This is a genomic window from Amycolatopsis sp. WAC 04182, assembly GCF_003947465.1.
GTDB lineage: Bacteria > Actinomycetota > Actinomycetes > Mycobacteriales > Pseudonocardiaceae > Amycolatopsis.
This window is the reverse complement of record NZ_QHJJ01000008.1, coordinates 454,832-510,443: the sequence shown is the minus strand read 5'-3', so window position 1 is coordinate 510,443 and position 55,612 is coordinate 454,832. Positions and strand designations below refer to the sequence as shown.

The window sequence follows — 55,612 nt, the reverse complement described above, 5'->3', positions numbered from 1 at the left end:
GATGCGAATCCGGGGCGCCGATCGCGGTGACCGCCGCGACGGTGAGCGTGCCGATCCCGCCGAAGATCGCCGCGCGGCCGCCCCAGCGGTCGGCGATCCAGCCGGACAGCGGTGCCAGCGCGAACATCCCGACCAGATGGGCGCTCAGCACCCAGCCGACGACGTCGAGCCCCTGGCCGTGCTGGTGCAACTGGACCGGCGTCATCGTCATCACCGCCACCATGGCCAGCTGCGCGCCGACCATCGCCACGAGCGGCCCGAGGATCACCGGGTTCCGCACGGACATCCGCTCCCGTCTCGGTACCCCCTCCGCCGGGGCGGCGAGGCCACGCGGCAGAGTCGCGACGGCGATCACGGCGATGGCCACGACGAACGCGCCCGCCGCGATCGGGCCGGACAGGGCGGGCAGGTCGGCGGCTTCCGCCCTCGCCGCGGCCGGTGCGATCAGGGCGGGCCCCGCGACCGCGCCGACGGTCCCCGCCCAGACCATTGTGGACAGTGCGAACCCCTTGCGGTGCTCGGGCGACAGGTCGGCGGCCGTGTACCTGGACAGCTGCGCGCCGCTGTTGCCGAAGCCGATCAAAGGCATCCCCGCCACCAGCGCGAGCACGGATCCGCCGAGCACGCCGGCGAACGAGATCAGCGCGCCCGCCACCGCGGCGCCGTACATCAGCACCAGGACGAGCCGCCTGCCGTAGCGGGCGGCCAGTGCCCCCGACCACAGCGAACCCGCCGCGGAACCGAGTACCAGCACGGCGTTCGGCAGTCCGCTCCACGCGGCGCCGGCGTGCTCGACCACGATCAGCGCCGCCGTGGTGGACAGGCCGACGACCGCGGTGCTGAGACAAGCGACGCCCATGAAGAGCGCGAACATCGGTTTCATGATTCAAACCTAAGGATTCCGGGCGCCGCGGCGAATAGGCTGACGAAGGCCTCGCCGGGGTGCGAGGCGCATCATGGAAGGAATCCGGGCGCGATGACCTTACGATCGGAAAGGGCGCTGGACGACCTCGACTGGCGGCTCCTCGAAACGCTCCAGAGCGACGGGCGGCTCTCGTTCAAGGAACTCGGCCGCCGCGTGAACCTCTCCGCCCCCGCCGTCGCCGAACGGGTCCGTCGGCTGGAGGAGGCGGGCGTCATCACCGGGTATCGCGCCCAGGTCGACGCCCACCGCGCCGGGTACGGCCTGCAGGCGTTCGTCGAGATGCGCTGCTCGCTCGGCAGCTGCCTGCTGCGTACCAGCAAGTCGGAGGACTACCCCGAGGTGGTCGAGCTGCACCGGCTCAGCGGTGACCGCTGCACCATGCTGAAGGTGCGGGCCGTGTCGCTCGAACATCTCGAAGGCCTCTTCGAACGGCTGGGCAAACACGGCGAGATCCGGTCGTCGGTGGTGCTGTCGACCCAGTACGAGGGCAGGCCGGTCGGCCCTCCGGTCGAGGACTACCTGAAGGCGACGAAGAGCGAGGGCTGGAGCGTCTGAACGTCACCGATCAGGAATCGAGAAGCGGCGGCGGGCCGCGTTCACCTAGCGTGATCGACGTCGAGGCAGAACGGCTCGAACCTGGTTAGATCGAGCTCGGTGAGGCTGACGGAACGTACACGCGGCCCACATGAGGATGGAGACAAGATGCGCAAGACCACCCGGCCGCAGCCGCCCGAGCAGCACCCCGCCGACAGCCACGACCTGATCCGGGTGCTGGGCGCGAGCGAGAACAACCTCAAGAACGTCGCCGTCGAGTTGCCGAAGCGACGGCTGACGGTGTTCACCGGGGTTTCCGGTTCGGGTAAGAGCTCCCTGGTCTTCGACACGATCGCGGCCGAGTCGCAGCGGCTGATCAACGAGACGTACAGCACCTTCGTACAGGGCTTCATGCCGACGCTGGCCCGGCCCGAGGTCGACGTGCTCGACGGCCTGACCACCGCGATCATCGTCGACCAGCAGCGGATGGGCTCCGATCCGCGCTCCACGGTCGGCACCGCCACCGACGCCCACGCCATGCTGCGCATCCTCTTCAGCCGGCTCGGGAAGCCGCATATCGGCTCGCCGCAGGCGTTCTCCTTCAACGTCGCGTCGATCTCCGGCGCGGGCGCGGTGACCGTCGAGAAGGGCGGGCGGACCACGAAGGAACGCCGCGAGTTCAGCATCACCGGCGGCATGTGCGCCCGCTGCGAAGGCCGCGGGAAGATCAACGACATCGACCTCACCGCGCTGTACGACGACACCAAATCCCTCAACGAGCACGCGCTGACGATCCCCGGCTTCTCCATGGACGGCTGGTACGGCCGCATCCTGCGCGGCTGCGGCTTCTTCGACCCCGACAAGCCGATCAAGAAGTACACCAAGCGGCAGATGAACGATCTGCTCTACAAGGAGCCGGTCAAACTCAAGATCGAGGGCATCAACCTGACCTACTCGGGACTGATCCCCACGATCCAGAAGTCCTTCCTGTCCAAGGACCGCGAGGCGATGCAGCCGCATATCCGCGCGTTCGTGGACCGGGCGGTCACCTTCGCCACTTGCCCGGAATGCGACGGGAGCAGGCTCAGCGAGCTCGCGCGCTCGTCGAAGATCAAGCGGATCAACATCGCCGACGCCTGCAAGATGCAGATCAGCGACCTCGCCGACTGGGTCCGCGGGCTCAAGGAACCGTCGGTGGCGCCGCTGCTGGAGAAGCTCCAGCACACCCTCGACTCCTTCGTCGACATCGGGCTCGGCTACCTCTCGCTCGACCGGCCGTCCGGCACGCTTTCGGGCGGCGAGGCGCAGCGCACGAAGATGATCCGGCACCTGGGCTCCTCGCTCACCGACGTCACCTACGTCTTCGACGAACCCACCATCGGGCTGCACCCGCACGACATCCAGCGAATGAACAACCTGCTCCAGCAGTTGCGCGACAAGGGCAACACGGTGCTGGTCGTCGAGCACAAGCCGGAGACCATCGCCATCGCCGACCACGTCGTCGACCTCGGGCCCGGCGCGGGTACCGCGGGCGGGACGATCTGCTTCGAGGGCACCGTCGAAGGCCTGCGCGCCAGCGACACCATCACCGGCAGGCACCTCGACGACCGGGCGTCGCTCAAGGACAGTGTCCGCAAGCCCACCGGCAAACTGGAGATCCGCGGCGCGGACCGCCACAACCTCCGGAACGTGGACGTCGACGTCCCGCTCGGCGTCCTCTGCGTGGTCACCGGTGTCGCCGGTTCCGGCAAGAGTTCGCTGATCCACGGCTCCATCCCCGCCGCCGAGGGCGTGGTCTCGGTCGACCAGACCCCCATCCGCGGCTCGCGGCGGAGCAACCCGGCCACCTACACCGGTCTGCTCGAACCGATCCGCAAGGCCTTCGCCAAGGCCAACGGGGTGAAGCCCGCGCTGTTCAGCGCCAACTCCGAGGGTGCCTGCCCGAACTGCAACGGCGCCGGCGTCATCTACACCGACCTCGGCATCATGGCGGGCACCGCCACCACCTGCGAGGAATGCGACGGCAAGCGGTTCCAGGCGTCGGTGCTGGAGTACACCTTCGGCGGCAAGAACATCGGCGAAGTGCTCGAAATGCCGGTGTCCGAGGCCGTGGAGTTCTTCGGTGAGGGCGACGGGCGCATCCCGGCCGCGCACGCCATCCTCAGCAGGCTCGACGACGTCGGGCTCGGCTACCTCAGCCTCGGTCAGCCGCTCACCACGCTTTCGGGCGGTGAACGGCAGCGGCTGAAGCTCGCGACGCACATGGGCGACAAGGGCGGCGTCTACGTCCTCGACGAGCCGACCACCGGTCTGCACCTCGCCGACGTCGAGAACCTGCTCGGTCTGCTGGACCGGCTCGTCGACGCGGGCAAATCCGTGATCGTGATCGAACACCACCAGGCGGTCATGGCGCACGCCGACTGGATCATCGACCTGGGCCCGGGCGCCGGCCACGACGGCGGAAAGATCGTCTTCGAGGGCACCCCGTCCGACCTCGTCGCGAGCGCTTCGACGCTCACCGGCGAACACCTGGCTGCCTACGTCGGCAAGTGACCCTCTGCCCCCCGCATTTAGTCCTCTAAATGCGGGGGCACGCGGAGCTCGTGAAGGCCGCACCCGGATCGGGTGCGGCCTTCATCGCCTACCGGGAATTCGTGCTCGCGGGCTGTTTCGCAGGATCCTGCTCCGCTTGACCGAGAACCACGTACCAACGCTCATCCTTACGGGTGAGTGTCAGCCGCTCGGCGTACCCTCCGCTGCCGGTCAGCTGAGCGTTCGCCACGTTCGGTGAGATGTCGCTGGAAATGTCGACGTCGCCGAGGCTGATCTCCTTGCCGCCGAAGTCGTCGATCCGGCGCCGGACCTCGTCGGACGCGTTGTTGCCAAGTGGAGCGAGCCGTTCGAGCGCCGGGGCATCCGCGCGCGTTGAGAGCCCGGACGTAAGCGTCGACCGCGGCCCGCGGCGACTCGGCTCCGCCGTCGCCGCCGCCGCAACCGGCGAGCAGGCCGGTGCCGACGAGGACCGCGAACAGCCCCCGCCGGCACCGGTTGGTGAACGAGTGCACGTGGCGATTCCTCACGTTCGGTGAGAGTAGTACCAGGCGTCCGGCGCGCTGGCGATGAAGCTGCTGAGCGGCCGGTTATGGGTGTTGTTGCTGTGGTAGGTCATGTACAGCTCGGTCGCGTATTCTCCCGATCCCGCGCGTCGCCAAAGCCACTTTCGGGACACCAGATGTCTCGAAAGTGGCTTTCGCGACAGGCCGAGTCGGCGCCGAGGTGAAGGCGCTGGCGGTGCGGGGGCACGCGGCGGTAGCGGGCGTTGCGAAAGCGGCTTCGCAACCCCACCCAGCGAGGCCCCGTGCCTCGCCGCATTTAGTCCTCTGAATGCGACAAAGAACCGAGTTCACTCGCCTTCCGTGTCGAGACCTTCACGGTCCGCCCACTCGAGCAGAGTGTCGAGTGAGTACGCCGTGTCGTCGATGCCCGCGTGCAGGTCGCCGAGTTCGGCGAAGCGCGCGGGCACGGTGGCGATGGTGAACTCACGCGGTTCGACGTCGTCGATCTCGTCCCACCGGATCGGGGTCGAGACGACGGCTTCGGGCACGCCGCGAACCGAATACGCGCTCGCGATGGTGTGGTCGCGCGCGTTCTGGTTGTAGTCCACGAACAGCTTCGACGGGTCGCGGTCCTTGCGCCACCAGGTGGTGGTGACCTCGTCGGGCATCCGGCGCTCGACCTCGTGCGCGAAAGCGAGCGCCGCCCGGCGGACCTCCTGGAAGCCCCAGCGTGGTTCGATCCGCACGTAGACGTGCAGGCCGTGCCCGCCGGAGGTCTTCGGCCAGCCGATGATCCCGAGTTCGTCCAGGATCTCGCGGACCGTGTGGGCGACCTTCCGCACGGTGGAGAACGGGCAGTCGGGCATCGGGTCGAGGTCGATCCGCCATTCGTCGGGACGTTCGGTGTCGGCGCGGCGCGAGTTCCACGGGTGGAACTCGACGGTCGACATCTGCACCGCCCAGATCACGTCCGCGGGATGGGTGACGCACAGTTCGTAGGCGTGCCTGCCGGAGGGGAAGTCGACGCGGACGGTCTGCAGCCAGTCGGGAGCCCCGTTCGGCACCCGCTTCTGATGGACCTTCTCCCCCGAAACGCCGGACGGGAACCGGTGCAGCATGCACGGCCGTTCCCGCAGTGCCCGCACGATCCCGTCGCCGACAGCGAGGTAGTACCGGACGAGGTCGAGTTTGGTCTCCCCTCGCGCCGGGAAGTAGACGCGATCCGGGTTCGAGACGCGCACCGTCCGGTCGCCGACCTCGATCTCCACCGCCGAGCTTTTCGCCATACAGGGAAACTAACCCGAAATCCGCCGGTCCGCGTCCGCTCGATGGCGATCCACGCTCTGCCAGGATGAACGACATGGCACCACGGACACGCGCGGAGGCACTGTCCCGCGAGCGCATCGTCGAGGCCGCCGTCGAACTCCTCGACGCGGCGGGCGAGCGCGGGCTGACCTTCCGGACGCTGACCGAACGCCTCGCCACCGGCCCCGGCGCGATCTACTGGCACGTGCCGAACAAGGGCGCGCTGCTCGACGCCGCGACAGCGTCCGTCATCGCCGGTGCGCTGGCCGTCGAAGCCACGGGCTCACCCCTGCGCGAGATCCGCGCGATCGCGCTCGGCCTGTTCGACGCGGCCGACCGGCATCCCTGGCTTTCCCCGCAAGTCGCCGCACAACTCTCCCGCAGCCCTTGGGGTTCGGTGACGCCGCGGATCTTCGAAAGCATCGGGCAGCGGGTCGGCGCGCTCGGTGCCCCCGAAACCACCTGGTTCACGGCGACCTCGGCGCTGGTGCACTACATCTTCGGCGCCGCGGGCCAGAACGCCGCGAACTCCCGGGTGGCCGGGCCCGGGGTGGACCGCACCGAATTCCTGCACGCCGCGGCGGACGCGTGGGAAGCACTCGATCCCGGCGAATTCCCGTTCCTCCGGTCCATCGCCGGTGACGCGCGCGATCACGACGACCGGGAGCAGTTCCTCACCGGGCTCGATCTGATCCTCGCCGGTATTGCCGGCGCCGGTGGATCGCAGCGACCATGACGGCGAACACCGCTCCGAGGACGGTCACGTCCACCGCGGGAACCCAGCGCACCTCGCCGCCTTTGAGGACGTACGCGCCGACAGGTCGCGCGGCGAGGAGGAAACCGCCACCCTCGCCTTCCTTGTCCTGTTCGGCGCCGTGCCCGCCGCCTCCGCCGCCGATCACCCGCGCGGCCGGGATCACCACGACGCCGTCCTTCTCGACGGGCTCGCCGTAGACGCGCCGGACGGTGAGGTTGTCACGCATGACGCCGACGACCTTTTCGAGTCCCATCCGGGTCAGCCTTCCTGAGGCAGCGCCGACATCACTTCGGACACCGGGCGCAGATGCTCCTCCAGCAACCGTGACGCTTCTTTCGCGTCGTGGTCGTTCAGGGCGGCGACCAGCGCGCGGTGTTCCGCGTTGATCACAGTCAGCCGTTCCGGGCGCGCCTCCAGCGCGCGGACCGTGACCCGTTGCTGCCGTGAACGGAGCGTGTCGTACAGCTCGGTCAGGACGGTGTTGCCCGCGGCGTTCACGATGGCGCGGTGGAACCGGCGGTCGAACCCCGAGACGGCGAACCAGTCGCGTTCGGCGCCGGAGCTCGCCATCGCTTCGATGAGTTCCGGCAGTTCGGCGGGAGCCCCCGCCCGGTTCGCGCAGAGCGCGGCGATGGCGTGCCCTTCGATCAGCCGCCTGCTCTGGTAGACCTCCTCCAGTTCCCTGGCGGTGACCGTGCGCACCTGCGCGCCCTTGCGGGGCAGGAGGCTGATGAACCGCTCGGCGGCCAAGCGGTGGAACGCCTCGCGCACCGGGGTCCTGGAGACGCCGACGACGCCGGAAACCCACATTTCGTCGAGGAAGCGGCCGCCTTCCAGCTCACCCGAGATGATTCCGTCGCGCAGCCACGTGTAGACCCGCTCGCGCGCCGGGCCGCCCCCTTCGGCGGTCACAGTCATCTCGTTCCCCCTCTATTCCCTTACTTTCCGCGACAGAGCCTACACCTGGACCACTCAAGTATCCATCATGTATACAAGAGTTCCACTGATTGGAAGGGGTCCCATGGTGCACGTCGCGGTGGCGCAGTTCGCGCCCGGCAACGACAAAGAGGCCAACCTCGCCCGAGTCGCCTCCCTCGTCGGCGAAGCGGCCGACCGCGGTGCGCGGGTGGTCGTCCTGCCCGAGTACTCGTTGTTCACCGTACCGACGATGAGCCGGGAATTCGTGACCTCGGCCGAAGAACTCGACGGGCCGTTCGTCACCGAACTGCGCGGCCTCGCCAAGGACCGGCAGATCACCGTCGTCGCGGGTATCAACGAAGCACTCCCCGGCGGCGAGCGGATCTCGAACACGCTCGTCGCGGCCGGCCCCGACGGGGCGATCGCCGCGCTCTACCGCAAGCTGCACCTCTACGACGCCTTCGGTTTCCGCGAATCGGAACTGGTCCGGCCCGGCGACATCGAAGCCCCGGAGACGTTCGAAGTCGACGGGATCACCTTCGGTCTCCAGACCTGCTACGACCTGAGGTTCCCTGAGGTCACCCGTCGCCTGGTCGACGCGGGCGCGGACGCCGTACTGCTGCCCGCGGAGTGGATGCCCGGTCCGCTCAAGGAGGACCACTGGACCACCTTGGTCCGGGCCAGGGCGATCGAGAACACGATCTACCTCGTCGCGGCGGGGCAGGCCGCCCCCGCGGGTTCCGGGCACAGCATGATCGTCGACCCGATGGGCGTCGTCGTCGCCTCGCTCGGCGAGCGCACGGGCACTGCGACCGGCGAGGTCTCCGCCGAGCGGATCTCCGAGGTGCGCGCCAAGAACCCGGCGCTGGAACTGCGCCGGTTCGCCGTCACCCCGAAGTCCTGAGTATCTTCTGAACCGGAGGTCCGTTCGTGAAGACACGTCCTCGGGCGTGGTGACGCGGCTTCCGTTCGCCTGGGTGCCGGGTGGCCGCCCGGCACCCAGGCTCGTTTCACGGCACCAGCAGTCCCCAGTGGACGGCCCACGGGACGAACAGCACGGTCCCGGCCAGCAGCAGGCCGACCCGGACTCCCCCGCGTTCCTTCTTCCGCCACCACGAAACCGCGGTCACCACCCCGGCGACGACGACCCCGACCGCGATCAGCTGCAACGCGAGCCACGGCAACGTCCGTCCGAAAAGGACCGGTCCCGGCGCCATCGCCGCCCCCGTCGTCAGCACGACGTAGTAGACGAGGAATCCCACCGTGCCGAGCAGGCCTGCCGACGCCAGCCAGCGCGCGGGCCTGGCGAGCGGAACCTCCTTACGACGGCGGAACAACGCTGTCACCGGGTAGGCCGCGAACGCCAACAACGCCAGCGCCCAGATCCCGATCTGCACCCACGGTGCCTCGTACCAGGCGAGTGGTGCCAGCGCGGCGCTTTGGCTCGCCTGGACCGGAGGCGGATCGGCGGACAGCCCGCCCTTCGCTCCGTTCACCCAGTTCGCGACGAGGTCGAGGTAGCCGGGAGCGAAGCCGTCGAGCTTGTCGAAACCGTCGGTGGTCGGCCGGAGCCCGTGCTGGGCCTGCGGGAATACCTTCAGCGTGTACTGCCGGTTTCCGGCGCGGTCCAGCGTTTCCCGGAAGATCCGGACGGCCTCGCCAGGCGGGGTGAGCCGATCCAGCTCGCCCCACAGGCCGAGGACCGGCTGCCGCACCTTCTCCAGCACCGGAACCGGGTCGTATCCGGCCTCGGGGAACACTCCGGCGCCCGCGAGGGTGCGCATGTTCGTCGACGACACCATGTCCACCATCGAACCGGTGACCCCGCCGCGGCGCAGATAGGTCTCGAAGGCCCACGACTGCTGGCGGTCGGGCGAAACACCGTTGGCACCGACGGTGACCACGAAGGAGACGTCCTTCGACTTCGACGCCGCCAGCGGCGCGACCCAGCCTCCTTCGCTCAGGCCCCACACGCCGACCCGTGCGGGATCCACCCCAGGATGTGAACGCAGCGCCTGGACAGCGGCGAGAGCGTCGTCGGCAAGCACCGAGTAGTCCCGCTCGAACAGTGAATAGCCCTCGGTCCGCTTGTCGTAGATCAGGGTCGCGATCCCCGCCTTGGCGAAGGATTCCGCCTCGACGCGGTAGTCGTCCCGGTCGTGTTCGCCGGATCCGTGCACCATGACGATGCCCGGCGCCGGACCACCGCCCTCCGGCGCGACCACCGTTCCCCGCAAGGTGACCCCGTGGCTGGTGAACGAGACCTCGCCGTCCGGAGCCGCGGCGGGCAGCGGTGACGAGACCGCCACGACGGCCGCGAGCAACGCGGCGATCATCGCCTGCTCACCCGGACGACCTCCAGCGACGGCGACGCGAGGATGTCCTTCTCGCAGTACCGTTCGGTGACCCACTGCTTGCGCGAGTACAGCTCCGTCTGGTCGCTGTGGTGCGCCGATTCCGGGTTCGCGGACTGCGAGTAGGTCATCAGCGTCGTCGTGTCCGGGCAACCGGTCCCGGTGAACGCCACGACGTGCAGGTACGTCCCGCCGTGCGTGAACTCGGGGTAGCCGCGAGCCGGATCCCATGGCCCGCCCAGCGAGTCGTAGACACCACGGCCCGCGGTTCCGCCACCCAGCGGGATCTTCCGGCCGTCACGGACGACGTAGTGGTTGTCGCCGTACGGCGCGTCGAGCGGGATATTCGCCGCCTGCAACTCCGCGACGGCGTCGGAAAGCGCCTTGCGGATCGCCGCGTTGCCCGTGTCGAGGGTGTTCGGGGTGTGGACCGGATCCTTGACGTCGAACGGGACCTTCCAGATCGACGACCCCAGGCGATCCACGGCCGACCAGAAGCGGTCGAACAGCAGAGCTCCCCTGCTCTCCGCGTCCGAACGGCCGTCCCAGCCCGCCAGCGCGGCGCACGCGGCCTCCATTCCCGCCATCGTGCGGCACATCGCGACGACGTCGGCCCGCACGAGTTCGGCGGCGTGGTCCCGGTGCGAGAACATCAGGTCCCGCATCGCTTGCCCCGTGAAGCCGCCCTTCTTCAGCTGATCGGCGATCTCGACGAAACCGCCCCGTGTCCGCATGTTCTGTTCGTAGCCGACCGGGCCCACGATCCTCGGGAAGCCGCTCGTCGCGGCCGCGGGATTGGGCAGCCAGTAGCTGTCGTTCGAGTTCGCCACGTAGTCGGACCGGCTCAGGCTCGGCAGGCTGGACGGGCCGAAGACGCCCGGCCGCAGTGCGTCGCGATCCCGGCCCCACGCGCAGGCCGTCTTCGCGCCGTCGAGCATCGCGACACCGTCCGCCTCGAACATTTCCTTGCCCAGCGGCGTGTTGCAGCGCGCCGCCTTCTCGTCGGTGACGTGCGGGACCCCGTGGATCTGGCTGAACTCCACCCGGCCACGGTCGTCGGTGGCGAGGATGTTCATCCACGGCAGCCCTTGGGTCTCGCGGACCGCGCCGATCATCTCCCCCGCCGTCCGGCCGCGGGCGATCGCGAACATCGAGTTCGTCATCCCGATGTTCGTGGCGTTGGCGTCCGCGATGGCGAACGCGGTCGACGCCGTCCACGGCAGTTCCCGCTGCCCGAGCCTGGTCGTCACCGGGCCGTACCGGGTCGTCCACTGTGGACGTACGACCCGCTCCAAGGTGCCGTCCGCCTTGCGCGACAGGACACTCACATCGTGGCGGCGCATCCGCTCGGGCTTCCCGTCGACGAGATACGTCGTCGGCGAGCCGGGCACGAGCTTCAGCTCGAACAGCGTGTACGTGCGCGTCGTGTCGGTGGCGGTTCCGCTCCAGGCGGCGGTTTCGTTGTGTCCCAGCCACATGAGCGGAATGCCGGGGATACCGGCTCCGCTGACGTTGAGCTTGCCGGGCAGCGTCAGCTGCGACTGCCACAGCCTGGTCCCGCTCAGCTGCCACGGCAGGTGCGGGTTGGCCAGCGAGACACCTCGTCCGTTCGCCGACGCGGCCGCGCCGACCGCGATCGCGTTGCTGCCGATGCCGGTCTCCCCGAGCATCTGTTCGGCGCCGCCGCCCGCGGGCGGGGCACCCGGCGACGACGCGGTGATCGAGTCCGCGACACCGCCCTGACCGAAGATCATGCCGACCGCGTGGCTGTGGCGGTAGACGTCGAGCTCGGTGATCGGCTTCAGCCAGCCGGCGCCCCGGCAGGCCGGGTCGGTGATCTCACCGGTGCGGAGGTACTTGTTGACGCCCTCGACGTAGCCGCGGATCAGTTCGCGGACCTCTCGGTACGGCCCGCGCGGCGCCGGCTCCGACAGAAGCCGCTCGATCACGCCGCTTTCGTTCAGACCTTGGAAGTACAGGTCGCTCGCGAGGTTCGTGCTCGCCTGGCTCACCCCGCTCGTCGGCGGGGCGTCCGGCCCGAGCCAGCGGGAACGCTGGGCCCGGGTCGTGACCGCGACGTCCACGATCGCGCAGATGTTGTCCCTGGCCGCGGCGAACCCCTGCCCGAAACCCAGGTTCACCCAGTCGTTCGCGACGATGTGCGGAATGCCGAATTCGGTGTAGCGGATGGTGGCGTCCGGCCGGGATGCCCCGTCCGGCGGTTGCGCGGCCGCCGCGGTCCCCGCCGCGAGCAGGCTCGCCGCGGCGCAGACGGCCGCGATTCTGTTCCAGAGCAGCATGCTGCTCCCCCTTGTCTGTGGAGTCGTTCGTGAAGACACGCCGTCTGGCGTGGTGACGCGATACCGGTGGTCGAGTGGCCGCTCTCCCACCGGTCTTTCACTTCCCTTCCCTCACCTCCCCGTCGACATCCGGGAACGCCGTCCAGCGCACGAGCACCTTCCGCGCGTCCGGGGCGGGTTCCGGCCGCCAATAGCGGCGCAGCAGGTCCAGGTACTCGTCGAAGAACTCCTTGAGCTCTTCGAGGTTCAGCTGGACCGAGCCGCGTGAGAACACCAGCGCGTCACCCCATTCGCCCAGCTCACCGCGCCGTTCGAGGAAACGCGCCAGCTGTTCGAGGTCCTCGGTGAACGCGGCGCGCTGCGCCTCGTCGAAGACGGCGCGCATCTCGTCGTTCTGCTCGCTGTGCCGGGGCCAGCGGATGTCACGCTGCCGGGCGCGCCACCAGCGTTCCTTGCCGTGCGCGAGTTCCGGTGCCTCGTCGACGAAGTCGTATTTCGCCAGTTCCCGTAGGTGGTAGCTGGTCGCGCCGGAACTCTCTCCCAGTTCCTTGGCCAGCTTCGTCGCCGTCGCGGGTCCGCGGCCCAGCGCCTCCATGATCCGGCGGCGCAGCGGGTGCATCACCGCCTTCAGTACGGCGGCGTCGGCGATCTCTTCGGGGGGCGGCGGACCGGTCATGACACCAAGGTAGCCGTGCAAAGGTGATTGTGCAAAGGTCTCTTTGCACGCGGTTCAGACCACCGTCGCGGAGCGAGCGAGGATTCTGCTGGCGTTTCGGTGAACTCAGCGTGAAATTGACAACTTCACTACGAAGGTCTTGTGCCGGGCGGACGAAAACTCGACAGGTTCGCGGGTTTTTCGTTGCGTCGTCCCCGAAATTCGGTTGTATCGGATAGTTTTGCCCGGAGTCGACCTAGCGGGAGAGAACATGCCGAAGCACCGCCCTCGACAGACGGACAAGTTGTCCGCCCGGCACCGGACGGCCTTCGCGCTCGCCGGTGGCGCACTCGCCGTCCTGCCCGCGGTGACCGCGTCGGCGGGCCCGGACGCCCCGGTCGCCGCGCCGAAACCCGCCGTACCGCAGAACCAGGCCGCGGCCTGGCAACCGCCGGCGGGCACGGTCCCGGAGATCGCCGTCGACGGCAGCCTCCCCCAGCCACCCACGCCGGACCCGCTGACCGTCCCCGGGCACAGCGGCAACGTCGGTGGCGCCTTCGCGCCGTCGGGCGCGCTCGGCATCCCCGCCAGCATGATGAAGGCGTACAAGAACGCGGCCGACATCCTCGCGAAGGAACTGCCCGGCTGCCACATCGACTGGGCTTTGATCGCGAGTATCGGCCGCATCGAGTCCAATCACGCGCGTGGCGGTTACGTCGACGCGAAGGGCAACACCCTCGAACCGATCCTCGGCCCGCAGCTCAACGGCGCCGGGCCGTTCGCCGCCATCTCCGACACCGACGGCGGCAAGTACGACGGCGACAGCGTGTGGGACCGCGCCGTCGGCCCGACGCAGTTCATCCCGTCGACGTGGAAGGGCTACGCCTCGGACGGGAACGGCGACGGCGAGTCGAACCCGAACAACATCTACGACGCGACCCTGGCGTCGGGCCGGTACCTCTGCTCCGGCGGTGTCGACCTGACGTCGGAGCAGACCCAGCGCGTGGCCGTCTACCGCTACAACCACTCACTGTCCTATGTGGACACGGTGATCCGCTGGGCGGTTGCCTACCGCGGCGGTGTCGCGACCACGCCGGACAGCCAGGTGCCCGTCGGCGCTCCCGACTCGCCGGACGTCGCGGCCGGCACGCCTGGCGGCGAGGTCCCCGTGCCGACCCTGCCCGGCACTCCCCCGCCCGGCACGACCACGCCGCCGCCGACCTCGCAGCCCGGCACGTCGCTCCCGCCGAGCAGCACCACACCGCCGAGCAGCACTTCGCCCTCGAAGCCGACCAGCACCCCGCCTTCGTCGACGCCTCCTTCGTCGACACCGCCTTCGAGCACGCCTCCGTCCTCGACGACGCCTCCTCCGTCCAGCACGTCCTCCGCGGCGCCGTCCTCGACGCCGGCCGGGAACACGGGCGAGACGACGCCGACCAGCACCACCACTTCCCCGACCCCGTGAAGGGTCTTGGATACCTATGCGGCTTCCGGCCGCGGGTTGATGCCAGGCTCGTTCCGTGAAGGCCTCCTCCCCAGTACATGAAGGCCCCCATCCTTGCGCCTGGCGCAAGGATGGGGGCCTTCATGTACTTCACGGCGAGCAGTCACGAGGCTCAGCGCCCGGAATGTCCCGAAGACCGGCCGCGTTACCGCTTCTCGTAGCTCACCAACCGAGAGAAGCGAGACACGGATGTCGTCATTCGTCATGACCGCCGAAGAACGGGAAGCCTTCCTGAGCGAGGTCCACATCGGGGTCTTGGCCGTGGAGCGGGAAGGCCGGGCGCCGCTGGCCGTGCCGGTCTGGTACGACTACGAGCCTGGCGGCGAGCTCCTGATCTGGATGGACGGCGGCTCGGTCAAGGACAAGGCGATCAAGAAGGCGGGCAGGCTCAGCCTGGTCGCGCAGACGGAGACGTTCCCCTACAAGTACGTGACGGCCGAGGGTCCGGTCATCGCGAACGACACGCCGCCGACCCGGGAGCAGGCGCTGAAGATCGCGCAGCGCTACCTGCCCGGCGACGAGGGCACGAAGTACGTCGACGGCGCGCTCAGCGACAACTCCGTGCTGGTCCGCGTCCGGCCGGAGAAGTGGCTGAGCAACGACCAGAGCAAGGCCTGACGGCATGACGGTGTCCCGGCGGACGGGGCCGCCGGGACACCGTCATCAGCCCGCGATCGGTTCGAACTCGACGACGCTGTCGAGTGCCTTGCCCATCGCGGCGTTCCCTTCGCGTTCGATCATGATCTCCACCAGCACCGGCCGCGACGTCCGCTCGGCCTCCTTGCGCGCCCACTCCAGCGAAGCCCGGATCTCGCCCGGCTCGGCGACGCGGGTGCCGGAGCAGCCGTAGGCCTCCATGACCTTCACGTTGTCCGTGCCGATCTTGTCGTAGTGGATGTCGACCTCGAAGTTCATCTCGTAGCCGGTCTCGGCCTGCCGGATGAGCCCGAGGTACTCGTTGTTCAGCATGATCAGCACGAACCCGACGTCGTACTGCGCGGCGACCGCCAGCTCCTCCACCAGGAACTGGAACGAGTAGTCCCCGACGACGCCGACGACCTCGGCCTCCGGTTTCGCCTTCTTGACGCCGATCGCCGCCGGGATCTCCCAGCCGAGCGGGCCCGCCTGGCCGCACACCTGATAGTGCCGTGGCTTGTGCGCGCGCTGGAACTGCCCGGACCAGATCTGGTACAGCCCGATCGCGGTGACGAAGTAGGCGTCCTCGCCGTAGAACTCGTTGATCTCCTTGAACACCCGGGGCGCCTTGATCGGCGTGTCCTCGAAGTCCTCGCGGCGCGGCAGGCTCTCCTTGAGCTGGCCGATCCGCCGTGGCCACGCGCGATCCCGTGCCGGCGAACGCTTCGACGCCGCCTCGATCAGCGCGTCCAGGAAGGCGCCCGTGTCCGACACGATGCCGAGGTCCGGCCCGAACACCTTGCCCAGTTGTGTCGGCTCGATGTCGACGTGGATGAACTTCCGGTTCCCGCGGTAGACGTCGAGGTCACCGGTGTGCCGGTCGCCGAACCGCGCGCCCAGCGCCAGCACCAGATCCGCTTCGAGGAAGGCCGCGTTCGCCCACCGTTGCGAGGTCTGGATACCCGCCATGCCGGCGAACAGTTCGTGGTCCTCGGGGAAGCTCCCCTTGCCCATCAACGTCACGCCGACCGGGACACCGAGCAGTTCGGCCGCGGTCCGCAGCCGGTCGCTCGCGTCGCCGAGCACCACGCCGCCACCGGCGAGGATCAGCGGCCGTTCGGCGGCCAGCAGCAGGTCCAGCGCCCGCTCGACCCTGGCCGGTGACGGCGTCGCCCTGGTGACCGGCAGCGGCGAGTCGATACTGGAATCCCACTCGATCTCCTGCCGCTGGACGTCGATCGGCAGGTCGATCAGCACCGGGCCCGGACGGCCGGACCGCGCGATCCGGAACGCCTCCCGGAACACCCACGGCAGCTGGGCCGCCTCCTTGACCTGCACCGCCCATTTCGTCACCGGTTTGGCGATCTCGACGATGTCGACGGCCTGGAACGCCTCGGTGTGCAGCTTCCGCGAGTCGGCCTGCCCGGTGATGCACAGGATCGGGATCGAGTCGGCCTGCGCGGTGTAGAGGCCGGTGATCATGTTCGTCCCGGCGGGCCCGGAGGTGCCGATCGCGACGCCGACGTTGCCGGTGGTCCTCGCCCAGCCGTCGGCCATATGGGTCGCGCCCTCTTCGTGGCGCACGATCAGATGCTCGATGCCGCTGTCCTGCATCGCGTGGTACAGCGGGAGGATCGCGGCGCCGGGGCAGCCGAACGCGGTGTCGACGCCCTCACTGACCAGGACGTCGACGACGGCCTGCATGGCGGGGATTCTGGGCATGCGTCACTCCTTGTTTTCCGCGCCGGACAGCGTTTCGACGACCTTCAACAGCGCGGAGTGATCGAGCGAGCCGTGGCCCATCGCCCGTCCGGCGGCGACGAGCTGGGCGACCAGCCCGGTGAGCGGGAGCGCGACCTCGGCCTGCCTGGCGGCGGCGAGCGCGATGCCCATGTCCTTGTGGTGCAGATCGATCCGGAAGCCCGGCGCGAATTCCCGCGCCACCATGGACTTCCGCTTGAGTTCGAGGATCCGGCTGCCCGCAAGGCCGCCCGCGAGGACGTCGAGCCCGACGCCTGCGTCCACGCCGGAGGCTTCGAGCAGCACGATGGCCTCGGCGATCAGCCCGTAGGTTCCGCCGACCACCAGCTGGTTCGCGGCCTTGACGACCTGGCCGGCGCCGTGCGGCCCGACGTGCACGATCGTCTTGCCGACCGACTCCAGGATCGGGAGCGCGGCGGCGAAGTCCTCGGCATCGCCACCGGCCATAATGGACAGTGCTGCCTGCTCGGCCCCGGCCTGGCCACCGGACACGGGCGCGTCCAGCACCCGGATCTCCCGTTCGGCCGCCCGCTCGGCCACCTCGATGGAGGTTTCCGGCCGGATGGTGCTCATGTCGATCAGCAGGGTGCCCGGTTTCGCCGACTCCAGCACCCCGCCCGCCGCGAGCACGACGGCTTCGACCTGCGGGTGGTTCGGCAGCATGGTGATGACGACCTCCGCGCCCGCCACGGCGTCCGTCACCCCGTTCGCGACCCGGCCGCCCGCGGCTTCCAGCCTCGCGAGCGCGTCGGCGTTCGTGTCGAATCCGCTCACCTCGTGGCCGGCGGCGACGAGATGTCCCGCCATCGGCCCGCCCATGATACCCAGGCCGATGAATCCCAGCTTGGTCATGCCAGTCCCCTTCGTTCGAAAGGCAGCCACGACAGCGAATCCGCGCTCGGCCCGTCGGGCTTGTACTCCACGCCGACCTGCCCGCGGTACCCCGCCGTCTGCAGCTTTTCCAGGTATCCCTCGATGTCCAGCGTTCCGGTCCCCGGCTGGTGCCGCCCTGGGGCATCGGCGATCTGCACATGGCCGATCCGTCCGGTGTGGACGGTCGTGACCGTGTCGAGGTCGTCACCGTTGACCGCCAGGTGGTACAGGTCGGCCAGCAGCTTCACGTTGTCCCGCCCGAGTTCGTCGAGCACCTTCAGTACGTCGTCCGCGGTCTTGAGCGGGTACTTCTCCGCCCCCGACAACGGTTCCAGGACGATCTCCGCGCCGATGCGCGCGGCCGCGTCCGACGCGAGCGCCAGATTCGAGAGGCCGAGCTTGTCCTGCCCGGCCGGATCCGCGCCGTCGATCCGGTTGCCGTACAACGCGTTGAACCGGCGGCAACCGAGCCGCTCGCCAAGGTCGATCGCCGAGGCGATGCCGCGGGCGAACTCGTCCTCACGGCCGGGCCAGGTGACCAGGCCGCGATCGCCGCCCGCCATGTCGCCAGGGAAGAAGTTCAGCCCGGTCACCGCGACGCCCGCCCGCTCGACCGACGCCACGAAGGCGTCGACCTCCGCGTCGTCCGGCACCGGCGTCTCGAAGGGCCACCAGTACTCGACCGCGGTGAAGCCAGCAGCACGCGCCGCCTCCGCACGGTCGAGCAGCGGCAACTCGGTGAAGACCAGCGACAGGTTCAGCACGTACGGCAGCGCATGACGCGAACCGGCAAGATCAGCCATCGAAACCTCTGCAATTTCGCTATGCGGAAACTTTCTTTCGTATATCGAGAATAGCCCGCTGACCTGTCCTCGGTCAACGGACAGCGCACCCTCAGACCGAGGAAATGTCGGACCCCCTCGATAACGTCAGCCGACATGGACAGCACGCCGTTCCAAGCGCGGATCCCGGAGGCCGATCTCGAAGACCTCCGGGATCGGATCCGCCGTGCCCGCTGGCCCGAAGACGAGACCGTCGACGACTGGTCGCAGGGCGTACCCGTCGCCTACCTGCGCGAACTGTGCTCGTACTGGGCCGGGGATTACGACTGGCGGGCCGCGGAATCCCGGCTCAACGCGTTCCCCCAGTTCCGGACCGAAATAGACGGACTCGGCATCCACTACCTGCACGTCCGCTCACCGCATCCGGACGCGCTGCCGCTGGTGCTCACGCACGGCTGGCCGGGTTCGGTCTTCGAATTCCTCGACGTGCTCGGCCCGCTCACCGATCCGGTCGCCCACGGCGGTGACGCGGCCGACGCGTTCCACGTCGTCGTCCCTTCCTTGCCCGGCTACGGCTTCAGCGACAAACCCGCGCGGGCCGGCTGGTCGATCCAGCGCATCGCCGACGCGTGGATCCGCCTCATGGAGGGCTTGGGATACGAGCGCTACGGCGCCCAGGGCGGCGACTGGGGCACCAGTATCACCACGCTCATGGGCCGGACGGCGCCCGAGCGGCTGGCGGGGATCCACCTCAACCCACCACTGGCGGCGCCGGACCCGGCGACGTCCGACGACCTGACCGAATCCGAACGGAAGTCGCTCGCCGACCTCGAAAACGCCAAGGCCGACGGTTCGGGTTACGCGATCCAGCAGGCGACGAGGCCGCAGACGATCGGTTACGCGCTGGCCGACTCGCCGGTCGCGCTGTGCGCGTGGATCGTCGAGAAGTTCCAGGCGTGGACCGATTGCGGCGGCCATCCGGAGAACGCGCTGAGCCGCGACGCGATGCTCGACGACATCACGCTCTACTGGCTGACCGGCACCGGCGCCTCGTCCGCCCGGCTGTACTGGGAAAGTTTCGCCGAGGTGTCGAGCTGGTTCGCCGAATCCACTGTGGACACGATCACCGTGCCGACCGGCTGTTCGATCTTCCCGTGCGAGACCCCGCGCCCGTCCCGCCGCTGGGCGGAGCGCAGGTTCACCGACATCCGGTACTGGAACGAACTCGACCGGGGCGGCCACTTCGCGGCCTTCGAACAGCCCGCCGTGTTCACCGAGGAGGTGCGGTCGTTCTTCCGGCTCGTGCGATGACCGCTTGACTGTGACACCGTGTCAGGCTGTGCGCTGGGAGTCGTCATGTTCAGTATCGGAGATTTCGCCAAGCACGGCCGGGTGTCGGTCCGCATGCTGCGTCACTACGACGCCATCGGGCTGCTGCGCCCCGCCCACGTCGACCCGTTCAGCGGTTACCGGTCCTACACCGGAGAGCAGCTGGCCCGGCTCAACCGGGTGATCGCCCTCAAGGATCTCGGCTTCACCCTCACGCAGGTGCAGGAGATCCTCGACGCGGAGATCGGCGCGGACGAATTGCGCGGGATGCTGCGGCTGCGCCGCGCCGAACTCGAAGCGGCCATCGCGGCCGACGAGACGCGGCTCAAGGCCGTGGAGGCGAGGCTCCGGTCGATCGAAAGCGAGGGAACCATGCCATCCGAAGACGTCGTCGTCAAAAGCCTGCCCGCGGTGCGCGTCGCCGAGCTGACCGGGACGGCGGGCGGTTACGTGAACGACGAGATCGGGCCCGTCGTGCAAGGGCTCTACAAGGAGCTGTTCGGCGCGCTCGGCCCGATCACGCCGTCCGGTCCGCTCATCGCCTACTACGAAGACGACGCCGACGGCGAGCGAGTGCGGATCCACGCCGCGGTCCCGATCTCGGCCGAAACCGATGGCACTGAAGGATTCTCGACGGTCCGTCTCGCCGAAGTCGCGACCGCGGCGACGATCCTGCACCGAGGTTCGATGGCGACCGTGCTCTCCAGCTACCAGGCACTGGCGAAGTGGGTCGACGCCCACGGGTACCGCGCGAGCGGCCCGGCACGGGAGTTCTACCTCGAATGCCCGGAAGACGGGGACAAGTGGGTCACCGAGTTGCAGCAGCCGATCACCAAGGCCTGACGCCCGCCGTCCGACGGGCTCCATCCCGGATGTCATGAAAGGGTCGTTCAGGACGTTTTTCGTCCTGGACGACCCTTTCATGACACTTCAGGACGGGCCAGGAAGCCGGTCACAACGGCCCGGAACTCGTCCGGCGCCTCCAGCCACGGCACGTGCCCGACGTTCTCGAACCGCACCCGCCGCACCGACGGCAGGGCCTGCTCCAAGGAGTCGACGGCCCACCGGGGCCGGTTGTCGGCCATGCCGTCCACGATCAGTGTCGGCACTCGCAGCGACTCGCAGGCCGAGACGAGTTCCGACTCCGGAACGGTCCGCATCTCCTCGCTGAGTGCCGTGTTCGCTTCGTAGTTGACCGGGAACCAGGGCGTCGCCATCGCTTCGGCGTGGCCCGCGCCGTCGGTCACGAAATCGGCCGTCCACTGCCACATCGCGCGTTCGCGGCCTTCGCCGCGAGGCTTCTCGCCCACCACGCGCTCGAAGTTCCGCTTGAATTCCGCGTGCCAGTCGTGACCGAGGCCGACACCCGACACGTAGACGAGCGCGCTCACCCGTTCCGGTCGCGCGAGCGCGTAGAGGAGGCCGAGATGCGCACCCCACGAATGCCCGAGAACCGGGACGCGGTCGAGGCCGTGCCACTCGCGGACGGCGTCGACGTCGGCGACCATCCGTTCGAGGGTGTACGGACCACGCGCTTCCGAACGCCCGGCACCGCGCTGATCCCACCGGATCAACCGGAACCGCGGGCCGAGATCGAGGGTGCCGAACATGTCCCACAGACCGGGACCGCCGTGGCAGCACAGGATCGGTGCGCCCCGGCCGGTCGCCGAGGTCCACAGCTCGCAGCCGTCGTCGGTGATCATCACGTGATTATCCGATAGGCCGGGCCGCGGTCGTTGACTATCTTCCGCGACATGACGACGTACACGCCGCCGCAGCGGACGGCCACCCTCGCCGACGCGCCCGCCATCGCGGCGCTGATGCGAGCCTCGGTACTGGAGTTGTTCCCCCGGTTCTACGACGAACGCCAGACCGCGAGCGCGGCGGACCACATCGCGCGGCTCGACCTGCGGCTGATCGAAGACGGCACCTACTTCGTGCACGAGGCGGACGGCGAGATCGTCGCCTGCGGGGGTTGGAGCAGGCGCAACAAGACCCACGCGGGCGCCGGCGACGCGTCGGACGACGACCGTCCGCTCGATCCGGCCGCCGAACCCGCGCGCGTGCGCGCCATGTTCGTCCGCGGCGACTGGACACGTCGTGGGCTCGGGCGCGCGATCCTCGAGTCCTGTCGTCTCGCGGCGAAGGCCGAGGGCTTCACGTCGCTGACACTGACCGCGACCCTGCCCGGTGTCCCGCTGTACCGGTCGTTCGGCTTCACCGAAGTCGAACGGGTGACCGTCACGACCCCCGACGGCGTCGACGTGCCGGGCGCCGTCATGGCCAGGGACATCGACGAGCCGGATAGCATCGCAAGATGATCTCCGGGACCACCGCACTTTCGTTCGTCTTGATCTGTCTGCTCGGCGCGATGGCACCGGGCCCGGATTTCCTGGTCGTGACCCGCAGCGCGATCCTCGGCGGGCGCAAGGCCGGGATCGCCGCCGGGCTCGGTATCGCACTCGGCGTCTTCGTCTGGGTGGTCGCGATCGCGCTGGGGGTCGCGGCGATCCTCACCGCGTCGGCGATCGCCTTCACCGTGGTGAAGCTGATCGGCGCCGGCTACCTGATCTTCCTCGGTGTCAAGGCGTGGCTGGCGGTGCGCCGCGGCGACTACAGCGAACTCAAGGACAGGGTGGCGCCCGTCGTCGCGCCCAAGGAAGCGTTCCGGCAGGGACTGCTCACCAACCTGTTCAACCCGAAGGTCGCGATGTTCTTCCTCGCGCTGATCCCCCAGTTCCTCCCGCATTCGGCCTCGACCGCGCAGACCCTGCAACTGGCCGTGCTGGCCACCACGGTGGCCGTCGTCTGGACCTTCGTCCTGGCGACGCTGGTCGGTTCGCTGCGGAGGTTCTTCAGCTCCGGCAGGGTGCGCCGCACGATGGACGCGGTGATGGGCACCTTCCTGGTCGGGCTCGGCATCCGGGTCGCGGTGCAGAACTGACCTGAAGGCGCCCATCACCCGACGTCAGAGGGCTTCGGCGGCGAGGCGCGTCCCTTCGACGCGGGCGGCGATCTTGGCGAACGCGGTGTCCCGCGACGTCGAGGTGTCGTCGGCGAACGGCGAGAAACCGCAGTCGTCACAGGTGCCCAGCCGGTCCGGCGAGATGAACCGCGCCGCCTGCAGAACCCTGTCCCGGATCTCTTCGGCGGTTTCGACGCGCGGGTCGATCGGGTCGGTCACGCCGACGAAGATCCGCTGCTCCGGACGAGCATGCTCGGCGATCACCCGCAACGCCCGCTCGGGATCCGGCTCGCTGGCCAGCTGGACGTAGACGTTGCCCACCTTCAACCGGAACAACGTCGGCAGCAGCCCGGCGTAGTCGACGTCCAGGCTGTGCACGGAGTCCTGGTCCCCACCGGGGCAGGTGTGCACACCGATCTTCGCGCGCTCCTCCTCGGAGAACCGGTCCAGCACGGTGTTGTTCAGGTCCACAAAGGACCGCAGCAGTCCGCCGGACGGATCGAGCTTCAGCGACAACCGGCCTTCGGTGAAGTCGATCTGGACGCTGTCCGCACCCGCGTCGAGACTGCGGCGGATGTCGGCCTCGGCCTCGTTCACCAGGTCGGCGATGAACTGTTCTTTGTCGTATCCGGCCAGTTCTTCACCGGGATAGACGAGACTGATTGCCGAAGCGGCGATCACCGCCTGCTTCACCGGCCGGGTCGCGTACTTCTTGGCTTCGCGCAGATAGCTGTCGGCGTAGGTCTGATAGCGGAACGGCCCGGCGGTCAGCCTCGGAAGCTGCCGGGTGTGCCCGTCGGCGAACGGGATGACGACGCCGTCCGATGCCAGCGAAGTGAGGCCCGCCAAGGGATACGTGGCGAAACTCGGTTTGCCCTGCTCGCCGTCGGTGATCACCGGCGAGCCGGTCTCCTCCAGCCGTTCGATGGTCTCCACGAGAGCTTTTTCCCGCGACTCGCCGAGGCCGTCGGCGTCGAGCCGTCCGGCCGCGTGCTCACCGAGCGCTTCGATGAGGTAGCCGGGACGGGGAATACTGCCGATCGGTTCGGTGGGTATGGTCATCGCTCGCGTCCTCCCAGATGGCACAGCCCGCGGCCCCCATGGCCACAAGCGTGGAACCTACCGAGCCCTTTGTTTCGAGACGATCTTTGAGCGTGCTGAAACCCCGAATGGCGCAACGGCGAGGCCGTATAGGTCGTTATACGAAGCTCGGCGAAATTCGATGCTTATCCGGCCCTGCTCCTGGGTATTCCGTGGATGTCGACGGCCGGGGCGCGCCGAAGGAGAAACCGATGCTGAGCCATCACGATCGGCAAGAGCTGGAGAAGATCGAGCGCTGGTTCGAGCTCACCGAGCCGGCACTGGCCGCTCAGCTCCGGGCCGGCAGGCCCGCCCGGCCCCCACTGCTCCGACTGGCCCTCCTTCTCAGCCTCGACCTCACCGCCGGCCTGTTGATGCTGCTGGGCATCATGGTGGACAGTCCGGCCCTGCTGCTGACCGGAATGATCACCGTGACCGCGGCGGTGATCGTGCACCTGTCCCGGTTCGGGCGCGCCTGATCGTCCTCCCGTACACCGGTAGAGTCCGGGCGATACGTCCGGTTCACTGGGAGGAAGACGCATGCGTTTCATGATCATCATCAAGGCGGACGAGGACTCCGAAGCCGGGAAGATGCCGCCGATGGAGGCTTTGACCGCCATGGCGAAGTTCAACCAGGAGATGCTCGACGCCGGGGTGCTGGTCGGCGGCGAAGGCCTGCAGGAAAGCTCCAAGGGCGCACGGGTCACGCTCAGCCCGGCCGGAGCCACCGTCACCGATGGTCCGTTCACCGAAGCCAAGGAACTCGTCGGCGGCTTCTGGATCGTCGATGTCCCTTCGCGTGCCGAAGCGATCGAGTGGGCGAAGCGCTGCCCCACTCCCCCGACCGGAGACACCGTGCTCGAGGTCCGCAAGATCCTCGAAGCCGAGGACTTCGGCGAGAACTTCACCCCGGAACTGCAGGAGAACGAGCAGCGGATGCGCGACGAGATCGCCGAACGGTCCTAAGCTCGGGCTCATGGCCGTGCGGGAGCGGGTGCGCTGGGTACTCCACGTCGACCTCGACCAGTTCATCGCGGCGGTCGAGGTCGCCCGCCGGCCTGAGCTGCGCGGTAAGCCCGTCATCGTCGGCGGCACGGGCGACCCGGCGGAACGGGCCGTGGTGGCGACGGCGTCGTACGAGGCGCGCGAGTTCGGCATCCGCTCCGGGATGCCCCTGCGAACCGCCGCGAAACGGTGCCCTGACGCGATCTTCCTCGCCACGGACGCACCCGCCTACCAAGAGGTCTCCGATCGGGTGATGGCGACACTGCGGGAATTCCCCGTGGTCGTCGAAGTGCTCGGCTGGGACGAAGCGTTCCTCGGCGTCACCACCGACGATCCCGAAGCACTCGCCGCCGACATCCGGCGGGAAGTGGCCGAAGAGACCGGGCTTTCCTGCTCGGTCGGGATCGGGGACAACAAGCTGCGCGCCAAACTCGCCACCGGATTCGCGAAACCGGCGGGGATCTTCCGGCTCATCCAGGACAACTGGTGGGACGTCATGGCCGAGAGGCCGACGGACGCCCTTTGGGGCATCGGCACCAAGACCACGAAGAAGCTCGCCGAGGCCGGCTATCACACCGTCCTCGAACTGGCGGGCGCCGATCCGGCGGACCTCGCGGCCCGGTTCGGCCCGAAACTCGGCCCGTGGTACCGGATCCTCGCCGGCGGAATCGGCGACGCCGAGGTCACCGCGACGCCGTACGTCGCTCGATCCCGTAGCCGCGAGACCACCTTTCAGCAGAACCTCACCGATCCGGAGGCCATGACCGCGGAGGTCGTCGCACTGGCGAACCGCGTCTCACAGGACGTCGCCGAGGAAGGCAGGCCCGCCGCGCGGGTCGCGGTCAAGGTCCGGTTCGCCCCCTTCCAGACCCATACGCACAGCGTGACCCTGCCCGCACGGACCTCGGATCCCGCCGAAATCGAGAAGGCGGCGCTGGCCGTGCTCGGCATGTTCGACCTCGGCAGACCGGTCCGCCTGCTGGGTGTCCGCGCCGAATTCCTCTCACCTGCGGAGCGATCCGTGTCGCCTTGACAGCGCTCGCGGCGCTTTGCCATTCTGGTTCCGGGTCGAGAGGCGCTGCGACGGAATTCTTCCGCCACGCTCGGCTCGCTGCGACAGACGTAAGGGCGCCTCCCACTGTGGAGGTGCCTTTGTTGCGTCTAAACCCTTTTCCGGCCTTCGTCGTCGAGGCCGTGCGCTGAACCCCCGCAGTGACACCGTCCTTCCCGCCACCGGCGAAAAGGACCGCTTCGCCCTGCCTTCCTTCCTGATTGGAGAACCCATGAGCCCGACCCTGTCCAAGGTCAACGGGATCGAATTCGCCGTCGCCGACCTTTCCCTCGCCGAGGCCGGCCGCAAGCAGCTGCGCCTCGCCGAGGTCGAGATGCCCGGTTTGATGGCGCTGCGCCGCGAATACGCCGACTCCCAGCCGCTGAAGGGCGCGCGGGTCGCGGGTTCGCTGCACATGACCGTGCAGACCGCCGTGCTGATCGAGACGCTCGTCGCGCTGGGCGCCGAGGTGCGCTGGGTGTCCTGCAACATCTTCTCCACGCAGGACGAGGCGGCCGCGGCCGTCGTCGTCGGCCCGAACGGCACCGTGGAGAAGCCGTCGGGTTCGCCGGTGTTCGCGTGGAAGGGCGAGACGCTCGCCGAGTACTGGTGGTGCACCGACCAGCTCTTCGACTTCGGCGACGGCCGCCTCCCGAACATGATCCTGGACGACGGTGGCGACGCGACCCTGCTGATCCACAAGGGGGTCGAGTTCGAGGCCGCCGGCGCCGTGCCGCAGCCGACCGAGGAGGACCCCGAGGAGTACCACCTCGTGCTGGAGACCCTGCGCGAGAGCCTCGGCCGCGACACCAGCCGGTTCACCCGTATCGCCAAGGAGGTCCGCGGGGTCACCGAGGAGACCACCAACGGCGTCAAGCGGCTCTACAAGCTCGCCAAGGAAGGCGAGCTGCTCTTCCCGGCGATGAACGTGAACGACTCGGTGACGAAGTCGAAGTTCGACAACAAGTACGGCATCCGCCACTCGCTCATCGACGGTCTCAACCGCGGCACCGACGTGATGATCGCGGGCAAGGTCGCGGTCGTCTGCGGCTACGGCGACGTCGGCAAGGGCGCGGTGGAATCGCTTCGAGGCCAGGGTGCCCGCGTGGTCGTCACCGAGATCGACCCGATCTGCGCGCTCCAGGCGGCGATGGAGGGCCTCGACGTCGTGGAGCTCGACGACGTCGTCGCGCGCGGCGACATCTTCATCACCACCACCGGCAACTTCGACATCATCATGGCCGACCAGATGGCCAAGATGAAGCACAACGCGATCGTCGCCAACGTCGGGCACTTCGACAACGAGATCGACATGGCCGGCCTCGCGAAGATCCCGGGCATCCAGAAGATCGAGATCAAGCCGCAGGTGCACGAGTGGGTCTTCCCGGCCACGGCGGACCGCGAGGCGCACTCGATCATCGTGCTGTCCGAGGGCAGGCTGATGAACCTCGGGAACGCGACCGGCCACCCGAGCTTCGTGATGTCGAACTCCTTCACCAACCAGACGATCGCGCAGATCGAGCTGTTCACGAAGCAGGGCGAGTACACCACCGACGTCCACGTGCTGCCGAAGCACCTCGACGAGAAGGTGGCCCGCCTGCACCTCGACGCGCTGGGTGTCCGGCTGACGAAGCTGACCAAGCGCCAGGCCGAGTACATCGGCGTGGACGTCGAGGGTCCGTACAAGCTGGACCACTACCGGTACTGAGTTCGACCGCCTCGTGAGTGGTAAGGACGGTTCTAACCGTCCTTACCACTCACGAGGTCCGGCACCGACCCGGTACCGGTGTTCGTTGCTCACCGAGGCCGTGAAGTCACTAGGCCGAATGCGTGAAAACTTCGGCCGGATGGACCTGTTTCTCCCCGATGAGGGCGGGAATCCCTTAAGTAGCCACACCCCGGCAGCACACGGGCCGGGCGACTACGAAGGAGAAGGTGTTCCCGTGATCATTCTCGGCGTCATCCTGATTGTCGTCGGTGTCATCGCCAGCATCCCCGTGCTCTACTCGATCGGGATCGCGCTGGCGGTCATCGGCATCATCCTGGCCGTTCTCGGGAACACCGGGAAGGCCATCGGCGGTCGCGCCCACTGGTACTGAGCACCGGACCGAACCGGTACCCAGCCCCCAGGTACCGGCGCCGAAACAGCCCGGGCACCCGGCGTTCCCCTCACGCCGGGTGCCCGGGCTGTTTTCGTTCTCCGCTAGCCGGGTATCCGCCGCGGACGAGGAGAAGGAGGGAGAGCCGATGGCAGGGACGGACCCTCGCCCGTACTTGACGGAGGCGAAGTACCCGTGTGGACGCGACGAACTCCTGCGGGCCGCCGCGGCGGCCGGAGCGGGCGACGACGTCCTAGGCCCCTTGGGCACGCTGCCCGCCCGTGACTACGCGGACGGGGACGGCGTCTGGGAGGCCATACGCTCCTACAACGGGGCGCCGATCCACGACACCGCGAAGGAAGCACCGTGACATGAAGGGGTCCCCCGGCTCCGAGGGGGAGGGAGAGCCGGAGGACCCCGTCATAGTTAACACATTCCCGGCCGCGATGTACACGAACGCATACACCTTCGAGTGGCAATCGGGCACGATCGCCCGAATCGGGCCGGTCTGGTGTATTGGCCGCCGGTCAAGAAGCCCGGAGCAGCAGCTCGGCAGCCATCTCCGCGCATGAGCAGCCACCGTCGACGTCGAAACAGTCGATCGTCAGCGTGTGCCGGGACAGGTCGAGGTCGACGCAGCCGTCTTCGCTGCATTCACTGAAACCACCGTCGACGTGGACCACCAGGGTCCCGTGGCAGTGATCGAGTTCGCCGGCGCAGAACGCGCACTCCATGTTCATGCCGCCTCCCGCGATCAGGATCGAAGATCGCTTCGGAAAAGTTCTCCTCGATTGCCTTACTACCACCGAGGGACGACAAATCCTGGCATACGCGCGGCGTGTCGTGACACCCGGTGCGGTGACACCGGGCACAACCGTCCACAAAGGAGAGTCAGGCGCTCTTCGGGGTCCGCTTGCCCGACGCGGGTTTCTTTGCCGCCGTGGCCTTCTTGGCCGCTGCCGGCTTGCGGCTCTTCTTCGCCTCGCTCACGCTGGCCTGCAAAGCCTCCATGAGGTCGACGACGTCGGCCTTCGCGCCGACGACCTTCGGTTTCGTCGTCTGGTTGCCCGCGGCCTTGGCCTCGATCATGGCTTCCAGGGCCTCACGGTAGGAATCGCTGTACTTCTCCTGCTCGAACACCGGCTCCGAGAGCGAGTCGATCAGCGAACCCGCCATCGTCAGCTCCTGCGGCCGCACCTGCGGCGGATCGTCGTGCAGGAACCCGAAATCCGGGACGCGGACCTCGTCGGGCCACAACATCGTCGTCATCGTCAGGACGTCGCTGTGGACCCGCAGGATCGCGAGCGTCTCACGCTGCCGGATGGCGACCTTCGCGACCGCCACGTGGCTCGCCTTCTGCAGCGCGTCACGCAGGACCACGTACGGTTTGACGGCGTTCTTCTGCGGTTCGAGGTAGTAGGTCTTGTCGAACTGGATCGGGTCGATGGACTCCAGCGGCACGAACTCGAGCACGTCGATCGCCCGCGACGACGCCAGCGGCAGCTCCGACATGTCCTCGTCGGTGAGCACGACCATCTCACCGTCGGGCAGTTCGTACCCCTTGGCAATCTCGGCGTAGGGCACTTCCTCGCCGTCGATCGTGCAGAACCGCTTGTACTGGATCCGGCCGCCGTCGGCCTCGTGCACCTGGCGCAGCGAGACGTTCTTGTTCTCGGTGGCCGCGTACAGCTGGATCGGGATGCTCACCAGCCCGAAGGACACCGAGCCCTTCCACATCGAACGCATCGAGCCGCACCTCCGCTGCCGTCACCGACCGTACTCACACACGGTGACAACGGTAGCCCGAAACGGCGCACCGCGACAGTCCCGCGAACCCGATCGCGGGACTGTCGTGGTACCGGAATCAGACCTCGGCCAGGTACTTCTCCGCTTTCGCGGGGTCCAGGAACCAGTGCTGGAAGTCGGTCGGATCGGAGAACCCGTTCGCGAACCGCTTCGCCACGGCGGGCTTCTCCCCCGCCGCGCCGATGATCTGGAGCACGTGCGGGGGCGGCGGCTGCAGCATCGCGTTGGTCCAGGTCGTCACGTGCTGGGCGTACTCCCAGTACTTCTCGAACGACGCGGACATCCACTCCTCGTCGAACGGCTTGTCGCCACGTTCGAGGATCGAGTCCAGATAGGACGCCGCGCAGTGGCTCGCGTTGTTGGAACCCTGGCCGGTGATCGGGTCGTTGGCCACCACGACGTCGGCCATGCCGAGCACCGCGGTCCCCGAGTCCAGCTTGCCGACCGCGTTCCGCACGACGGGCGTGTACCCACCCGCCAGTGTCGCCTTGCCGTCGGTCAGCACGGCGTTCCGTGACCGCTCGTACTCCCACGGGAGGAACTGCTTCATCAGCGACAGGATCCGGTCGAGATGCTGCTGCGGCGACGGCCGGTCGTCCCAGCAGTCGAGCGGGCCACCGGGGACACCCTCGAAGAACAGGATGTCGCAGTTCCCGCTCAGCGTGTAGGCGGGGATCATGAACAGCTCACCCACGCCGGGGATGATGTTGAACCGCACCGCCGCCTTGTCCGGGTGCTCGGGCCGGCGCTCGAGTCCGTGCACGTACGCCAGCGAAAGCGCGCGCTGGGGTTCGGTGTACGGCGAACGCTCCGGGATCCGGTCGAACAGCTGGACCAGCTCACCCTTGCCCGCCGCGATGACGACCAGGTCGTACAGCTTCGCCAGCGGCGCCAGATCCGACGTGGTGACACCGTGGATGACGACCTTGCCGCCGCGGTCCTCCACCAGTTCGAGCCAGGCGGCCATCTTCACCCGCTGGTCCACCGACTGCGCGTAGTGCTCCAACGGCCCGAACCAGTCCAGGACACGGCTGGAGTCCGGGCCCGCGATCGAGACGCCGAGCCCCTCGACCTTGACGGTCTCTTCCTCCCACAGGTTCAGCTTGTGGTCCCGCTCGTGCTGCAGAGCGGAGTGGAACATGCACTGGGTCGACATCACCTTGCCGGACCGGATCTCGTCCGGCGTCCGCGCCGACATCACCGTGACGTCGTAGTCGTGGGCGAGCAGGCTCAACGCCAGCTGCAACCCCGACTGCCCGGCACCGACGATCAGAACCTTGCGCATCCTCTGTGTTCCTCCCAGAACCCGTTCAGCTGAGTGAAGCGAACTCGCGGCCAGGCCCGGAGACCACCGCGAGAGACAGCGTGTGCGACACCAGTTCCTGCAGCGTCGCGACCGCCGACTTCGGGTCGCGGGCGTCGCAGGTGACCAGCGGGATGTCCGGGGACAGCGCCAGCGCGTCGCGCACCTCTTCGAGGTCGTGCACCGGCATCCCCTCGAACTGGTTGACCGCGACGATGAACGGCAGCTCGGAGTCGTTCTCGAAGTAGTTGATCGCGGCGAACGACTGGTCGATCCGGCTGGTGTCGACCAGCACGACGGCGCCGAGCGCGCCGCGCGAGAGGTCGTCCCAGAGGAACCAGAACCGGGCCTGGCCGGGGGTGCCGAACAGGTACAGGAGCAGGTCTTCACGCAGGGTGATCCGGCCGAAGTCCATCGCGACCGTGGTGGTGGATTTGGTTCCGGGCGGTACCAGCTCGTCGACGCCGGCACCGGCCTCGGTCATCCAGGCCTCGTTGCTCAGTGGCGGGACCTCGGAGACGGAGCCGACGAAGGTCGTCTTGCCCACGCCGAATCCACCGGCGACCACGATCTTGGCGGAAATCGCCAGCAGACTGGGGTCAGACCGGGAGGCGCTTGAGTCCATCGAGGATCCTCTCGAGCACGTTCGTATCGTGGTTGTAGGCGTGGGCCGTCGGGTGCACGAAGACGGCGCCCTGGGTGGCGAGGTCGCCGACGAGCACCCGGACCACGCCCAGTGGCAGATCCAGTCCCACCGAAAGCTCGGCGATCGACGAGCGATCCCGGGCGCGCTCGTACAGCGAGCGCGATTCGGGCATCAGCGCCTCGGCGAGCGACGGGTCGTAACGCGGGACCGAGATCAGGGTCTCCACCAGCAGCAGCTGGCTGCTCTTGGTCCGGCCGCCGGTCAGCGCGTACGGCCGGATTCTGCGGCTGCGCATCTTGACGGGCCGGTCCGGAGATTGGTCGCTGGACACGGTCATCCCTTCCTTCTCCGGATTCTCAGGCCTGCGGCCGTCGGGCGGTCAGGACCTGCCGGAGTCCCGCTCGCACCTCGGGGGTGAGGGCGTGACCGGCGTTGGTGATGAACTGGGTCATCTCGTAGGCGACGACCTTCATGTCGCAGTCCGGCTCGGTGAGCACCGCGAGCCCGGCCTCGGCGCCGATCCCCATGAACAGGAAGTACCCGCGGGTGAGCCGGATGATGATCTGCTCGCAGTTGCCCTTGCCGAACAGCGCGGCACTGTTGCCCGCGAGGCTGAGCAGGCCGCTCGCGATGGCCGCGAGCTGCTCGGCGTCGTCGCTCGACACCGATTCCGACGCGGTCAAAGGGAATCCGTCGACGGACATGATCAGCGCGTGGCTGGCACCGTGCACCTTGCGCACGAAGTCGTCGAGCAACCACGTGAAATCCGTGGTCGCGTCCTGGGCGGTCACTGGGTGTTTCCTCCGGTCTCACGCTCGTGCCGGTCGTCGAGGGCGGCACGCTCGCCGTCGGTGAAGGCATCGAGGTCGGCCAGCAGCGCCTCGTGCCCGTCCGCCGCGTCGGCGGACGGGGTGGTCGGCGGGGCCGGTTCGTCGGGCAAAGTCCTGATACTGCGGGAAACCCGGCGCGGAAGGCCGCTGGCCGTGGTGCCGCCGTCGGCGGGCGGCTCGAAGGCCGTGCGCGGACGCGGGCTGGGCTTCCGCTCCGGTTCCGGTTCGGGTGCCGCCGAAGGGGCCGGGCGGCGTCGCGGCAGCCCGGACGGTGTCGCGATCGGGGTCCCCACGGGCGCTCCGTTGGTGATCCTGGCCTGCGGCAGCACGACGGTCTGCGAACCGGACCACTGCTTCTCGGCCAGTTCCGACACGACCGGGACCGGCAGCAGCACGGTCGCGACCGTGCCGTGCGGGGTACGGCGGTCGAGCTTGACGGTGATCTCGTGCCGGTCGGCGAGCCTGCCGACGACCGCGAGTCCCATATGCCGCACGGAATCGTCGTCGAGCACCGGGCCGGCCGCCAGCCGCTCGTTCAGCGCCGCGAGGCGTTCGGGCGGCATGCCGATGCCCTCGTCCTCGATGCGGATCAGCACGCTTCCCTGTTCGGTGAGATGCGCGCTGACGCTGACCGGCGAACTCGGCGAAGACTGGTTCGCCGCGTTGTCGAACAGTTCCGCGAGGATGCGGCTGACGTCTTCGGCGGCGAAGCCGACGACACCGAGCGAAACGACGCGGCCGATCGTGATCCGCGAGTAGTGGTCGATCGACGACATCGCGGCCCGCATCACGTCGAGCACGGACGAGATCCCCGCGGCCGTGTCGTCGGCGTCGCGGCCGGCGAGCACGCGCAGGTTCTCGGCGTTGCGCCGCAACCGGGTCGCGAGGTGGTCGAGCCGGTAGAGCTCGGCGAGACGGTCGGAGTTCTCCTCCCCCGCCTCCATCGTCTCCAGCTGCGCGAGCAACTGGTCGAGCAGGTTGAGGTCGCGCAGCGCGACGTTCGAACAGACCCCGGCGAGCGCGCCGGCGTCCGGCGCCTCGACGGCGGGCCGTTGTTCCACCGCCGGTTCGACCGGCGGAGCCGACGGAGCGTGCCTGGGCGGTGCGGCGAGGAACTGCGCCGCGGCGACCCTGGAACGGTCCAGAAGAACCCGTGAGCGGTCAAGCAAGCCTCGAGCCCGCGTCACCATGTGCTTCCACTTCTTTCTCTTCGCATACCCGGACCCGTGTCGCACTCCCCAGCACAACGACCGACATGCAAGCAGAAGTCACTATCCGTGTCCACAGTCGGTTTCCGTTCAACCGCTGGCAGTGACGTGGTCACGAACGCGTTACGGCTGGTGAGCGCGGCGTGCTAGGCCATTCGGCTGCATCTGAGTGTTCCGCGCCACGGGGGATGCGCAAAAAATGCGGAGCACGCATTAATTTGCGGGGTACGCAACTTTTCTCTAGGCTGGCGGCATGAGCCCGGACCCGGCCGCGCCCTTGGGGCTGCGCGAACGCAAGAAGCGCGCGGCCCGTCGCGCCATGAGCGAGGCGGCGCTCAAGCTCGCCATGGAGAAGGGCGTCGAACAGGTCCGCGTCGAGGACATCGCCACCGCCGTCGGGGTCTCGCCCCGCACGTTCAACAACTACTTCTCCAGCAAGGAGGAGGCGATCTGCTCGTTCATCGTCGAACGGCAGGAACTCCTGCGGGAGGCGCTGCGCGAGCGGCCCGTGGAAGAGACGCTGTGGGAAGCTGTCGGTACCGCGACAGTGGAAGCCTACGGCAGCCTGGGAGAACCGAATCGCGGCTCGGTCGAGCTGGCGCGGTCACTGCTCTTGCACCCGTCCGTGCAGGGCGAGTTCCTCAAAGCGCACGCCAAGGTCGAACAGGTGCTGGCGGACGCCATCCTGGAACGTGCGGGCGCGGGCCCGGAAAACGCGTTGAACGCGCGGCTCATGGCGGCGATCGTGGAGTCCGCGGTGAAGACCGCGTTCTTCAGCTGGCTGATCGACGAGGGCTCCAGGCCGTTCCTGGAGACGCTCGACGTCCTCCTGCACGAGGCCGCGGCCGGCATCCCCTCGCTCACCGGCCCGGACCAGAAGTAACACCCTACCCACCACTGGGGAGAAACCGTTGTGCTGACCAAGCTGTTGCGCATTCACCTGCGCCCGTACCGGCGAGACCTGTGGCTGATCGTGCTGCTGCAGTTCGTCCAGACCCTCGCCGGGCTCTACCTCCCCACGCTGAACGCCGACATCATCGACGGCGGTGTGGTCAAGGGCGACATCGACTACATCCTCGGTGTCGGCGGCGTCATGCTGCTGGTGTCGCTGGTGCAGATCGCCTGTTCGATCGGCGCCGTCTACTACGGCGCCCGGACCGCGATGGCGGTCGGCCGGGACGTCCGCGGCGCGATCTTCCACCGGGTCCAGGACTTCTCGGCCCGCGAAGTCGGCCACTTCGGGACGCCGTCGCTGATCACCCGCACCACCAACGACGTCCAGCAGGTGCAGATGCTGACGTTGATGGCCTTCACCCTGATGGTGTCCGCGCCGATCATGTGCTTCGGCGGCATCATCATGGCGCTGAACCAGGACGTCACCCTCTCGTGGCTGCTCGTGCTCGCGGTGCCGATCCTGGGTGTCTCGGTCGGGGTCATCATCGTGAAGATGCGCCCGGCGTTCCGGCTGATGCAGGAGCGCATCGACAAGATCAACCAGATCCTGCGCGAGCAGATCATGGGCATCCGAGTGATCCGGGCGTTCGTCAAGGACACGCACGAACGGCGGCGGTTCACCAAGGCCAACACCGAACTGCTGGACGTCTCGCTCGTCGTCGGCAGGCTGATGGCCCTGATGTTCCCCATCGTCATGCTCGTGATGAACGCCTCCAGCGTCGCCGTGCTGTGGTTCGGCGGGCTGCGGATCGACGACGGCAGCATGCAGATCGGCGCGCTCACCGCGTTCCTCTCGTACCTGATGCAGATCCTGATGGCGGTCATGATGGCCACCTTCATGTTCATGATGGTGCCGCGCGCCGAGGTCAGCGCCGAGCGCATCACCGAGGTGCTCGACACGCACACCAGCGTCGTCCTCCCGGAGAACCCGATCAGCCCCGGCGAGGTGCACGGGCGGCTCGAACTGTCCGATGTGGAATTCCGGTTCCCCGGCGCGGAGAAGCCGGTGCTGCAGGAGATCTCGCTGCTGGCCCCGCCCGGTGAGACCACCGCGATCATCGGCAGCACGGGCAGTGGCAAGACCACGCTGCTCAACCTGATCCCCCGGCTGATGGACGCCACCGGCGGCTCCGTCCGGGTCGACGGCGTCGACGTCCGGGAACTGGATCAGACCGTGCTGTCCGACGCCGTCGGGCTGGTGCCGCAGAAGCCGTACCTGTTCGCCGGGACGGTCGCGAGCAATCTTCGCTACGGCAAGTCCGACGCCACCGACGAAGAGCTCTGGCACGCGCTGGAAGTGGCACAGGGCAAGGACTTCGTCGAGCGGATGCCCGAGGGGCTCAACTCCCCCATCGCCCAGGGCGGGACCAACGTCTCGGGCGGGCAGCGGCAGCGGCTCGCGATCGCGCGGATGCTGGTGCGGCGTCCCGAGATCTACCTCTTCGACGACTCCTTCTCCGCGCTCGACTACGCGACCGACGCCGCGCTGCGGCGGGCGCTCGCGGCCGAGACCGCCGAGGCGACCGTGGTCATCGTCGCGCAGCGGGTCAGCACGATCCGCACCGCCGACCGCATCGTCGTACTCGACGAAGGCCGCGTCGTCGGCAGCGGAACCCATACCGAACTCATGGACACGAACGAGACCTATCGGGAGATCGTGCTGTCCCAGCTGACCGAGCAGGAGGCCGCCTGATGAGCGCGCCCGAATCCACACAGTCTTCTTCGGACACTCCCGCCGAACCGGTGGGCGAGCGCGCGAGCGCGGCACGGGGACCCGGCCCCGGCGGAGGCGGCCTCGGCCGCGGCCCCGCCGGCTTCATGGGCGGACAGCCCGCCGAGAAGGCCTTGGACTTCAAGGGATCCCTGAAACGGCTGCTGCGCCTGCTGCAACCGCAGCGCGCCATGCTGTACGGCATCCTGATCTTCGGCATCGCCAGTGTCACGCTGAGCGTCATCGGCCCGAAGATCCTCGGAATGGCCACGGACCTCATCTTCGCGGGCGTCGTCGCGAAGGACATGCCCGCGGGCGTGAGCAAGGAACAGGTCATCGCCGGGCTGCGGGCCGCGGGCGACAACACCGTCGCCGACCTGTACTCGGGTATCGATTTCGTCCCCGGCCAGCGCATCGACCTCGACGCCGTCGGCCAGGTCCTGTTGTGGGTGCTGCTGCTCTACATCGTGGCGTCGTTCTTCTCGCTGCTGCAGGCCAGGCTGACCACGAACCTGGTCCAGCGGGCCGTGTTCGACCTGCGGGAGCGGATCGAAGAGAAGTTCGCCAAGCTCCCCTTGAGCTACTTCGACCGCCAGCCGCGCGGCGAGGTGCTGAGCCGGGCGACCAACGACATCGACAATCTCGCGCTGTCCCTGCAGCAGACCCTCGCGCAGATCGTGTCGTCGCTGCTGATGGTCGTCGGTGTGCTCGTGATGATGTTCGTCATCTCGCCCCTGCTGGCGCTCGTCGCGCTCCTCTCGGTGCCGGCGTCGGTGATCGTCGCGGCCAAGATCGGCAAGAAGGCGCAGCCGCAGTTCATCAAGCAGTGGTCCACCACCGGGCGGCTCAACGCGCATATCGAGGAGATGTACACCGGGCACTCGCTGGTCAAGGTGTTCGGCCGCCGCGAGGAGGCCGAAGAGGTCTTCCGCGAGCACAACGACACGCTCTACGGCGCGAGCTTCAAGGCGCAGTTCATCTCGGGCACCATCCAGCCCGCGATGATGTTCATCGGCAACCTGAGCTACGTGCTGGTCGCCGTGATCGGCGCGCTGCGGGTGGCGTCCGGAACCCTGTCGCTCGGCGACGTCCAGGCGTTCATCCAGTATTCACGGCAGTTCAGCCAGCCGGTCACCCAGATCGCCAGCATGGCGAACCTGCTGCAGTCCGGGATCGCGTCCGCGGAGCGGGTCTTCGCACTGCTCGACGCGGACGAACAGGAAGCCGAGCCCGCCGAACCCGCGCGGGTCGAGAACGTGCGGGGGCAGGTCGAGTTCGAGCACGTGTCGTTCCGGTACGCCGAGGACACCCCGCTCATCGAGGACCTGTCGCTCACCGTCGAACCGGGGCACACCGTCGCCATCGTCGGCCCGACCGGCGCCGGGAAGACCACGCTGGTCAACCTGCTCATGCGGTTCTACGAACTCGACGGCGGCAGGATCACCCTCGACGGGGTCGACATCGCCGGGATGGACCGCGAGGACCTGCGGGCCAAGACCGGCATGGTCCTGCAGGACGCCTGGCTGTTCGGCGGCACCATCGCGGAGAACATCGCCTACGGTTCCGAGGGCGCCACACACGACGAGGTCGTGGCGGCGGCCAAGGCGACCCACGTCGACCGGTTCGTCCGCACCCTCCCGGACGGGTACGACACGGTGATCGACGACGAGGGCGGCACGGTCAGCGCCGGTGAGAAACAGCTGATCACCGTCGCGCGGGCGTTCCTGGCGAAGCCCGCGATCCTCATCCTCGACGAGGCCACCAGTTCCGTCGACACGCGGACCGAGGTGCTGATCCAGCGGGCGATGAATTCGCTGCGCGAAGGGCGGACGAGTTTCGTCATCGCACACCGGCTTTCCACCATCCGCGACGCGGACGTCATCCTGGTGATGGAGAACGGCTCGATCGTCGAACAGGGCGACCACGAAACGCTGCTGCTCACCGGTGGTGCGTACTCCCGGCTCTATGCCGCCCAGTTCGCGGAGGCGCTGGCCGAAACCGACTGAACCGCATCGCGCGAAGGCCTCTTTTCCTGCTGTTACCGTGGGAAAAGAGGCCTTCGGCGTACGGAAGGAGCGTGAACGGCGCTAGGCTTGCGTGACCCGACCCGGAGAGGGGTGCGCCGGCCGACCATGGCGGAGAAACTCGGCGAATACCGCCGTAAACGCAGACCAGGGCGGACTCCCGAGCCCCTTCCGGATCGCGACGGGAAAACCGGTGCCGACGATCTGTTCGTCATCCAGGAACACCACGCGAGCAGCCTGCACTGGGACATCCGCCTCGAACGGGACGGAGTGCTCGTCTCCTGGGCGGTGCCGAAAGGCCTGCCGATGTCGCCGGATCTCGACCGTCTCGCCGTGCACACCGAAGACCACCCGATGGAATACCTCACCTTCGAAGGCGAGATACCCGCGGGCGAATACGGCGGCGGCACCATGACGATCTGGGACACCGGCCGATACGAAACGCTGCACTTCAACGACCACAAGGTCGAAGTGGTCTTCCACGGCGAGCGGGCACGCGGGAAATACCTGTTCCTCAACGTGAAGAAGGACGGCAGGGACAACGGCTGGCTGCTCAAAAGACTCGACCCGGCCGATCCCGGCCGCGCGGAACTCCCCTCTTTCCTCGCCCCGATGCTGTCCAAACCGGGGCGCCTTCCTTCGACGAGTGAAGACGCGGAATGGGCCTACGAATTCGACTGGTCCGGGCGCCGTACGCTGATCCGGGTGTCCGGGGGACGGATCACCGCCTACGACGATTCGGGGGACGACGTCACCGGGCTGTATCCCGAATTCCGCGGCCTCGGGGAACAACTCGGTGCCACAGAGGTCTTTCTGGACGGGGAGATCGTCGTCTTCGACGGCGGGAAGCCGAGTCCGGAAGGGCTCGGGCACCGCGCGCGGGCGACGAAGAACTCCGCCAAACGGCTCACCTCCCGGTATCCGGCGTTCTACCTGGTGAACGACCTCCTGCATCTCGACGGCCGCTCCTGCCTCGGCACGTCCTACGTCGACCGACGAGAACTCCTCGACGAACTCGGGCTGGGCGGACCGCATTGGCAAGTCTCGCGGTACTACCCCGGGGACGGGGGCGCGGTCGCGCGGGCGGCTCGCGAACACGGCCTCGCCGGTATCGTCGCCAAACGGGCAAGCTCCGCGTACCACCCGGGAAGACGCACCGGTGACTGGCTTTCCATCACCGGAACCCTGGTGCAGCAAGTGGTTCTGGGCGGCTGGCGGCCGGGCGGCGGCAGCCGGGCGGACACGTTCAGCTCGCTGCTGCTCGGCGTCCCGCACGAGGACGGCCTGCGGTACATCGGAAACGTCGGCGTCGGCTTCGCGGGCGACGAACTCGCCGAGCTTTCCCGGCGGCTGTTCCGCTTGGAGCGCAAGACATCCCCGTTCCACTCCGTCCCGGACAAACAGGCGCGCGACGCACGCTGGTCGCGGCCGATCATCGTCGGCGAGGTCGTCTTCGGCGGCTGGACCGACGCGGGCTGCCTGCGCAACCCGCGCTGGCGCGGTCTGCTTCCGGACGTCACCGCCGACGATGTCGAGCTCGACGGCCCTGCCTAGATGTGCACGTCCTCGACGTCCCAGCGGACGTCGAGATCGGCTCCGACCCCGCTGACGTCGAGGATCCGTGACACCAAAGGGGTCTTCACGATCACCGAGAACCGCGGCGACGTCGCGTTCGCCTCCTCGAGCGCCTGCAAACCGGCACAGCTGAGGAAGCGGACGCCGGAGAGGTCGAGGATCACGTGCCGTCCCCTGACACACGCACCGGTGAGCTCGGTGCGGAACCGTCCGACCGTGGCCGCGTCGATCTCCCCCACCGCGGTGAGGATGAGGACGCCGTCCTCGCGGCGGCTGGTGGTCACGGCCAGGGGCGGCGCTTCGCCGGGTACGCGCTGGCCAGGCAACATTGGGGGCGCCTCTCTCCAGACCACCAAGTCCCCTCGACGGTACTCAGCGAGGGCGAGAGGTCAACCCGGGCTACCTCATTTGAGCCATTTCGGGCGAGAGCCTTTACCCATGTCTTGCCATTGCCCGGCGAAGCGCCGGTGCGCGGACTCGGCTGCGGCGATAGAGCGTCCGTGCAGGACCCCATAGGTGAAAGCGTTTTCGTTCTCGGCGTAGGCGCGCAGGCCCAGGAGCCGCAAGACCTCCCTGGTGACCACAATGTCGTGATGCGTGCCGAGCGTGGACTGCACCGCCTTGACGTTCTTTCGCCATTTTCGAAGCTTCTTGCCGGTCACCGGCCGGACCGTGTCCGCCGCGTACCGGGCTCGCTTGGCCTTCTTGCGCACTTCGTGCAGCGCGGCGTCCTGCTCCGCGCCGGGCTCCAGCTCACGCGCCGCGGCGACGGCCTTGCCCAGCTTCCGGCTCGAGCGAGCGACCGCCTTGCGGAGTTCCTTCTTGTCGTCCTTGATCTTCCGCGGTTTGCGGACGAGCTTTTCCAGCGCCCGCAACAGATCCGTGTACCGCTTGCTGTCGAGCGCCCGGATCGCCCGCGCCTTGGCCTCTTCGGCCTCACGCGCGAAGTGCCGCGTCATCAGCTGCTCGACGTTGCCGAGCACCAGCTCGACCGGAAGCGCCTTGACCTCGTCGTGCAGGCGCGCGGACATCACCTCGGTGTCCCTCGCCGGCCCCAGCTCACCCCCGAGCCAGCGAAGCTCGGCGGCGAGCCCGTTCGCGACGTCCGGATCGAGGGACCGCCGGAACGTCCGCAGCGCGCTGCGCAACCGCCTGCTCGCGACCCGCATCCGGTGTACCGCGTCCTCGACGTCCCGGCGGACCCCGATGTCGTTGCGTCGCACCGCGTCCAGCTCCGCGGCGAGATAGTCCGCCAGCACCGAACCCGACGCTCCTTGGGCCGAAGGCACGAGTTCGTCGGTCAAGCGCCGGAGCTTCGACGGCCACCTCGACCGCTCGGCGCCCGCTGCCACGACCGCCTGATCCAGACTGTCGAGCACTTCGGGGTCGGCGCCGGGCGAGAGTTCGATCTCGATCTCCCGCCAGCGGTCGAGGTGCGCCTTCTCCCCGCCCGCTTCGCCGGTGACGACGTCGTCGGTCAGCGTCGCAAGCTCACGGCCTTCGGCGTCGAGCAAGGCGTACGAGGTGCGCTCGGTACGCAGATGGGCGGCTTGGACGAGTTTGGCGCCGAGGGTGTGTGCCCGGACCAGCTTCGCCAGCGCGCCCGGCACCTTGTCCGGCTTGCCCGCCAGCGGGAGGCGGAGTTCCTCGCGGCGGTCTTCGCCGATCGGGAGTTTGAGGTGCCAGCCCTCGTCGCTTCCGCCCAGCCTCCGCCGCAGCGTGATGCCAGCCTGCGCGAGCCGGAAGTCGGAAGTGTCGAAGTACGTGGCGTCGAGGACGTCGACCCTCGGGTCGGCCTGGTTCGTCACGGGACCGGCCGGGACCAGCGGCGGGATGGGCCTGTCGGCCGCCAGGTCGTACTTCCGCTCGATCTCCGTCTCGGCGACCGGGGCACCACCCTGCGTCTTCGTCACCACGAACTCCTTCTCCTCGGCTACCAGGAAGGATTACCCCAGGAAGTGACCGCGGGAAACCCCGGACGGCTCACTCCTCCATCCGGTCGTACCGGTCCGCCCATTCGGCGAGCATTTGACGCGACCTCTCCTCAGTGAGGGTATCGCTTTCCAGCCTCGCGACAAGGGAATAATAGGCCTCGACCGCCACCCGATCGTCGATGAACACCCCGGCCGCATAGGAATCGGTGTACACCACCGCCGGATGTTCCGTGAATTCCATGATGGTGAACGAATTCTCGAGCACCGTGCCCACCCCGTGGCTTTCCGGGACGATACGAATGGAGCAATACGGAAGGTTCGCCGACAGGACGAGGTGGAGCAGTTGCTCGTGCATGATCCGGGGGCCGCCGACGACCGAACGCAGCGCGCGCTCGTGGACGTAGAACCGGCACCGCGGCGGACGGTCGCGCTGCAGCAACCGTTGCCGCTCCAACCGAGCGTTCACGACCTGGCCCAACTGAGCCTGGTCACGGTTGCCGATCAGCTCGAAGGCGGTGCGGGCGTACTGTTCGGTCTGGAGCAGCCCAGGCAGGGTCAACGACTCGTAGCGCACCAGCGTGTGCGCGAGATTCTCTTGGATAGCAAGGGATTTCATCGGATCGACGAGTTCGTCGAAGTACGGGCGGACCCAGTACAGGTCTCCGCCGGGCTGGGTCAGTTCCAGCAGCAGTTCACGCTCGGGCTCCGCCTCGCCGCAGGTCGCGAGATACAGCGCCGCGTCCACCACGGACAGCTCACGCAGCCCTTGTTCCCACCTCGTGACCTTGCTCTGCAACCAGCCGTTACGGCGGCTGACGTCGGCTCCGCTGAAGTGCCTGCGCTGCCGGAACGCCTTCATGCGGTGGCCCAGTTCCCGGGTCCGCGCCGTCGAATCCTTCTCAACCATGCGGGCCAAAGTAGGGCCGAACTCCGGCCGCGCGGTGATTGCCACGCGGTGATTCACCTCAACTGCTGATAACTTGCGCTCGCGCATTTCCACGAAGGGCCACTTCGCAAGCGAAGCGCCTTCGCGTGCGAAGCGTTCTTACCTTTATAGCGGACGAAAGGAATGGGAGCGAGTTATCCGTAAGTGGATTTCTTGCGGCGTGGCAGACCGCCGCTGCGGGCGCCGCCCTGCGGGCCGGGCGGCGGGAGGGAGGCAGGACGGCGCGGTCAGGTGGGTCGTGAGAGTTTGGGTCGCTCTGACGACGAAAAAACTCACGCCCCCTTGACCCGCCCTCTTCCGGCGCGCCTCAGTACACGAAGGCCCCCTTCCTGTACCTAGGCGCAAGGAAGGGGTCCTTCATGTACTGGGGAAGGTGTGAAGGTCGAGTTTCCTCGGCTGAGCCGAGGGAAGGGGGCCTTCACGCGCCGCCGCTGTGACTTGTGGGGCTGATGGGGCTACGGGTGGTGGTCGGCCAGTCCGTGAAGGCCTCCTTCCCTACCTTCAGGGTAGTCAAGGGGGCCTTCACGGACCTGCGACCAACGCCGCCACATTCAGTAGGTGCCTGAGACAGCCTTTGGCTCTAACGACCCAAAACCCTCACGGCCCTTGGCCCAGTACATGAAGGAGCGAAGGCCAGTTTCCTCGGCTGAGCCGAGGAAAGGGCGGCCTTCACGGACCGGCACCTGACGCCACGTTTGAAACTTCTGCGAGGTCAGTACAGGAACTCCCAAGAAAAGTTTCAATCGAGGCATCAACGATACGCTTGAACCCCATGAGTCAAGACATCCGAGACTTCGTGACCCCCTCCTGCGACCTGCTCGCCCTGGGCGAGCCGACGCACGCGACCCCGGTCTTCGCGGACGTCCGCAACGAACTGTTCGCCCAGCTGGTCGACCGCGGTTTCCGCTCGATCGCCCTCGAAACGGATCGCGTGGCCGCGCTCGTCGCGAACGACTTCGTCCGGGACGGCACCGGGACCCTCGACCTCGCGATGAGCGAAGGCTTCTCCCACGTCTTCGGCACCGTGGAGGCGAACAGGCGACTGATCGCCTGGATGCGCGAGTTCAACGAAAACCGGCCTCCCGAGGAGCGCCTTTCGTTCCACGGCTTCGACACCCAGACCGAGAACACCTCCGCGCCCAGCCCACGGCCCTACCTCGAATACGCCCGCGATTTCCTGGGGGTCGACGTGGACATCGCAGGCCCCGCGGGCGACGACGAACGCTGGGGCCGCACGGAAGCCGTCATGGACGCGGCTTCGTCGCCCGGCGCCACGGCCGACGCTTATCGGTTGCGCGCGATCGCGGCCGACCTGCTCGCCACGCTTCGCTCCCGGAAGCCGGAACCGGCCACGGAGGATTGGTCGCGCGCGGAGATCCATCTCATGGCGGGCATCGATCTGCTGCGCTACCACCGGCAATGCGCCGAACCGCTGGAGCCGCACGAGCGCTACACGCCCCTTGTCGCGACCAGGGACGCCATCATGGCGCGGAATCTGCTGGACATCCGCGCCGCCGAAGCCTGCCGGGGCAGGACGCTGGTCTTCGCCCACAATCTCCACCTGCGCCGCCAAGCGAGCACGATGCGGGTGGCGGGGACGGAGACCACCTGGTTCCCTGCCGGTGCATTGGTGGCTCCGCTGCTCGGCGACCGCTACGTCTTCGTCGCGACCAGCCTCGGCCGAAGCGAGGCCATAGCGCTTGAGGAGCCGGAGCCCGATACCTACGAAGGGTTCCTTCAGAAGCACGTCACCACGGACTGGGGCCTGCTCACCACATCCGAGGTGCCGCCCGCGAGCGTCCGGACCGACCCCACGCCGCGGCAGGGTTACTTCCCGCTCGACCAAGGGATCCTGACCGACGCGGACGCGATTCTGCACGTCCGGGCCTAGGCATCGAACCGGGTGACGCCTCCTGCCCTCGGAAGGCGTCACCCGGCCACGAGTACGCGCCGCCACCCCCAGTGCCGCGATCCGGGGCGGCGCGAAGTCCGCTCACTTGAGCAGGAGTCAACACGCCGGTGCCATAACTTCGCCAAACGCCGGGGCCGGCGGTCGTCCACCGGGCTAGGCCGGAGTCGCTCCGAAGCGGATCTTCGTCAAGGCTTCACGAGCCCGGTCCCGCTGGCGTCCGCTCTGGTCCACGGCGGAAAGGTCCTTGAGCGCGCGCAATTCCCACACCGGGAAGCCCAGTTCGCGGAACAGCCCCGCCGCGGTCCGGAGCCCTTCGGCGGCTTCGGTCGCGACGCCTTCGTCGGCTCGCAGACGCCCGAAGCTGAGTAGCGCGTATCCGCCGCCCCGGCGGTCTCCGAGTTCACGGAAGGTGCTCATCGCCAGGCTCAGGTGCTCGGCGGCGCGGCCGTGTTCACCCGCCAGGCGTAGCGATTCGCCGAAGCTCCGGTGCGTGTAGGCGGCGGCATGCCGGTGTCCGACGTATTCGAACAGCTCCAGCGACCGCGAGAGGCATCGTTCGCTCTCCCCCGCGTCACCGGTCTTCGCGTGGAGATCGCCGAGACTCCGGAGGACGTGCGCCTCCCAGTGGCGTTCCCGCGAGCCGCGCGTGCCGATCAGCGCGCTCGTCAGCAGCTCGCCTGCCTCGTCCATGCGGCCGTTGCGGCGCAGGACGTCGGCATACCGTTTGGCGGACCTGTCGTGCTGCCGCCCGTCCTCGCAATGGAGCGCGAGCAGCAGGCTCGCGTCGAAACACTCCTTCGCCCGGCGGAAATCGCCGAGGTCGTCCCACAGCGAGCCGAACTGGGCCGACGCCATCGCCTGCCCGGCGAGGTCACCGCAGTCCCGCAACAGGTCCAGTGCCTCTCTCAGCGCGTGGACCGCCGGGCCGGTCCGCCCGGAGTCCGCGTCGACGTCGGCGAGCGCGATGAGCGCGGCCCCGGTGCCCGGATGGTCCCCCACGGAGCGGAACCTGCCCTCCGCCAACGAGAAACAGGTCCGCGCCCGCGCCAGATCACCCGCGTCGGCGTGGGCATGCCCGAGCTTGAGCAGTTTCCCCGCCTCCGCGGGGAGATCGACACGATCGCGCACGATGCCGAACCCGAGCCACGCCGGAGATCCGCCCTTCCTCGGGCCGACGAGATCGCTGTAGGCGTCGGCCAGCCGCATGGCCAGTTCGGTCCAGCCGTGGCTCTTCGCGGTTCGGACGGCGAGCGCGAGGTTCGCGGCTTCCGCGTCACGCCAGCCGATCGGGTCCGCCGCGACGCGGTCCGAAACAGCCGCCGGGACGTCCACTCGCCGAGACGGCGGGTACTCGGCGCCAAGGGCGGCGGAAGCGTGTTCGGCCAACGCGGCCATGACCGTCAGCGCGCGTCGAAGGGCTCCGGGATCCGGTGGTTCCCGGAGCGCGAGCCGGATCAGGCCCGGTAGCCGGTACCGGACGAGGCCGGTTCGGTCCGGCTCGACGTGGAGCACGTGGTCGTCGACCAGTTCGTCGAGCAATTCGGTCGCTTCACCGGTCGAACGGCCGAGCATGGCCGTCGCGAACCAGCCGGCGAACTCGGTGACGCCGGGAAAACCGAGCAACCGCAGGGATTTCCGCTGTCGTGGCGACAGCTCGGCGAGGGCATCGGCGAGTACCGGCCGGACGCCGAGATCCCCGGCGGCGAGTTCGTCGAGACGCAGGCGCTCGTTCTCCAGGCGCGCCGCGAACTCGGCGACGCTCAGCCTCGGCCGCTGCAGCAGCTTCATTCCCGCCGCCCGCACCGCCAGCGCGAGACCGTCGCAGCAGGCCAGCACCCGGCGGACGGCGTCGGGCTCGGCGGAAAGCCGGGTCTCTCCGGCGATCGCGCCGAGCAGGTCCCGGGACTCCTCGTCGGACAGCGCACCGACTTCGACGGGTCTGGCGCCGACAAGCCCGGCCAGCCGCCGCCGTGTCGTGACGATCGCCGCGCAGCCGGGACCGCTCGGCAGCAAGGGCCGCACCTCGGCCTCGGACCGGCCGTTCTCGAGGATCACCAGCAGCCGCCGGTCCGCGGTGTGGCTCTGCCACAACGAGATACGCCCGGCCCGGTCGGCAGGGATCTCCGCTTCCGCGAGGCCGAGCGCACGGAGGAACCCGGTGAGGACGTCGCCGGTGTCCCGCAGATCGGCGACGAGCTGCCCATCCGGGAACCGCTTGCGCACCCGCCACGCGGCCTGGACGGCCAGCGCGCTCTTCCCCGACCCCGCCGCTCCGTGGAGCACGACCGGCGCCGGACCGCGCAGCGCGCGTCCCACGTCCGCCAGTTCCCTGGCCCTGCCGGTGAAATCCGGCGTCGCCGACGGCAGACGGCACGGCGCGCCGCCCGCGGACCAGCCGGTGCCCGCGATCCGGCGATGGACCGCGAGCAGGTCCTCCCCCGGCGAGACACCGGCCTGCTCCCACAACGCCTGACGGCACCGGTCGAGGACGGCCAGTGCCGCGTCCCGCCGCCCGATCCCGTGCAGCGCCTCGGCCAGCCACCCGGCCAGGCGCTCGTCACCCGGCCGGGCGGCCAGTTCGGGTCCCAGCCGGTCGGCGACCGCCTTGTGGTCACCGGCCGCCAGTTCCAGCTCCACGAGCTTGCCCAGTACCGAACTCCGCTGGTCCTCGAGCCACAGCCGATGCGCTTCCACCAGCGGGCCGACCGGAACGTCGGCGAACGCCCGGCCACGCCACAACCCCAGCGCCTGTTCGAGCAACGCCCGGCGCTCGGCACCGGTCGCCTTCGCGGCCGCGGCGGTCAGCTCGGAGAAACCGGCGACGTCCAGTTCCCCGTCCGCCACGGTCAGCCGGTAGCCGCTCCGGCCCGACCGCAGCCGCTGCCGGACGTCGTCGACCGGTACGCCGGGCGACAACGCCTTGCGCAGCTTGGAAACCGCCATCTGCACGACCGCGGCGGCACTCGACGGCGGTCCCTGCGGCCAGAGTTCGTCCACGAGGGTGTCCCGGTGGACGAACTCGTTCGGCCGGGCCAGGAGCACCGCGAGCACCCGACGGGGCTGAGCCGCCGACGGCAGCGGGACCGAGGCCGCGAGCGGGCCGAGCACCTTGAACTCCACGAACCACCTATCACCTGGACGGATGACCCAGAATGTAACCCGGTGCCGTCCCCGTGACAGCGACTTCTCACCCGGATGGCCGCCTGCTACTTCCCGGTGTGCGCGAGCAGCTTGTCCCGCAACGCGGGTTCGTCGGCGAGTGCCTCGTTCAGCGTGTGCTCCAGCAGGGGCGTGAGATCCCCGTACGGCCGCTTCGACCAGTCGAGCGGGCCCTGCGGCGGCTCGGGGTCGTATTCGATGACGAACTGGATCGTCCGGGCGATCTCGGCGCCGACGAGCCGCTCGACCAGGTGCAGCGCGAGGTCGATCCCCGCCGACACCCCGGCGGCGGTGATCACGTTCCCGTCCTCGACCCAGCGTTCGGCGACGGGCTCCGCGCCGAACGCGCCCAGCAGTTCACGGAACATCCAGTGCGTCGCGGCTTTGCGGCCCTTCAGCAGGCCGGCCTGCCCCAGCAGCAGCGATCCCGTGCACACGGAGGTCACGAGTTCCGCGTTCGCCCCGGCGGCCCGTAGGTATCCGACCAGTTTCTCGTCGGCGAGCGCCTTCAGCGTCGGCGCGGCGCCTCCGGGCACGAGCAGCGCGTACGGCGACGGGACTTCGTCGTAGGTGTGGGTCGCCACGAGCTTGAGCGGGTTGTCGGTGGTGACCGGGTCCTTCGTCTCGCCGACCACGACCGTCCGGTACTCCTGCACCGTGCTCGCCATCCCGTCCAGCACGGTCAGCGGCCCGACCATGTCCAGCGGGGTCATCCCCGGATACACCACGAACGCGATCGTCTTCTTGTCGTCTGTCATGGGACAACGGTGTCGCAGGCACGCGACCGCTGGAGCCCGGATGTCCGGATTCCTGCGAACAACGTCCGACGGCCGGGCACTACTGGTAGCGTTCGATCATGCCGGGTTCACCCAGACGAGTGTTGATCGTCGGCTACAGCAATGCCGAGTTGCTCGACATCGCCGGTCCGTCGGACGTCCTGGACGCCGCGACCAAACTCGGCGGCAAGCCGGGGTACGAGATCATGCTCGCGAGCGTCGACGGGCGCGGGATCCGGTGCGAGTCCGGGCTGACACTGCAGGCACAGCACCGGCTCGACCAGGTGACCGGCGAACTGGACACCCTGATCGTCGCGGGCGGCACCGGGCACGAGACGGCCGCCGCCGACCCGAGGATGGTCACTCACGTCCGCAGGCTCGCCCAGCAGAGCCGTCGCGTCGCTTCGGTGTGCACCGGCGCGACGGTGCTCGCCGCGTGCGGGCTGCTCAACGGGCGGCGCGCCACCACGCACTGGCGGTTCGCGAACCGGCTCGCGACGAGCTACCCGCAGGTGACCGTGGACCCGGTGCCGCTGTACGTGCGCGACGGCAACGTCTACACGGCGGCGGGGGTCACCAGCGGGATCGACCTCACCCTCGCGTTCGTCGAGGCCGACCTCGGCCCGAGTGTGGCCAGGGAGGTCGCCCGCATGCTGGTGACCTACCTGCAGCGGCCGGGCAACCAGGCGCAGGTGAGCATGTTCCTTTCCGGCCCGCCGCCGGAAAACCGGCTGGTCCGCGACATCACCGCGTACGTGGCGGAACACCTGGCCGGCGATCTCGGCGCCGCCGTCCTCGCCGAACGGGCCGGGATCAGCACGCGGCAGCTGACCAGGTTGTTCGACGCGCATCTGAGCACCACGCCCAGCAGGTACGTGCGGGCGGCGAGGACCGAGAACGCCGCGAAACTGTTGTGCGGCACCGAACTTCCGCTGACCTCGATCGCGAGACGGTGTGGTTTCGGCTCGACCGAGACACTGCGCCAGGCCTTCCTCGATCACTTCGACACCCCGCCTTCGGCCTATCGCCGTGTCCACCTCCGGCAGGCGTTCGGCTAGGCCGTGTGCGGCGCGCGGCGCGGACTGTGGAGGATATGCGGGTGAACCGCCGCGACCTCTCCGACGACGACACCGGCCCGATTCGCCGGGTAACGGACACCCCGTCCGATCGTTCGCCCGGAACGTCCCGTTCGCCGCGCCGGACTCCGCCTCCCGAGGAGGCGCGGCGGCCCCGTCCCCCGGCCCAGCGGCCGCGGCAGGCCGAATCGGGAAGACGTCGCGCCCCGGAACCGAAGCCCGAACCACCGGTCGGTCACGGGCACTCGCACGGCCACGGACCGGCCGCACCCGCGTCGCGCCGGGTCCGGCTTCTGCTGATGTGGCTGCTGATCCCGCTCGCCGTCGCCACCGTCGTCGGGATGATCATGCTCTACCCGTGGGGCGCGGATCCGGCGAAAAGCGTCTTCCCACAGGGAACCCCGGTGAGCGCGACGGTCACGGGCACGATCACCGGCCCATGTCTCGCCGAAGGTCAGGTGCAGGTCGGCGAGCCGCCGCCGGACGCGAAGCCGTGTCTCACCAGCGAGCTGACGATGACCGACGGCCCTGGGGCCGGGAAGCCGCTGAAGCTGACGCTGCCCATCGAGCCGAGCACGCCGCGTTTCGCCGCGGGCGACGAAGTGGTGCTGTCCTACAACGGCGGCGACGTCGCGAACCCCGCGTCGTTCCAGATCGTCGATTTCCAGCGCGGTACGCCGTTGCTGCTGCTCGCCGGGTTGTTCGCGCTCGCGGTGATCGTGCTGGGCCGCTGGCGGGGCCTCGCCGCGCTCGCCGCGCTGGGGCTGAGCTTCCTGGTGCTGGCGTTCTTCGTGCTGCCGTCGATCCTCGCCGGGGAAAGCCCGCTGCTGGTGGCGATCGCGGGCGCGGGGGCGATCATGTTCGTCGCGCTGTACCTGACGCACGGGTTGTCCGCGAGAACTTCGGTCGCGGTGCTGGGCACCTTGGTGAGCCTGGTCCTGATCGGCGTCCTGTCCGCGATCTTCTCGGCGGCGGCGTCACTGACCGGCCTCGACGACAGCACTTCTCAGCTGATCGGGTCGCTCGGGCACGGTATCGACGCACGCGGTCTGCTGCTGGCGGGCGTCGTGATCGGCGCGCTCGGGGTGCTGGACGACGTCACGGTGACGCAGACGAGCGCGGTGTGGGAGCTCCGGCGGGCGAACCCGTCGCTCGGCTGGCGTGAGCTGTACGGCGCGGGCCTGCGGATCGGCCGCGATCACGTCGGCTCGGCGGTCAACACGCTCGTGATGGCGTACGCGGGGGCGGCGCTGCCGGTGCTGCTGTACACCTCGCTTTCCGGGGTCGGGCTCGGCTCGATCCTCGGCGCGGAGGAAATCGCGCAGGAGATCGTCCGGACGCTGGCCGGAAGCGTCGGCATCGTCGCGGCGGTCCCGGTCACCACCGTGCTGGCCGCGCTGATCGCCTCGCGGGAGCCCCAAGAGTCCCTGTAGCCACAAGCGCCCCAAAGCGCGAGCCCACCGCGCGATCACGGGCCGGAGTCGGGTACGAAGAGGCCGCACCCGAGGTTCGCCGCGTGATCGGAGGGGCCATGTTCGACGTGTTCGCCGTCCCCGGACAGCTGACCGCCGTCGCGCGGCGCGTGCTCGTCTCGACCTGGGAAGCCGTCGAGGCGGTACCCAAGATCGCCGCCGCGCTCGACGACGTGCGGTCGACGCTCAAGCACTCGGAGCGGCTGGCGACCTTCGCCGCGGGCGAGCTGCCGGAGATCGTCTACCAGCTGGAGGAGATCAAGGCGCGGCTGGAGAAACTGGAGACCGCAGGCACCCGCTCCGGGCAAGCGCCATGACGTTGCGGCTCAGTCCAGCGTCGCCACGAACCGGCTGACCGCTTCCATCGTGAACCGCTGGATGTACTTCCCGGCGGGCGCCGCCGAGGCCAGCCGGTAGAGCGGTCGCTCCGCCGCCGCGTCCCCGCGCGCCTCCGATTTCAGCTGGGCCACCAGCAGTTCCGAGAACACCAGGCCGTTCGCGTCGGTGTTGTTCAGCAGCGCGTTCGCCAGCTTGCGCAGCTGCAGGATGCCCAGTTCGCGGCCGCCCGCACCGGAGTAGACGGCCAGATCGACCTTCGCGACCTTGCGGCGCTTGCCCGCGTTGACCAGCAGGCTGACCGTCCGGGTGCCACGGACGTCGCTGATCACCAGGTCGATGCGCTCGGCCGCGGTCAGCTCGATCCGCCGCACACCCCAGGTCCGCACGATCAGCGTGTCGCCTTCGAGCCAGACGCGGCGGCGCAGGTTGTAGAACATGACGTAGAGCAGCGGTACCGCGATCACGCCGGCGACCACGAGCCCGGCGATCTCCCCGCCGATCAGCCCGGCGATCCCGCCGAACGCGGCCGCGAAGATCACGACGCCGGCGACACTGGAGCAGCCACGCCTGCGGCGCAGCTTGGGGTCTTCGTGGAACAGCGGGAGACGCTCAGGGGTCTCCGGGGTCCCGGTCGGCTCGGTCATCACACGCCCGTCCCGGCCAGGAACGGGTTCCCCGCCCGCTCCTGCCCGATCGTGGTGGCCGGGCCGTGGCCCGGGAGGACGACGGTGTCATCGGGCATCGTCATCACCTTGGCACCGAGGGACCGCACGAGTTCGGCACCGTCCCCGGCGGACCTACCGATCGAACCGGCGAACAGGCTGTCCCCGGTGAGCACGATCCGGCCGCCCTCGGCGGAGGTCAGCCCGAAGACCACCGAACCGGCGGTGTGTCCCGGTGTACCGGACACCGTGATCTCCAGCCCGGCCAGCCCGAGCGGGCCATCGGCGAGTGGCACGATCCCGTCCTTCCGTTCTCCGGCGTCCGGGCCGAGGAGTGGCCGGTCCGCCTCGTGCAGATAGAGAGGTATTCCGTGGCGCGCGCCGATCTCGTCCGCCGAAGCGACGTGATCGGGGTGGCCGTGGGTGGCGAGCATCGCGACCGGCGTCAGGCCGTGCGTGGAGAGCGCGGCCTGGAGCGGTTCGACGACGTCCTCCCCGGGATCGACGATCACGCACTCCCCGCCGCCCTCCGGGGCGAGCAGATAGCAGTTGGCTTCGAGGGGGCCTGCCGGAAAACCGACAACCAGCACGAAACGCCTCCTCAGTTCTTCCGCCGAACAGGTGACAGGATGGCCCTGATCACGATCAAGTAAGCCTAGCGGCCCCTGTACGGGGGTCTCACAGGCTGTGCCAATAGACTCCCGCTACCTCAGACGTGTGACATCGAGTGGAAACCGGGAGGGCGGGTGCCGACCAACCAGCAGCGCCGCGAAGCCGCGAAGCGCAAGCTCGAGCGACAGATCGTGCGACGGGCCGAACAGGCCAAGCGGCGCAGGATCGTCGGCTCGGTAGCGGTCGTCGGCGTCGTCGCCATCGTGGCGGGCGCGGTGTGGTGGATCGTCAGCAGCAACAGTGGTGACGATGCCGCCTCCGACGCTTCTCCGAGCTCGGCTCCTCCGACCCCCGAGGTCACCATCCCCACGGAGCGCACTCCGATGCCGAAGCGGCCGACGCCGCTGGCGAACCCGGTGGCCTGCGACTACAAGGACGAGACCGGCAAACCGGCCTCGAAGAAGGTGAACAAGCCGGAAGGCAAGGACGTCTCCTCGACCGGCACGGTGAACGTCGTGCTGAAGAGCACCGCGGGCGACATCCCGCTGACGCTCGACCGTGCGCTCGCCCCTTGCGCCGTGCAGAGCTTCATCAGCCTCTCGCAGCAGGGCTACTTCAACGACACCAAGTGCCACCGGCTCGGCACCGTCGGCCTGCAGATGCTGCAGTGCGGTGACCCCGAGGCCAGCGGCATGGGCGGCCCGGGCTACACCATGCCGGACGAGGCGTTCAAGGAGATCAAGTACGGCCGCGGCATCCTCGCGATGGCGAAGACGCAGCAGCCGAACTCCGGTGGCAGCCAGTTCTTCATGGTCTACGGCGAGGCCGAGCTGTCCCCGGACTACTCGGTCTTCGGCAGCATCTCCGACGAGGGCCTGAAGGTGCTCGACAAGGTCGCCAAGGCGGGCGTGAACGCTCAGGCCGGCAGCGGCGACGGCACCGGCCCGCCCAACACCGAGGTCAAGTTCACCGGCGTCACGGTCAACGCCTGACGTGAAGCTGGAAGTCAACGGCGCGCCCGCCCGGTCGGAAGACCTGGCGGGCGCGTTCGGCTATGGCCACTTCACCGCGATGCAGGTCCGCGACGGCAAGGTCCGTGGTCTGGACATCCACCTTCGCCGCCTCGCGACGAGCACGCGGCGCATGTTCGCCCACGACCTCGACACCGAGGCGGTGCGCGGATACGTACGGCGGGCCATCCGGGGTGAGGACGCGCTGTCCGTGCGGGTGCTGATCTTCTCCCGGGCGATGGACTGGTCCGACCCCGGCGCGCCCGCGGCACCGGATGTCCTCGTCCGGGTCGGGCCGCCCCGAGAGCACGAAATGACACCGCTGCGCCTGCGGACCGTGCGCTACGAGCGGGTGCTCCCGGAGGTCAAGCACGTCGGCACGTTCGGCCTGCTCCACCACACGCGTGAGGCGAAGCTGGCGGGATACGACGACGCGCTGTTCGTCGACTACCAGGGCCGTGTCAGTGAGGCGTCGATCTGGAACGTCGGTTTCCTCGACGGCGGCACGGTGGTCTGGCCGCAAGCGCCCGTGCTCGATGGCATCAGTCAGCAACTGGTGCGACGCGGCCTCGAGCGAAACGGGATCCCCCAGGAGATCCGTGACGTCCACCCCGCCGACCTTCCCGGATTCGACGCCATGTTCCTGACCAATTCGGAGTCGGTGGGCCTGCCGGTGGCGTCGGTGGACGACGTCGTGCTGCCGTTCGCTGCCGAGACGAGCCCGATTCTCACCGAGGCGTACGAAAGCAATCCCTGGGACGAGATCTAGCTCAGCGGTAGGTGAACTTCGGCGGCCGCCGCGACAGGAACGCGGCCACCCCCTCGGCGTAGTCCTCGCCGTGCAGGGCCCCGAGCCGGATCTCGTCGACCTCGGCGTCGGATTCCTGTTGTCCCGCCACGATCTTCTCGATGATCCGGTTCATCCCGCGCACCGACGCCTGCGACCGCGAAGCCAGCGTCTCGACGAACTTCCCGGTCGCGGCCTCCAGCTCATCGGCCGGGAAGACGTCGTTCAGCAACCCGATCTCCCGCGCCCGCCGCGCGTCGACGAGTTCACCCGAGAGCAGGAAGTACTTCGCGTGCGCGGGGCCGACGAGTGAGACCAGCTGCCGGGTCGAGTCGAAGTGATAGACGATCCCGAGCTTCGACGGCGTGATGCCGAAGCGCGCGCCCTCCGCGGCGAAGCGGAAGTCGCAGGCGACCGAGAGCTGGCACCCGCCGCCGATGCAGTTGCCCTGGATCATGGCGACGGTCGGCTTCCGCGACGCCGTCAGCGCCGCCACCGCCCCGTCGACGGCCTTGTCGTAGGTCTCGGCCGCGTCGGCGGTGGACCGCAGCTCCTGGAACTCGCTGATGTCCGCGCCCGCCGAGAAATGCGCCCCCGCGCCGGTCAGCACGAGGACCTTGACCGCCGGATCTGCCTCCACCCGCGCCACCACGTCCGGGATCGCCGACCACATCCCGTAGGTGATCGCGTTCATCTTCTCCGGCCTGGTGAACGTCAGCCGCGCGACCTCGCCGTCGCGAGTGAACTCGAACCCGTCAGTCATGCACGGACTTTAGCCGGGACCCACCGGAGGTCACGAAGCCGAAGTGACCCGATACACGTCGTAAACGCCCTCGACTCCACGGACCACCTTCAGCACGTGTCCGAGATGCTTCGGGTCGCCCATCTCGAACGAGAACCGGCTGACCGCGACCCTGTCGCGTGACGTCGTGACCGACGCGGACAGGATGTTGACCTTCTCGTCCGCGAGCACCTTCGTGA

The 55,612-nt window shown here is 68.6% G+C and carries 54 protein-coding genes (2 of these 54 cut by a window edge); 26 read left to right on the top strand and 28 right to left on the bottom strand.

Features of this window, described 5'->3' with window-relative positions; translation table 11 throughout:
* Positions 1 to 883 carry the 5' portion of an MFS transporter gene (locus DMH01_RS37200; protein ID WP_125683246.1) on the bottom strand. It extends 302 nt beyond the left edge of the window, so only the first 883 of its 1,185 coding nucleotides appear in the window; its start codon is at positions 881 to 883; its stop codon lies beyond the left edge, outside the window.
* A 93-nt stretch (positions 884 to 976) separates the two neighbouring features.
* Here DMH01_RS37200 and DMH01_RS37195 point away from each other — a divergent pair, with 93 nt between their 5' ends.
* A complete protein-coding gene (locus DMH01_RS37195) occupies positions 977 to 1,480 on the top strand; it encodes an Lrp/AsnC family transcriptional regulator (protein WP_125683244.1) in 504 nt (167 codons plus the stop codon).
* A 147-nt stretch (positions 1,481 to 1,627) separates the two neighbouring features.
* Complete coding sequence (locus DMH01_RS37190) at positions 1,628 to 4,012, top strand: excinuclease ABC subunit UvrA (RefSeq protein ID WP_125683242.1); 2,385 nt, start codon at positions 1,628 to 1,630, stop codon at positions 4,010 to 4,012.
* Positions 4,013 to 4,862: 850 nt separating this feature from the next.
* Here DMH01_RS37190 and ligD read toward each other — a convergent pair.
* The gene (gene ligD, locus DMH01_RS37185; protein WP_199745762.1) at positions 4,863 to 5,801 is read right to left on the bottom strand and encodes a non-homologous end-joining DNA ligase; all 939 of its coding nucleotides are present in this window, start codon (positions 5,799 to 5,801) and stop codon (positions 4,863 to 4,865) included.
* Positions 5,802 to 5,875: 74 nt separating this feature from the next.
* Between ligD and DMH01_RS37180 the strand changes: the two genes are divergently transcribed.
* A complete protein-coding gene (locus DMH01_RS37180; RefSeq protein WP_125683240.1) occupies positions 5,876 to 6,556 on the top strand; it encodes a TetR family transcriptional regulator in 681 nt (226 codons plus the stop codon).
* On the opposite strand, the gene DMH01_RS37175 is transcribed toward DMH01_RS37180, so the two are convergent.
* Positions 6,495 to 6,830 carry a sporulation protein gene (locus DMH01_RS37175; RefSeq protein WP_125683238.1) on the bottom strand — a complete coding sequence of 112 codons (336 nt, stop codon included), beginning with the start codon at positions 6,828 to 6,830 and terminating at the stop codon, positions 6,495 to 6,497. The two genes, DMH01_RS37180 and DMH01_RS37175, sit on opposite strands and share 62 nt — an antisense overlap.
* A gap of 5 nt (positions 6,831 to 6,835) precedes the next feature.
* Positions 6,836 to 7,495: a GntR family transcriptional regulator gene (locus DMH01_RS37170; RefSeq protein ID WP_199745761.1), complete on the bottom strand. Its 660-nt coding sequence runs from the start codon at positions 7,493 to 7,495 to the stop codon at positions 6,836 to 6,838.
* A gap of 103 nt (positions 7,496 to 7,598) precedes the next feature.
* Here DMH01_RS37170 and DMH01_RS37165 point away from each other — a divergent pair, with 103 nt between their 5' ends.
* Positions 7,599 to 8,399, top strand: a complete 801-nt coding sequence (locus tag DMH01_RS37165; RefSeq protein ID WP_125683236.1) for a carbon-nitrogen hydrolase family protein — start codon at positions 7,599 to 7,601, stop codon at positions 8,397 to 8,399.
* Positions 8,400 to 8,505: 106 nt separating this feature from the next.
* On the opposite strand, the gene DMH01_RS37160 is transcribed toward DMH01_RS37165, so the two are convergent.
* From DMH01_RS37160 to DMH01_RS37150, 3 genes are all read right to left on the bottom strand, one after another.
* The gene (locus DMH01_RS37160; protein ID WP_125683234.1) at positions 8,506 to 9,831 is read right to left on the bottom strand and encodes a S9 family peptidase; all 1,326 of its coding nucleotides are present in this window, start codon (positions 9,829 to 9,831) and stop codon (positions 8,506 to 8,508) included.
* Positions 9,828 to 12,149 carry a penicillin acylase family protein gene (locus DMH01_RS37155; protein ID WP_125683232.1) on the bottom strand — a complete coding sequence of 774 codons (2,322 nt, stop codon included), beginning with the start codon at positions 12,147 to 12,149 and terminating at the stop codon, positions 9,828 to 9,830. Before DMH01_RS37155 ends, DMH01_RS37160 begins: the two co-directional genes overlap by 4 nt.
* 97 nt (positions 12,150 to 12,246) lie before the next feature.
* Positions 12,247 to 12,825 carry a helix-turn-helix transcriptional regulator gene (locus DMH01_RS37150; RefSeq protein WP_125683230.1) on the bottom strand — a complete coding sequence of 193 codons (579 nt, stop codon included), beginning with the start codon at positions 12,823 to 12,825 and terminating at the stop codon, positions 12,247 to 12,249.
* Positions 12,826 to 13,075: 250 nt separating this feature from the next.
* On the opposite strand from DMH01_RS37150, the gene DMH01_RS37145 reads away from it, so the two are divergent.
* Both DMH01_RS37145 and DMH01_RS37140 read left to right on the top strand, forming a co-directional pair.
* Positions 13,076 to 14,269 carry a lytic transglycosylase domain-containing protein gene (locus DMH01_RS37145; RefSeq protein WP_125683228.1) on the top strand — a complete coding sequence of 398 codons (1,194 nt, stop codon included), beginning with the start codon at positions 13,076 to 13,078 and terminating at the stop codon, positions 14,267 to 14,269.
* A 228-nt stretch (positions 14,270 to 14,497) separates the two neighbouring features.
* Positions 14,498 to 14,926: a pyridoxamine 5'-phosphate oxidase gene (locus DMH01_RS37140; protein WP_125683226.1), complete on the top strand. Its 429-nt coding sequence runs from the start codon at positions 14,498 to 14,500 to the stop codon at positions 14,924 to 14,926.
* Between the two features lie 45 nt (positions 14,927 to 14,971).
* Here DMH01_RS37140 and gcl read toward each other — a convergent pair whose 3' ends face one another.
* Genes gcl through DMH01_RS37125 form a run of 3 tightly spaced genes read right to left on the bottom strand, consistent with a single transcriptional unit; the run spans position 14,972 to position 18,381 of the window.
* Positions 14,972 to 16,666 carry a glyoxylate carboligase gene (gene gcl / locus DMH01_RS37135; protein WP_125683224.1) on the bottom strand — a complete coding sequence of 565 codons (1,695 nt, stop codon included), beginning with the start codon at positions 16,664 to 16,666 and terminating at the stop codon, positions 14,972 to 14,974.
* A gap of 3 nt (positions 16,667 to 16,669) precedes the next feature.
* On the bottom strand, positions 16,670 to 17,557 hold the full coding sequence (locus tag DMH01_RS37130; protein ID WP_125683222.1) for an NAD(P)-dependent oxidoreductase: 888 nt from the start codon (positions 17,555 to 17,557) through the stop codon (positions 16,670 to 16,672).
* Positions 17,554 to 18,381, bottom strand: coding sequence for a hydroxypyruvate isomerase family protein (locus DMH01_RS37125; RefSeq protein ID WP_125683220.1), 828 nt, complete (start codon positions 18,379 to 18,381; stop codon positions 17,554 to 17,556). The genes DMH01_RS37130 and DMH01_RS37125 overlap by 4 nt, the downstream gene beginning before the upstream one ends.
* 135 nt (positions 18,382 to 18,516) lie before the next feature.
* Between DMH01_RS37125 and DMH01_RS37120 the strand changes: the two genes are divergently transcribed.
* Both DMH01_RS37120 and DMH01_RS37115 read left to right on the top strand, forming a co-directional pair.
* Positions 18,517 to 19,671 carry an epoxide hydrolase family protein gene (locus DMH01_RS37120; RefSeq protein ID WP_125683218.1) on the top strand — a complete coding sequence of 385 codons (1,155 nt, stop codon included), beginning with the start codon at positions 18,517 to 18,519 and terminating at the stop codon, positions 19,669 to 19,671.
* Between the two features lie 45 nt (positions 19,672 to 19,716).
* A complete protein-coding gene (locus DMH01_RS37115) occupies positions 19,717 to 20,532 on the top strand; it encodes a MerR family transcriptional regulator (RefSeq protein ID WP_125683217.1) in 816 nt (271 codons plus the stop codon).
* Positions 20,533 to 20,609: 77 nt separating this feature from the next.
* Here the strand turns inward: DMH01_RS37115 and DMH01_RS37110 are convergent, their stop codons facing one another.
* Complete coding sequence (locus tag DMH01_RS37110) at positions 20,610 to 21,392, bottom strand: alpha/beta fold hydrolase (protein ID WP_125683215.1); 783 nt, start codon at positions 21,390 to 21,392, stop codon at positions 20,610 to 20,612.
* A 51-nt stretch (positions 21,393 to 21,443) separates the two neighbouring features.
* On the opposite strand from DMH01_RS37110, the gene DMH01_RS37105 reads away from it, so the two are divergent.
* Positions 21,444 to 22,010, top strand: a complete 567-nt coding sequence (locus DMH01_RS37105) for a GNAT family N-acetyltransferase (RefSeq protein WP_125683213.1) — start codon at positions 21,444 to 21,446, stop codon at positions 22,008 to 22,010.
* Positions 22,007 to 22,633, top strand: a complete 627-nt coding sequence (locus DMH01_RS37100) for a LysE family translocator (protein WP_125683211.1) — start codon at positions 22,007 to 22,009, stop codon at positions 22,631 to 22,633. Before DMH01_RS37105 ends, DMH01_RS37100 begins: the two co-directional genes overlap by 4 nt.
* A gap of 24 nt (positions 22,634 to 22,657) precedes the next feature.
* Here DMH01_RS37100 and DMH01_RS37095 read toward each other — a convergent pair whose 3' ends face one another.
* Positions 22,658 to 23,716: a cobalamin-independent methionine synthase II family protein gene (locus DMH01_RS37095; RefSeq protein ID WP_125683209.1), complete on the bottom strand. Its 1,059-nt coding sequence runs from the start codon at positions 23,714 to 23,716 to the stop codon at positions 22,658 to 22,660.
* Positions 23,717 to 23,946: 230 nt separating this feature from the next.
* On the opposite strand from DMH01_RS37095, the gene DMH01_RS37090 reads away from it, so the two are divergent.
* The 6 genes from DMH01_RS37090 to DMH01_RS37065 all read left to right on the top strand — a co-directional run bounded on the left by DMH01_RS37090 (position 23,947) and on the right by DMH01_RS37065 (position 28,259).
* Positions 23,947 to 24,213, top strand: coding sequence for a DUF3040 domain-containing protein (locus tag DMH01_RS37090; protein WP_125683207.1), 267 nt, complete (start codon positions 23,947 to 23,949; stop codon positions 24,211 to 24,213).
* Between the two features lie 61 nt (positions 24,214 to 24,274).
* Positions 24,275 to 24,700: a YciI family protein gene (locus DMH01_RS37085; RefSeq protein WP_125683205.1), complete on the top strand. Its 426-nt coding sequence runs from the start codon at positions 24,275 to 24,277 to the stop codon at positions 24,698 to 24,700.
* 10 nt (positions 24,701 to 24,710) lie between these two features.
* On the top strand, positions 24,711 to 25,772 hold the full coding sequence (locus DMH01_RS37080; protein WP_199745760.1) for a DNA polymerase IV: 1,062 nt from the start codon (positions 24,711 to 24,713) through the stop codon (positions 25,770 to 25,772).
* Between the two features lie 250 nt (positions 25,773 to 26,022).
* Positions 26,023 to 27,498, top strand: coding sequence for an adenosylhomocysteinase (ahcY, locus tag DMH01_RS37075; RefSeq protein WP_125683202.1), 1,476 nt, complete (start codon positions 26,023 to 26,025; stop codon positions 27,496 to 27,498).
* Positions 27,499 to 27,733: 235 nt separating this feature from the next.
* The gene (locus tag DMH01_RS43125) at positions 27,734 to 27,889 is read left to right on the top strand and encodes a DUF6131 family protein (protein WP_007034891.1); all 156 of its coding nucleotides are present in this window, start codon (positions 27,734 to 27,736) and stop codon (positions 27,887 to 27,889) included.
* 148 nt (positions 27,890 to 28,037) lie between these two features.
* Positions 28,038 to 28,259 (top strand): DUF2795 domain-containing protein, encoded by a 222-nt coding sequence (locus tag DMH01_RS37065; RefSeq protein WP_125683198.1) that lies wholly within the window; start codon positions 28,038 to 28,040, stop codon positions 28,257 to 28,259.
* A gap of 157 nt (positions 28,260 to 28,416) precedes the next feature.
* Here DMH01_RS37065 and DMH01_RS37060 read toward each other — a convergent pair whose 3' ends face one another.
* The 7 genes from DMH01_RS37060 to DMH01_RS37030 form a co-directional block, all read right to left on the bottom strand.
* The gene (locus DMH01_RS37060) at positions 28,417 to 28,629 is read right to left on the bottom strand and encodes a hypothetical protein (RefSeq protein ID WP_125683196.1); all 213 of its coding nucleotides are present in this window, start codon (positions 28,627 to 28,629) and stop codon (positions 28,417 to 28,419) included.
* Between the two features lie 151 nt (positions 28,630 to 28,780).
* The gene (locus DMH01_RS37055) at positions 28,781 to 29,635 is read right to left on the bottom strand and encodes a Ku protein (protein ID WP_125683194.1); all 855 of its coding nucleotides are present in this window, start codon (positions 29,633 to 29,635) and stop codon (positions 28,781 to 28,783) included.
* A gap of 118 nt (positions 29,636 to 29,753) precedes the next feature.
* The gene (locus DMH01_RS37050) at positions 29,754 to 30,980 is read right to left on the bottom strand and encodes a styrene monooxygenase/indole monooxygenase family protein (protein WP_125683192.1); all 1,227 of its coding nucleotides are present in this window, start codon (positions 30,978 to 30,980) and stop codon (positions 29,754 to 29,756) included.
* A gap of 25 nt (positions 30,981 to 31,005) precedes the next feature.
* Positions 31,006 to 31,623: an ATP/GTP-binding protein gene (locus tag DMH01_RS37045; RefSeq protein WP_125683190.1), complete on the bottom strand. Its 618-nt coding sequence runs from the start codon at positions 31,621 to 31,623 to the stop codon at positions 31,006 to 31,008.
* On the bottom strand, positions 31,598 to 31,981 hold the full coding sequence (locus tag DMH01_RS37040) for a DUF742 domain-containing protein (RefSeq protein WP_125683188.1): 384 nt from the start codon (positions 31,979 to 31,981) through the stop codon (positions 31,598 to 31,600). Before DMH01_RS37040 ends, DMH01_RS37045 begins: the two co-directional genes overlap by 26 nt.
* 19 nt (positions 31,982 to 32,000) lie before the next feature.
* Positions 32,001 to 32,435 carry a roadblock/LC7 domain-containing protein gene (locus tag DMH01_RS37035; protein WP_005159022.1) on the bottom strand — a complete coding sequence of 145 codons (435 nt, stop codon included), beginning with the start codon at positions 32,433 to 32,435 and terminating at the stop codon, positions 32,001 to 32,003.
* Entirely contained in the window at positions 32,432 to 33,664 is a 1,233-nt protein-coding gene (locus tag DMH01_RS37030; protein WP_125683186.1) for an ATP-binding protein, read from the bottom strand. Before DMH01_RS37030 ends, DMH01_RS37035 begins: the two co-directional genes overlap by 4 nt.
* A 271-nt stretch (positions 33,665 to 33,935) precedes the next feature.
* Here DMH01_RS37030 and DMH01_RS37025 point away from each other — a divergent pair, with 271 nt between their 5' ends.
* The 4 genes from DMH01_RS37025 (at position 33,936) to DMH01_RS37010 (ending at position 39,925) form a co-directional block, all read left to right on the top strand.
* The gene (locus DMH01_RS37025) at positions 33,936 to 34,565 is read left to right on the top strand and encodes a TetR/AcrR family transcriptional regulator (RefSeq protein WP_125683184.1); all 630 of its coding nucleotides are present in this window, start codon (positions 33,936 to 33,938) and stop codon (positions 34,563 to 34,565) included.
* A 30-nt stretch (positions 34,566 to 34,595) separates the two neighbouring features.
* Positions 34,596 to 36,329, top strand: a complete 1,734-nt coding sequence (locus tag DMH01_RS37020; protein ID WP_125683182.1) for an ABC transporter ATP-binding protein — start codon at positions 34,596 to 34,598, stop codon at positions 36,327 to 36,329.
* Complete coding sequence (locus tag DMH01_RS37015) at positions 36,329 to 38,353, top strand: ABC transporter ATP-binding protein (protein WP_125683180.1); 2,025 nt, start codon at positions 36,329 to 36,331, stop codon at positions 38,351 to 38,353. Before DMH01_RS37020 ends, DMH01_RS37015 begins: the two co-directional genes overlap by 1 nt.
* Positions 38,354 to 38,479: 126 nt before the next feature.
* The gene (locus tag DMH01_RS37010) at positions 38,480 to 39,925 is read left to right on the top strand and encodes a DNA polymerase ligase N-terminal domain-containing protein (protein ID WP_233621823.1); all 1,446 of its coding nucleotides are present in this window, start codon (positions 38,480 to 38,482) and stop codon (positions 39,923 to 39,925) included.
* Here DMH01_RS37010 and DMH01_RS37005 read toward each other — a convergent pair.
* From DMH01_RS37005 to DMH01_RS36995, 3 genes are all read right to left on the bottom strand, one after another.
* Complete coding sequence (locus tag DMH01_RS37005) at positions 39,922 to 40,275, bottom strand: STAS domain-containing protein (protein WP_125683176.1); 354 nt, start codon at positions 40,273 to 40,275, stop codon at positions 39,922 to 39,924. The genes DMH01_RS37010 and DMH01_RS37005 overlap by 4 nt on opposite strands.
* A 75-nt stretch (positions 40,276 to 40,350) precedes the next feature.
* Positions 40,351 to 41,862: a CYTH and CHAD domain-containing protein gene (locus DMH01_RS37000; RefSeq protein WP_125683174.1), complete on the bottom strand. Its 1,512-nt coding sequence runs from the start codon at positions 41,860 to 41,862 to the stop codon at positions 40,351 to 40,353.
* A 67-nt stretch (positions 41,863 to 41,929) separates the two neighbouring features.
* A complete protein-coding gene (locus tag DMH01_RS36995; RefSeq protein WP_125683172.1) occupies positions 41,930 to 42,787 on the bottom strand; it encodes a helix-turn-helix transcriptional regulator in 858 nt (285 codons plus the stop codon).
* An 811-nt stretch (positions 42,788 to 43,598) separates the two neighbouring features.
* Here DMH01_RS36995 and DMH01_RS36990 point away from each other — a divergent pair.
* A complete protein-coding gene (locus DMH01_RS36990) occupies positions 43,599 to 44,717 on the top strand; it encodes an erythromycin esterase family protein (protein ID WP_125683170.1) in 1,119 nt (372 codons plus the stop codon).
* Positions 44,718 to 44,891: 174 nt separating this feature from the next.
* On the opposite strand, the gene DMH01_RS36985 is transcribed toward DMH01_RS36990, so the two are convergent.
* Entirely contained in the window at positions 44,892 to 47,858 is a 2,967-nt protein-coding gene (locus DMH01_RS36985) for a BTAD domain-containing putative transcriptional regulator (RefSeq protein ID WP_125683168.1), read from the bottom strand.
* Between the two features lie 86 nt (positions 47,859 to 47,944).
* Entirely contained in the window at positions 47,945 to 48,655 is a 711-nt protein-coding gene (locus tag DMH01_RS36980) for a DJ-1/PfpI family protein (protein ID WP_125683166.1), read from the bottom strand.
* Between the two features lie 98 nt (positions 48,656 to 48,753).
* On the opposite strand from DMH01_RS36980, the gene DMH01_RS36975 reads away from it, so the two are divergent.
* The 3 genes from DMH01_RS36975 to DMH01_RS36965 all read left to right on the top strand — a co-directional run bounded on the left by DMH01_RS36975 (position 48,754) and on the right by DMH01_RS36965 (position 51,538).
* The gene (locus DMH01_RS36975; protein WP_125683164.1) at positions 48,754 to 49,731 is read left to right on the top strand and encodes a GlxA family transcriptional regulator; all 978 of its coding nucleotides are present in this window, start codon (positions 48,754 to 48,756) and stop codon (positions 49,729 to 49,731) included.
* Between the two features lie 41 nt (positions 49,732 to 49,772).
* Positions 49,773 to 51,182, top strand: coding sequence for a YibE/F family protein (locus tag DMH01_RS36970; protein ID WP_125683162.1), 1,410 nt, complete (start codon positions 49,773 to 49,775; stop codon positions 51,180 to 51,182).
* A gap of 83 nt (positions 51,183 to 51,265) precedes the next feature.
* Positions 51,266 to 51,538 (top strand): hypothetical protein, encoded by a 273-nt coding sequence (locus DMH01_RS36965; protein ID WP_370323595.1) that lies wholly within the window; start codon positions 51,266 to 51,268, stop codon positions 51,536 to 51,538.
* 9 nt (positions 51,539 to 51,547) lie between these two features.
* Here DMH01_RS36965 and DMH01_RS36960 read toward each other — a convergent pair whose 3' ends face one another.
* A complete protein-coding gene (locus tag DMH01_RS36960) occupies positions 51,548 to 52,204 on the bottom strand; it encodes a hypothetical protein (protein WP_125683160.1) in 657 nt (218 codons plus the stop codon).
* A complete protein-coding gene (locus DMH01_RS36955) occupies positions 52,204 to 52,812 on the bottom strand; it encodes an MBL fold metallo-hydrolase (RefSeq protein ID WP_125683158.1) in 609 nt (202 codons plus the stop codon). Before DMH01_RS36955 ends, DMH01_RS36960 begins: the two co-directional genes overlap by 1 nt.
* Before the next feature lie 156 nt (positions 52,813 to 52,968).
* On the opposite strand from DMH01_RS36955, the gene DMH01_RS36950 reads away from it, so the two are divergent.
* Both DMH01_RS36950 and DMH01_RS36945 read left to right on the top strand, forming a co-directional pair.
* On the top strand, positions 52,969 to 53,826 hold the full coding sequence (locus DMH01_RS36950; RefSeq protein ID WP_125683156.1) for a peptidylprolyl isomerase: 858 nt from the start codon (positions 52,969 to 52,971) through the stop codon (positions 53,824 to 53,826).
* Position 53,827: 1 nt separating this feature from the next.
* Positions 53,828 to 54,613 (top strand): aminotransferase class IV family protein, encoded by a 786-nt coding sequence (locus DMH01_RS36945; protein ID WP_125683154.1) that lies wholly within the window; start codon positions 53,828 to 53,830, stop codon positions 54,611 to 54,613.
* A gap of 1 nt (position 54,614) precedes the next feature.
* On the opposite strand, the gene DMH01_RS36940 is transcribed toward DMH01_RS36945, so the two are convergent.
* Together DMH01_RS36940 and DMH01_RS36935 are read right to left on the bottom strand one after the other, a co-directional pair.
* Positions 54,615 to 55,394, bottom strand: coding sequence for an enoyl-CoA hydratase/isomerase family protein (locus DMH01_RS36940; protein ID WP_125683152.1), 780 nt, complete (start codon positions 55,392 to 55,394; stop codon positions 54,615 to 54,617).
* Between the two features lie 30 nt (positions 55,395 to 55,424).
* Positions 55,425 to 55,612 carry the 3' end of a bifunctional (p)ppGpp synthetase/guanosine-3',5'-bis(diphosphate) 3'-pyrophosphohydrolase gene (locus DMH01_RS36935; protein WP_125683150.1) on the bottom strand. Its footprint extends 2,143 nt past the window's final position, so only the last 188 of its 2,331 coding nucleotides appear in the window; its start codon lies beyond the right edge, outside the window — the gene reads right to left on this strand; the stop codon is at positions 55,425 to 55,427.

Excerpts from the sequence above, each read along its gene's own strand:
- DMH01_RS37190 (WP_125683242.1), top strand. The coding sequence starts at position 1,628 with ATGCGCAAGACCACCCGGCCGCAGCCGCCCGAGCAGCACCCCGCCGAC.
- DMH01_RS37165 (WP_125683236.1), top strand. The coding sequence starts at position 7,599 with ATGGTGCACGTCGCGGTGGCGCAGTTCGCGCCCGGCAACGACAAAGAG.
- DMH01_RS37120 (WP_125683218.1), top strand. The coding sequence starts at position 18,517 with ATGGACAGCACGCCGTTCCAAGCGCGGATCCCGGAGGCCGATCTCGAA.
- DMH01_RS37155 (WP_125683232.1), bottom strand. The coding sequence starts at position 12,149 with ATGCTGCTCTGGAACAGAATCGCGGCCGTCTGCGCCGCGGCGAGCCTG.
- DMH01_RS37015 (WP_125683180.1), top strand. The coding sequence starts at position 36,329 with ATGAGCGCGCCCGAATCCACACAGTCTTCTTCGGACACTCCCGCCGAA.
- DMH01_RS37105 (WP_125683213.1), top strand. The coding sequence starts at position 21,444 with ATGACGACGTACACGCCGCCGCAGCGGACGGCCACCCTCGCCGACGCG.
- DMH01_RS37010 (WP_233621823.1), top strand. The coding sequence starts at position 38,480 with ATGGCGGAGAAACTCGGCGAATACCGCCGTAAACGCAGACCAGGGCGG.
- DMH01_RS37090 (WP_125683207.1), top strand. The coding sequence starts at position 23,947 with ATGCTGAGCCATCACGATCGGCAAGAGCTGGAGAAGATCGAGCGCTGG.
- DMH01_RS36995 (WP_125683172.1), bottom strand. The coding sequence starts at position 42,787 with ATGGTTGAGAAGGATTCGACGGCGCGGACCCGGGAACTGGGCCACCGC.
- DMH01_RS37030 (WP_125683186.1), bottom strand. The coding sequence starts at position 33,664 with ATGGTGACGCGGGCTCGAGGCTTGCTTGACCGCTCACGGGTTCTTCTG.
- DMH01_RS37140 (WP_125683226.1), top strand. The coding sequence starts at position 14,498 with ATGTCGTCATTCGTCATGACCGCCGAAGAACGGGAAGCCTTCCTGAGC.
- DMH01_RS37045 (WP_125683190.1), bottom strand. The coding sequence starts at position 31,623 with ATGGACTCAAGCGCCTCCCGGTCTGACCCCAGTCTGCTGGCGATTTCC.
- DMH01_RS37115 (WP_125683217.1), top strand. The coding sequence starts at position 19,717 with ATGTTCAGTATCGGAGATTTCGCCAAGCACGGCCGGGTGTCGGTCCGC.
- ahcY (WP_125683202.1), top strand. The coding sequence starts at position 26,023 with ATGAGCCCGACCCTGTCCAAGGTCAACGGGATCGAATTCGCCGTCGCC.
- DMH01_RS37180 (WP_125683240.1), top strand. The coding sequence starts at position 5,876 with ATGGCACCACGGACACGCGCGGAGGCACTGTCCCGCGAGCGCATCGTC.
- DMH01_RS37130 (WP_125683222.1), bottom strand. The coding sequence starts at position 17,557 with ATGACCAAGCTGGGATTCATCGGCCTGGGTATCATGGGCGGGCCGATG.
- DMH01_RS37065 (WP_125683198.1), top strand. The coding sequence starts at position 28,038 with ATGGCAGGGACGGACCCTCGCCCGTACTTGACGGAGGCGAAGTACCCG.
- DMH01_RS37080 (WP_199745760.1), top strand. The coding sequence starts at position 24,711 with ATGGCCGTGCGGGAGCGGGTGCGCTGGGTACTCCACGTCGACCTCGAC.
- DMH01_RS36940 (WP_125683152.1), bottom strand. The coding sequence starts at position 55,394 with ATGACTGACGGGTTCGAGTTCACTCGCGACGGCGAGGTCGCGCGGCTG.
- DMH01_RS37125 (WP_125683220.1), bottom strand. The coding sequence starts at position 18,381 with ATGGCTGATCTTGCCGGTTCGCGTCATGCGCTGCCGTACGTGCTGAAC.
- DMH01_RS36975 (WP_125683164.1), top strand. The coding sequence starts at position 48,754 with ATGCCGGGTTCACCCAGACGAGTGTTGATCGTCGGCTACAGCAATGCC.
- gcl (WP_125683224.1), bottom strand. The coding sequence starts at position 16,666 with ATGCCCAGAATCCCCGCCATGCAGGCCGTCGTCGACGTCCTGGTCAGT.
- DMH01_RS36980 (WP_125683166.1), bottom strand. The coding sequence starts at position 48,655 with ATGACAGACGACAAGAAGACGATCGCGTTCGTGGTGTATCCGGGGATG.
- DMH01_RS37195 (WP_125683244.1), top strand. The coding sequence starts at position 977 with ATGACCTTACGATCGGAAAGGGCGCTGGACGACCTCGACTGGCGGCTC.
- DMH01_RS37175 (WP_125683238.1), bottom strand. The coding sequence starts at position 6,830 with ATGGGACTCGAAAAGGTCGTCGGCGTCATGCGTGACAACCTCACCGTC.
- DMH01_RS37025 (WP_125683184.1), top strand. The coding sequence starts at position 33,936 with ATGAGCCCGGACCCGGCCGCGCCCTTGGGGCTGCGCGAACGCAAGAAG.
- DMH01_RS37040 (WP_125683188.1), bottom strand. The coding sequence starts at position 31,981 with ATGACCGTGTCCAGCGACCAATCTCCGGACCGGCCCGTCAAGATGCGC.
- DMH01_RS37160 (WP_125683234.1), bottom strand. The coding sequence starts at position 9,831 with ATGATCGCCGCGTTGCTCGCGGCCGTCGTGGCGGTCTCGTCACCGCTG.
- DMH01_RS37060 (WP_125683196.1), bottom strand. The coding sequence starts at position 28,629 with ATGAACATGGAGTGCGCGTTCTGCGCCGGCGAACTCGATCACTGCCAC.
- DMH01_RS37055 (WP_125683194.1), bottom strand. The coding sequence starts at position 29,635 with ATGCGTTCGATGTGGAAGGGCTCGGTGTCCTTCGGGCTGGTGAGCATC.
- DMH01_RS37095 (WP_125683209.1), bottom strand. The coding sequence starts at position 23,716 with ATGACCATACCCACCGAACCGATCGGCAGTATTCCCCGTCCCGGCTAC.
- DMH01_RS37170 (WP_199745761.1), bottom strand. The coding sequence starts at position 7,495 with ATGACTGTGACCGCCGAAGGGGGCGGCCCGGCGCGCGAGCGGGTCTAC.
- DMH01_RS37005 (WP_125683176.1), bottom strand. The coding sequence starts at position 40,275 with ATGTTGCCTGGCCAGCGCGTACCCGGCGAAGCGCCGCCCCTGGCCGTG.
- DMH01_RS37110 (WP_125683215.1), bottom strand. The coding sequence starts at position 21,392 with ATGATCACCGACGACGGCTGCGAGCTGTGGACCTCGGCGACCGGCCGG.
- DMH01_RS37085 (WP_125683205.1), top strand. The coding sequence starts at position 24,275 with ATGCGTTTCATGATCATCATCAAGGCGGACGAGGACTCCGAAGCCGGG.
- DMH01_RS36990 (WP_125683170.1), top strand. The coding sequence starts at position 43,599 with ATGAGTCAAGACATCCGAGACTTCGTGACCCCCTCCTGCGACCTGCTC.
- DMH01_RS37050 (WP_125683192.1), bottom strand. The coding sequence starts at position 30,980 with ATGCGCAAGGTTCTGATCGTCGGTGCCGGGCAGTCGGGGTTGCAGCTG.
- DMH01_RS36960 (WP_125683160.1), bottom strand. The coding sequence starts at position 52,204 with ATGACCGAGCCGACCGGGACCCCGGAGACCCCTGAGCGTCTCCCGCTG.
- DMH01_RS37100 (WP_125683211.1), top strand. The coding sequence starts at position 22,007 with ATGATCTCCGGGACCACCGCACTTTCGTTCGTCTTGATCTGTCTGCTC.
- DMH01_RS37150 (WP_125683230.1), bottom strand. The coding sequence starts at position 12,825 with ATGACCGGTCCGCCGCCCCCCGAAGAGATCGCCGACGCCGCCGTACTG.
- DMH01_RS37145 (WP_125683228.1), top strand. The coding sequence starts at position 13,076 with ATGCCGAAGCACCGCCCTCGACAGACGGACAAGTTGTCCGCCCGGCAC.
- ligD (WP_199745762.1), bottom strand. The coding sequence starts at position 5,801 with ATGGCGAAAAGCTCGGCGGTGGAGATCGAGGTCGGCGACCGGACGGTG.